Below are 43,308 nucleotides of genomic sequence, written 5' to 3'. Positions count from 1 at the left end.
CCGCCCTGTGGGCCATCGATGCCGCCGAGCGCGCCGGGCTGCCGCGCGGCCTATGGCAGGCGGTGCTCGGCCGTGGTTCGGTGATCGGCGGTGAGATGATCGCGCGCGCCGACTTTGTCGACTACACCGGGTCCAGCGCGACCGGCCGGACCATCGCGCAGCAGGCCGGGGAGCGGCTGATCGGCTATTCGCTCGAACTCGGCGGCAAGAACCCGCTGCTGGTGCTCGCCGATGCGGATATCTCCAGGGCGGCCAAGATCGCGATCCGGGCCTGCTTCGCGTCGGCGGGGCAGCTATGTGAGTCGATGGAGCGAATCTATGTGCACGACAAGGTCTATGACCAATTCGTCGGCGAGTTCATCGAGCATGTGCGGGCTATCGAATTGGGCGGTGCGCTCGATTACGCCAGTGATATGGGGTCTTTGACGTTCCAGCGCCAATTGGACACCGTCAGTGCGCATGTCGACGATGCCGTCGCGAAGGGGGCGAAGGTGCTTGCGGGCGGTAAGGCGCGTCCCGATCTCGGACCCTACTTCTACGAGCCGACCGTACTGACCGGGGTGCGGCCCGGGATGACGGTGTATCGCGAGGAGACCTTCGGGCCGGTGGTGTCGATCTATCGGGTCGGTAGCGACGACGAGGCCGTCGAACAGGCAAATGACACCGCATACGGGCTCAATGCGAGTGTCTGGACCAAGGATGTCGATCGAGGTCGTCAGGTAGCCGCGCGCATCAATGCGGGTTCGGTGAATGTGAACGAGGGCTTCATCGCGGCCTGGGGCAGTGCGGACGCGCCATCGGGCGGGCTCGGCATTTCGGGTACCGGGCGTCGGCACGGTCCAGAGGGCTTGTTGAAGTACATCGACACCCAGACGATCGCGGTGCAGCGGATGCTCCCGATCGCACCGCTGCCCGGCATGTCCGAGGAACTGTGGGCGAAGACCATGACGCTGTATTTCGGCGTCATGAAGGCGCTGCGCCAAAAGTAATTGCGCCAAAAGCTATTTCACGACGAAATCTAGATGAGGACGAATGAAACTGGACACGGTAGCCGATAAGAAGGTCCTGGTCACGGGAGCGGCAATGGGCCTGGGCAAGCTGTTCGCCGAGCGTGCCGTGCGTGAGGGCGCGGCCGCGGTGGTCCTGTGGGATATCAACGAATCCGCGCTGAAGGAGACGGCGGTCGAGTTGTCCGGTCGCGGCGTCGCCATCCATCACTATGTGGTCGACGTGTCCGCACAGGACGCCATCGGCGAGGCCGCGGCGGCGGTGCGCGCCGACGTCGGCGATATCGACATCCTGATCAACAATGCGGGCATCGTGCGCGGCAACAGTTACTTCTGGGAGACCGCCGATCGCGCCGACATCGAGAAGACGATGGCGATCAATTCCCTTGCGCCGATGCACATTACGCTCGAGTTCCTGCCCGCGATGGTGCGCGGTACGGGCACGGCGCGCGTGATGACCATCGCGTCATCGGCTGGTCTGGTTTCCAATCCGCGCATGAGCGTGTACGCGGCCTCGAAATGGGCGGCGCTGGGCTGGTCGGATTCGGTGCGCATCGAGCTGGAACAGGCGGGCCACGACCATGTGCGGATCACCACGGTCTGCCCGACCTACATCAATACCGGAATGTTCGATGGCGCAAAGGGTTTCCTGTTCACGCCGATTCTCGAACAGGACGATGTCGTCGATACCTCATGGCGGGAAATGAAGGCGGGCACGCCGCTGGTGATCCTGCCGTGGACATCCCGGCTCAACAAGGCGATCTCCGGTCTACTGCCGATCAAACTGCGCGATCTGTTCCTGAATTCGGTTGGCGTGTACCACTCGATGGACGAGTTCACCGGTCACAAGAAGTAGCGGCCCCAGAACGTCGTGGTGAGCCGCGCGACGCCGGATCCGGCCCGACCGGACAGCAGCCATGCCGTTTTCATCGGCGTCGGGTGGTGATCTGAATCATGCGTCCGGTTTTGTGCCGATGACGACGGTGGAGTACAGCTCGTCGGATTCGGCGACGCGGCCGGTGAAGCCGTGCGCGGCGAGGACGGTGATCGAGGGCCGGGCCTGGGCTTCGGTGGATTCGACCAGCAGGTGGCCGCCCGGCGCGAGCCAGGTACGGGCAGCGGCGACGACGCGGCGGAAGATATCCAGGCCATCGGGTCCGCCGTCGAGGGCGGTGCGCGGTTCGTAATCGCGTGCCTCCGGCGGCATCTTGGCGATCATCTCGGATGGTACATACGGGGTGTTGGCGAGCAGGATATTGATTCGGCCACACAATTCACGCGGGAGCGGCTCGAAAAGGTCGCCCGCGTAAACGGGCGCGCCGATCGGGGTGAGGTTGCGGCGGGCGCATTCGACCGCCGCGGGTTCGATATCGGTGGCGGCGAGTTCTATCGGGCGGCCTTCGGTGGCAAGTGTGTGTGCCAGCGCAAGACCCAATGCGCCTGAGCCGCAACATATATCGACGACGACAGGGTGCGCGGGCATGGCGCGGGCGAGTTCGGCGGCCTCGTCGACGAGGAAGGCGGTGCGCTGGCGCGGTACGAAGACGCCCGGCGCGACCGCGACGCGGATGCCGTGGAATTCGGTCCAGCCCAGTAGGTATTCCAGCGGTGTTCCGGAAACCCGTTGTGCGACCAAGTCGCTGAGATCGGCACCGGTCTCCGCCGCCGCGGCGATGAGCAACCGCGCCTCGTCCTCGGCGAATACACAGCCGGCCGCGCGCAGCTGCGCGACCACATCTCCGGTTGGTGTCATCGGGATATCGTGCCGTGTGGACGGGGTGCGGTGGGTCCGAGCGTGCACATTGCGCGAATTATGTCATTTCAGCACGCTCGGACCCGTCGCGCTCAGCGTGCGGTGGCGAGCTGGAACGTCCGTGTCGCGTCCAGGTAGATGCCGCGCTGCGCCTGCCTGCTGGGCGGCGGCAACTGCGATACCAGTTGCTCGAGTGAGGTGGTCGCCCCGACCACGCGAGTGCCCGCGACAATGAAATCGGCGACCGCGCGCCGGATGTGGTTCGGCGAGGTCACCACGACCGCGCTGTTCGCGCCGACATCGCGCAGCATCTCGGTGCTGAACAGTGCGTTCTGCACCGTCGATCCGGCTCGGCTCTCGACATTGATCCGGGTTGCGGGCAGCCCCTTGCCGACCAGCCAGGCCCGCATGGCCTCGGCCTCGGTGATCCCGTTCTGCGGGTTTCCGCCGGTGACCACGATCGGTGAAAGTGGCGAGGCGACCGCCTGCAACCACGCCGCGGTCAGCCGGTTGACCAGTTCGGGGCGCAGCGAACCGTCCGGGAGCAGGCCGTAGCCGAGCACCACGATTCCGGTCTGCGGTCCGACGATCGAAGGCAGCGGATTCGGCAGGGTGGCGACCGCGGCGCCGATCGCGCCGAGCACGTTATTGGTGCCCTGAGCCATTGCCGGGTCGATGGCATTGAGGCGGACCAGTGCATCGGCCATGGCGGGCAAATCATTGGCGTAATGCGACCAGATCGCCTGCAGCGAAAGGGCCTCGGCATCGGCCGGGTCGGCGGCGATCAGCTGTCGGAGTTCGGCGCGGCCTGCGGCGTCGTCGCCGTCGGTGAAGGCGCGCTGGGCGGAGTTGTAGAGGGCGTCGTTTTCCGGCGCCGCGACGGCGGGTGCGCCGGATAGTCCGGTGGTGGTCGCGGCCGCGAACGCGGTCGCGACCCATAGTTTCCAATGCCTCGAGATCTTCACTACAGTCGACACCTTTCCACGCGTGAAACGGGGCTTCCGGTAGGTGAGCTGACAGTTAGCCATTGGTAAGCACAACCACGATACGACTGGTAACGGCCATAATCGGGTAATTGCCAGGCGTTGTTTCCGGCATTCGGGTAAACCGGGTGGCGCGCGGGGTGCCCGCCGAAACCGGCCGTGCGGTGCAGCCGATAAGGTGTGACAACGTGGATACCGTTTCGCTGTCCGGCAAGGAACTCGCCGCCGCCATCAACGCCGACACCAAGCAGCGCGCCGCCGCGCTCACCGCGAGCGGAACCGCGCCGCGCCTGGCCCTGATCGTGGCCAATGACGATCCCGCCAGTGCGTGGTACGTGAATTCGCTGCGTAAGGCCGCCGAACGTCTCGGAATCGCCTGCGACACCATCGAACTCGGTGCCGACGCGAGCATCGAGCGGATCCGCGGCGAACTCACCGCCCGCGGCGCGGACACCGCGGTCGACGCGATCATGCTGCAGACCCCGCTGCCCGCCGGTGTCACCCTCGACGATGTCAGCTCCGCCATCGCGGCCGACAAGGACGTCGACGGCGTCAGCCCGCTCTCGCTCGGCCTGCTCGCCTCCGGCCTGGACGGCTTCGTGCCCGCCACCTCCGAGGCCGTCGTCGAACTACTGAAGCATCACGAAATCCCGCTTGCCGGACGGCATGTCGCCGTCGTCGGCCGCTCCAATATCGTCGGTAAGCCCCTCGCTCAACTCCTGCTCGCCGAAAACGCCACCGTCACCATCTGCCATTCCCGCACTACGGACCTCCCCGCCGTCACCTCCGCCGCCGATATCGTGGTCGCCGCCGCCGGCCGCATCGGCCTGGTCACCGGGAAACACATTCGCGAGGGCGCCACCGTCATCGACGTGGGCACAAACGAAGCCCCCGACGGCAAAATCGTCGGCGACGTAGCCGCGGAAACCGTTCGCGGCAAAGCCGCCGCCCTCAGCCCCGTCCCCGGCGGCATCGGCCCGGTAACCACCGCCCTCCTCATGCGCCACGTAGTAACCGCGGCCGAAAACACCCACCCCGCCTGAGTTATCGGTCAAATCCGCCACAGGCGCACGGTTCCGTCGTATGACGGACGGCGCCGTCGCGCGACCCGCTCCATAGTTCCCCGTTCGGATGCGCGAGCAGGGTGGTCACCGAACTGTCGTGACCGCGCAGCGTGCGCCGCTGGGCGTAGCCATCGCCAGTCGGCTCCCAGATCCGGATGGTGCGGTCGCGAGGAGCGGTAGCAAGCGTGCCGTCAGCGCATGCCGCGACGCTCCATACATACCCATCGTGTCCGCGCAGGATCCCGTCCGATGAGGCGGCGTATTGCTCCCGCTCTTAGAGCACGTCGGTACGCATCACCCACTTCATGCCGTGGGTGACCGGTTCGCCGTCGTGCCAGAGCGCATGATCGAAGACCACGATGGTTCCGGTCTCGAGCCGAATCACGCCGAGTGATGCGGCACCCGGTTCGCCGGTGGCATAGAAGCGGGTGCGCCCACCATCGAACCCCGCGCAACCGGAAGCAGGTCCGTGCTCCGGCGGCAATTCCGGTCCGCACCTTCGCAATCGGACCGGCGGGCAAGTCCAACATGCCCCAATTCAGCCTCGGGGCGGCGGGGAAGTCAACGAGATGTTCGTCCCCGTGGAAGTCCCGGCCGACGCCTCCGAATCGAGTGCCGCAAGCAACTCGCGAAGCGTTGTGCGCTGCTCGGCGCTCAGGGCGGCGAAGACCTCCTCGGCGGCCGCACGGCGGGCAGCGGCCATCTGGGAGAGCGCGGCTCGGCCGGAGTCGGTCAGCGTCACCAGGGTCGAGCGGCGGTTGGTCGGGTCGGGCGCGCGCGAGACCAGGCCCGCGGTTTCGAGCGCATCGACGACGGTGGTGGCGGATCGCGGCACGATGCCGAGGTGGTCGGCGATTGCCGCCATCCGCAGGGGCTCGTCGTGGTGGCCGAAAATACGGAGAGCACGGGCCTGACCTGGGGTAATGCCCAGGGGGGCGAGTCGCGCGACCTGGTTGCGGCGGATGCGTTTCGCGGTGCGCAGGAACAGCTCGGGGAGGTCGGGATCGAGCATGATATCCATTTGTTGAGCATAACTCATTGTTTTGGGAACAATTATGAGTCATGCTCAGTTTCACGACATAGTCCTCGGAAGGAGGCGCCTATGCAGCCCCCACATCAACTTCGCCGGATCGTCCGGCTGTTTCGCCCTTATCGCGCGCGCCTGGCGCTGGTCGCCGCGCTCGTCGGTTTGTCGTCACTGGTCGCGCTGGCATCACCGTTCATGCTGCGCGGCATCCTCGACGACGCTCTGCCACACGGCCGCACCGGTCTGCTGACCGCACTCGCGGCAGGCATGGTCGCGGTCGCCGCACTCACGAGCATCTTCGGCGTGCTCCAGACCTACATTTCCACTGCGGTCGGTCAAGAGGTCATGCACGATCTGCGCTCCGCGGTGTATGCGCAGTTGCAGCGAATGCCGTTGTCGTTCTTCACGACCACCCGCACCGGCGAAGTGCAGTCGCGGATCGCCAACGATATCGGCGGCATGCAATCGACGGTCACCTCGACCGCGACCTCATTGGTCTCGAACTTCACCACCGTGACCGCCTCGGTGATCGCCATGATCGCTCTCGACTGGCGGCTCACCTCGGTCTCACTGATCATGCTGCCGTTCTTCGTCTGGATCAGCAGGCGGGTCGGCGACGAACGCAGGAAGATCACCGCGCAGCGGCAGCAGAAATTGGCGGGCATGTCGGCGATCGTGGAGGAATCGCTCTCGGTGAGCGGCATTCTGCTCGGACGCACGATGGGCCGCTCGCCCGCGCTGGTCGACGATTTCGCGCAGGAGTCACGCGGGCTGGTGGACCTGGAGATCCGGTCCGGCATGGCCGGACGGTGGCGGCAGTCGACGATTCAGATCGTCATGGCGGCAATGCCAGCGATCGTCTACTGGGCGGCGGGATCGACCGTGGCGGCTGGGCATCCGCTGGTGTCGATCGGCACCCTTGTCGCCTTCACGACCCTGCAGTCCAGCCTGTTGCGGCCGATGGTGCAGCTGCTGTACACCGGTGTCGAGGTGCAGAGTTCCATGTCGCTGTTCGGTCGGATCTTCGAATACCTGGACCTGAAGCCGGATATCGAGGAACCGATAACGCCTGTGCCGGTACCGGATTCGGGCGTCAAGGGCGCGGTCCGCTTCGAGCACGTGTACTTCACGTACGGATCCGGTACGCGGGATGTATTGCAGGACATCGACATCTCCGTGCCCGCCGGGTCCAGTCTGGCTATTGTCGGCGAAACCGGTTCGGGCAAGACCACACTCGGCTACCTGGTGGCGCGACTCTACGATGTGACATCCGGACGGGTCGAGATCGATGGAATCGATGTGCGGGACTTGTCCTTTGCCGATCTCGCCGCAGCCGTCGGTGTGGTATCGCAGGAGACCTATCTGTTCCATGCCTCGGTCGCGGACAATCTGCGCTTCGCCAAACCCGATGCGACCGATGAGGAGTTGTACGCCGCGGCGCGGGCCGCGCAGATCCACGACCATATCGCGAGCCTGCCGGACGGTTACGACACGCTGGTCGGCGAGCGCGGCTATCGGTTCTCCGGCGGTGAGAAGCAGCGTTTGGCGGTGGCGCGGGTGATCCTGCGCAATCCGCCGATCCTGGTACTCGACGAGGCCACCAGTGCCCTGGACAACCGGACCGAGCAGGAGGTGCAGGCCGCGATCGACGCGCTGTCCGAAGGCCGAACCACCATCACCATCGCGCACCGGCTCTCCACCGTCCGCGACGCCGACCAGATCGTCGTGCTCGACCGCGGCCGGATCATCGAACGCGGTACCCACCGCGAGCTCATGGACTCCGACGGCCGCTACGCCGCCCTGGCCTCCGGCGGCGACCTCCTCCAAGCCGCCTGACGCGTTCAGACGGGTTCCGGGTCGGTTGCCGCGCGCGTGTCGAATTCGTCACGGGCGGCGAGGATTTCGCTGTGGTGCCGCACCGACCAGACCCCCATCGCGTGGCTGAGCTCGCCGAGGCTGGTACCCAGATCGGTCAGCGAGTACTCGACGCGCGGTGGGACGGTCGGGTAGACCGCGCGGCGGACCAGCCCGTCGCGCTCGAGGTTGCGCAGGGTGCGGGTGAGCATCTTCTGGGTGATGCCGTCGAGTCGACGGCGCAGATCGTTGAAGCGCACCGGCCCGCCCGCCATGCGCAGCACGCCGAGGACCAGCAGCACCCATTTGTCGGCGAGCACCGTTAGCACTTCGCGTGCCGGGCAGTTGGCCAGATAGCTCTTGACCAGGTTGTCGGAGCCGGACCAGTCGACGATGGTATCCATCGGGTACCTCGGGATCATTGAAGTGCCTTCTTTCCCTTGGATACTAAGGGACCGCAGAATCGGTGGCATGCTCGCAATCACGCAACAAACATTCGGTGGTCCCGAGGTCCTGGAAGTCGTCGAGGTCGATCGGCCGAGCGCCGGACCGGGCGAGGTGGTGGTGCAAGTCGCCGCCACCGGTATGAATGCGGCGGACTGGAAGCTGCGGTCCGGGCTGGTGCGCAAACTCGGGGATCCGCCGTTCACCCTGGGCTTCGATGTGTCCGGGCTCGTCGCCGAGGTCGGCGCCGGGGTCGAGCAATTCCGGGTCGGCGACGAGGTCTACGGCATGGTGCTCAGCCGGTCCGGCGGCTATGCGGAATACGTTGTGGCGCAGGCGGATAACCTCGCACTGAAACCGGCGATTCTCGATCACATCCACGCGGCCGCCGTGCCGACCGCGGTGCTGACCGCCTGGCAGGGACTCACCGAAGTCGTTGCCGGACAACGGGTGCTGGTACATGCGGCGGCCGGTGGTGTCGGACATTTCGCGGTGCAGATCGCCAAGGACCGCGGCGCGTATGTGATCGGCACGGCTCGTGCCACCAACCACGAATTCCTGCGGGAGATCGGCGCGGATGAGGTGATCGATTACACGACAACCGATTTCGAGGAGGCGGTGGGTGATGTCGATGTTGTTTTCGATCTCGTCGGCGGTGATTACGGATCGCGGTCGCTGGCGGTGCTCGCCGCGGACGGTCGCCTGATCGACGCGCAGGGCAATGATGCCGAGGACGATCCGCGGTACGAGCGGCTCTATGTCGAACCGTCCGGCCGGGATCTGGGCGAGCTGGCCGCCCTGTTCGAGGCGGGCCGGTTGCACGTGGAGATCGATCAGGTGCTGCCGATGGCCGAGGCGGTCAAGGCCCATCAGCTGAGCGAATCCGGGCGCGTCCGCGGGAAAATCGTACTGGTGCCGTGGAATTCGCCGGTGTGAGGGTCAGGCCGCGCCGATTCGGGTGATCAGGGTCTGATTGCCCACGCGCGCCGTAGTGACGACCTGGGGTTTGTAGGTGATCGAGGTCGAATCGGGTCGATGCTCGGTAACCTGCACCAGGTACTGCCCGACGGAAGCTCCCGGCGTAATGCTGATGCAGTGGGTGGTGCCAGCCGGAATGCCGTCGATGCCCTGTTGAATCGTCCCGGCGGGGGAGACGGATGCGTTGGGCGCCACGAACTCTCGGGTCGCAACACCGGATCGGGTGACGTAATACGCGTACTGGAACGCGAATATGACACCCGGTCCGGAATCCAGCCCGCCAGCGCCATTGCCGGTAATGGTGTCCCCGACCCGCTCGGCCGGGCACTGCGCCGCGGACGTGGATCCGGAGACCGCGACCTGGCTGGGCGTGGACGAAGCCACCGTCGCCGGTTGCGGCTCCGGCCGAATCTGCACGAACGCCACCACGAGCAGTCCGGCCGCCGCGACCGACCCGACCAGCACCGGCATCCACCGGCGCTTCGACCGATTCCGGCCGGACCGATCGATCATTGCCGCCAAGGCCTCCTCATGCCGGAAATAGTCCGGTGCAGTCGGTTTCGGCTCCGCGGGAAGTTCCTCGACCCATTCGGACCAGTCGCTCCCATACTCGAGCTCATACTGCGCGGATTCGCGATCCGCTGCCTGAATCGGGTTGTGCCGCACCAGATCCTGCTCGTATGAGTCCGGTGCGTAGTGGTTCGGAACTTGCCGAGTGCGTTCTGTGTCGAAAGCCCCTGGGTGAATCGGGTTCTGGCGCAGGGGGTCTCGCTGAACCGGCCCGCGCTGGTCCGGCGCATACCAATTCGGATCTTGCGAGGCAGACGGACGCGGCACGGCAGGCGCAGGAGGGCTCGGGTTCCGGTTGACGGGCACCTGACGGATCGGTTCCGGCGACGTCAGCGATCCCTGCTCGCGGTCCTGCACAGTCGGCGCCTGGTGCATCGAGACGTGCGGAACCGGGGGCTGACGCGGGGGAACTTCCTGGATCGGGATCCGCGGTATCGGCCCGGTTTGCCTCGGGCCCTGGGGATTCGGAGCCTGGGGATTCGGAGCCTGGGGATTCGGAGCCTGGCCGCCTGGAACTTGTTGACCGCGAATGCGCCGGAACGGGTCCGTATTCGTCGGCGTACGGTCGACCGGAACTCGGGGCAGCGGTCCGGATTGTGTTGCGGCGCGGTCGATCGGCACGCGGCGCAGTGGACCGGTGTCGACGGGTGCGCCGTCGATCGGGATCCGCGGAATCGGCCCGGTCGGCGCGTTGTCCTCGGTGAAGCCGATCCGGTGGAACGGGTTCGGCGGTGTCGGAGGCTGGTATGCCCTCGGCGCACCGAGCGGCTGTTGTGACGCAGCGCCCGGCTGCGGGCCGGAATTCGCCCGCGAGGTCATATCCGGTCGATCCATCGCCCCACCTTCATCAGGTCATACGATCACGTGTGTCCCGCAGTTGTATCAACCTCGGCAGGATACTGCCAGGTTTGCTGCCCGTGACGAAATTGAGGGGAGGTGTCGCGAAGGAAAACGGATTGTTTACGGCTCACCAATGCACGGTGACCGGATCGCCGACGCCGACGGTCTCGTAGTACCAGGCGGCATCATCGGGAGCCAGGTTGATGCAGCCGTGGCTGACATTGGCATAGCCCTGCGAATCCACCGACCACGGCGCGGAATGCACGAAAACGCCACCCCATGTGAGGCGTTCGGCGTACTCGCCATTGATGACGTAGCCCTCGGGCGAGCTCAGCGGGATCCCGATGGTGCGCGAGTCGAAGACGACCGAACGGAACTTTTCCAGAATCGGGAAGGTACCTGTCGGTGTCTCGTAGCCAGGCTTGCCCATGGATGCGGGCACCGACCGCGCGACCGCCCCGCCGATGCTCACGGTGAAGGTATGCGCCGACATATCGGCGTCGGCCACCACACCCGCATTGGTGCGGAACTCCGTGCGCGTGTTACCGACCTGCACCGAGATCGGCGCCCGGGCGGGCAGGAAACTCGTTGGCGTCCAAGTCAATTCACGATCACTCGCCCAGGAGAAGGCGCCAGGCAGCGGCTCGGTGGCTCGGATATCGACCAGTCGTTCGGCTCGGTCGCGGTTGGCGACCGGATCGGCGAATCGAATCGTCACCGGTGCCGCGATACCGACTTCCTGGCCTGCCGACGGGGTGATCGTCGCGACCACGTCGACGTCGGGTTTCAGAATTGTTGTGGCGATTGCCGCTCCGGACCCGAATGCCGCCAAGGCGACGACCGTGGTCGCGAGGAACAGGTATCTGAGTGCGTTCCGCATGGTCCACCCCTTCACGCTGGTGTGGGACGCAGAAATCCATTCTAGGACTTCATGATCAACTCGACGTACCGGTTCTGTAACGGCCGTCCGAGTCCACAGTTTCATATATACGGCCGACATACCCGGCATAACACCGAACAAACGATCCGACCGTTCGGTCGAATTCAGCCGCGCACGGCGTGCAATACCTCGGCGTGCAGTGCGTCCGCGCGGGCGGTGATCTCGTCGATGCGGATCAGCACGGTCGCGAACTTATCGCCCTGTTCGGCGCTGAGCGAGCGGACATTGATCTCGATATTGAGCTGCGAACTGGTGGCCGCGGCCCGTGCGGCATCGGCGGCGGCGGCGATATCGGTGACCACATTGGGATTGCCGATCGGCAGCAGTTCGGTGGCGAGTGAGAGCACCTCGTCGGCCTCGTCGACGACCGCGGCGGGCACCCGGGCTGCCTCGAGCAAGGCGGCGGTAATGGCATCACTCCGCGCGGCGGCCTGGGTGGAGGAATCCTTCGGCAACTTGTAGGCGTTGCCGACGGCGGTGAACGCCGCCGCATCGGCATCGGCCAAGGCCAGTGCGCGTTCGCGAGCCGCATCGGCCGCCTCGATGATCCGATCGATGACCGGCCGGTGTTCGGCATCCTTGGCCCGGGTGGTGTAGCGCGCGACCATCGCGACCAGTGCGGCGCCCTGTGCGGCGTGCAGCGCTGCGACGGCGCCGCCGCCTGGTGCGGGTACCTTCGCGGCCAGGTCGGTCAGGTACTGCGCGAGGGTGGCCTCAGCGAAGGCGGGCTGCGACACGGCGGGTGGCCTTTCGTTTTCCTGCGACGACAGTGGAGAACTACGGCGAATACGCTACCGCTCGCGCCGGGGTGGCCGGTGCGCGGCCGGTGCGTAGCTGCGGTTAGGTTGAGTGCTATGCGGATCGGATTGAGCATCAACTACTCGGGCGGCTTCAAAGAGGCGGCCGCCGAGGTGGCCGACCTCGAAAAGGCTGGACTCGACATCGTGTTCGTGCCGGAGGCCTACTCCTTCGACGCGGTGAGCGCGCTCGGATATCTGGCGGCCAAGACCACGCGGCTGCAGCTGGCCTCGGGCATCCTGCAGATCTACACCCGCACGCCCAGCCTGACCGCCATGACCGCCGCCGGTCTGGACTTCGTCTCCGACGGTCGCTATGTACTCGGCCTCGGCGCATCGGGCCCGCAGGTGATCGAGGGCTTCCACGGCGTCCCCTATGACGCACCCATCGGACGCACCAGGGAACTGGTGGAGATCTGCCGCAAGGTGTGGCGTCGCGAGCGGCTGGAGTACCAGGGCAAGTACTATCAGATCCCGCTGCCCGCCGACCGGGGCACCGGCCTGGGCAAGCCGCTCAAGCTGATCAATCATCCGGTGCGCGAACGCATTCCGGTGCTGCTGGCCGCGCTCGGCCCGAAGAATGTGGAGCTGGCCGCGGAGATCGCCGAGGGCTGGCAGCCGATCTTCTTCGTGCCGGAGAAGGCCAAGGAGATCTGGGGCGAATCGCTGGATGCCGGTCTGGCCAAGCGTGATCCGATCCTCGGCGAGCTGGACGTCTACGCCGGGCCCGCGCTGGCCATCGGCGAGAATGTCACGCCGCTACTGGAATTCGTGAAACCGCATCTGGCGCTCTACATCGGCGGTATGGGCGCGAAGGGCAAGAACTTCTATCACACGCTGGCCACCAAGTACGGCTACGGCGCCGAGGCGGACCGGATCCAGGAGCTGTATCTGGCGGGCAAGAAGGAAGAGGCCGTCAAGGTTGTCCCGGACGATCTGGTTCGGGATATCTCACTGGTCGGCCCGGCCGGATTCGTGAAGGAGCGGATCGCCGCATTCCGTGCCGCGGGTGTCACGGTGCTCAATGTGGTGCCGATGGCGGCGACCCCGGCCGAGCGGGTCAAGCTGATCGAGCAACTGCGCGAACTCTGTGTCTAATTTGCAGCGCCTTCGGCGCTGCGTGTTCGCGGCCCCATTGTGTCTCGCGGCCGAGCGGTCGAGACTCGCGACTTCGTCGCATGCGCTTCGACCATTCGGCCGCGAGACGGGCCGCGAATGTCGCTCGTAAGACTCGCTCCGTGGCGGTCAGGTGATCGGAAGGTTCCGGTTGGAATCAGACCGCGCTACCGGAGCGCGGCCAGCGCCTCGGCCAGGGTGGTGTGCAGTGCGAACACCTGATCCAGACTCGTCATCTTGAGCTGCCGACTGGTGGCCGGACCGTCCGCGACCACCACGATGGTCGTCGTGTCGCCTGCCCGCTGATGCGCCGCGACCAGGGTCGCCATACCCGCCGAGGCGAGGAAGCTGACACCGGTCAGGTCGATGATCAGGACCGCCGGTTTGCCGGTGAGGATGGCCTCGATGGTGTTCTCCAGCGCTGGCGCGGTCGCCAGATCGACCTCGCCGGAAACCGTGAGCACGGTCGCGCCATCGTGTGCCTCGACTGTGGTGGTCATCGTGTCCGCCAGGGGATACGCGTCTCCGGAGTTGTTTGTCACATCATCACAATCTGCCATGAACCCGCCTTTCGCGCTGCATTCCTCAGCCAGAAACCTGGCGGTTCGTGCCGCGCAGTGGGTTCGCTACGGGGGATTTGATCGCGGGCAACGTTACCGACATGCGGACGCGGGTGCCCAGCCCGCTGTGGTCTATCTCCAATTCTTCCGTCAAAGCCCGCATCATGTCGATGCCGCGTCCGCGCGGCCCCGGATCGGCGGAGCGTGGTTTCCACGTTCCGGTGTCGGCGACCAGAATGACGACCTTTTGGGTATCACATTCGGCGGTCAATTCGACGAGTCCAGGATCGGTGGTGGCCGCCGCGGCGCTGGTGGCACGGCCGAGCAGTTCGGCCGTGGAGCTGATCGCGCGGGTGACCGGCCCGCCGCCGTTGCGGTAGGCGTGTTCGATGCTGTTGCTACAGGCCTCGTTGGCCGCGGCGATGAGGTCGGAGGCGAGATCGTGCGGTACCGCGGCGGCGGCGAGCCAAGCCTTGAGCCGCTTGCGCATGGCCGAGAGCTGATCCGGATTCGCCGGAATCTCGAGCCGCAACGGTGCTGGTGGTTGCCGGTACACGACCATGGCGACGTCGTCGTCGTAGCCCGCTGCCGGACGCAGCCGGGAGAGCACGGCATCGGCGACCTCACGCGGCAGCTTGCCCGCGGTATCGGCGAGCACCCCCGAGATCTTCGCGAAACTGTCATCGATATCGACACCGCGCTGTTCGACCAGGCCATCGGTGAACAGCACCAGCGTCGAACCCGGTGTGAGCGCCGTGGTGGCCTCGGGACGCCGTGGCGTATCGAAAGTAGCCAGCGGTACCGCGCGGCCGCCCTCGAGCAGTCGCCCCGGCTGACCGACATCGGCCAGAATCGGTGGCATATGTCCGGCGCTGCTGTAGCGGACCAGTCCGCGCACCGGATCGAGGACGGCGGCGCAGACTGTCGTGCACATCGCGCCGGGAATCCGGCCCGCGACGGTATCGAGTTCCGCGAGCAGTTGCGCCGGGCCCGCGCCGCGCAGCAGCAGAGCCCGTGCGGCCGTGCGCAATTGGCCCATCACGACGGCCGCGGACAGACCACGTCCGACACAGTCGCCGACCACGACGCCGATGGTGCCGTCGCGCAGCGGAACCACGTCGTACCAGTCGCCGCCGATCTCCAGCGGTGGCAGCGCGGGCTCGTAATGCACCGAGAACCGCGGCGGCAGTTCGATCGGACCGAGCATGGCGCGCTGCAGCGTCAGCGAGGTCGAACGCGCCTGATCGAAGTTGCGCGCCCGCTGCACCGCCAGACTCAGATGTCCGATGAGCAGCGAGAACAATGTCCAGTCGGCGGCGCTGATGGCGCGCGGAGCGGCGAAGCGCAGCCACAATGCCGCATCGCCGGTCTCACCGAGCGGGGCGACGATGCCCTCGGAACTCTCGGTGCCCTCCGGAATCGCGAACAGGCTGCGCGCCGGTCGCCGCCGGGCCCGATCCAGCAGCGCCCGCGCGCGGGCGTCGAGCACCGAGTCCTCCGGTACACCCTCGGCCCCCGAGACATACGTCTCCGGCCCGGTATTGCGGTTGGGCCACACCATCACCACCGCGTTTTCCGCGCCGACGGTGCGTCGCAGTTCGTCCAGTCCGACGGCGAGCACCTCGACCACACTGGTGGCCGCGCCGACCGCGGTGGCCAGTCGTGACGCGGCCTGATCGCGGGCCTGTGCATCGTGTTCTGCGGTGACATCGCGGATGGTGCCGACGAAGATCTGCTCGTACTTCTCCGGTTCGACCATCGCACTGGTACTCACCGCGAGCCAGACCGTGCGCCCGTCGCGATGCTTGACCGGAATCACGAAACGTTGTGCCTCGCTACCGAGATCGGGATAGCGCGGACCTTCCGGCGTCGACCACGGATGCGGCAGCGGGAACGGCAATTCCGACGCGCCGTAACCGGTCAGCGCACCGAAGGCGGAGTTGACCTCGATGATGGTGCCGCGCGCGTCGGCCACGAAGAATCCGTCTTGCAGTGACTCCACCAGGGCGGTGCGGAAGGCGTCGCGCCCGGCGAGATCGTCGATGCGCGAACGCTGTTGTTCCGCGCGGCGGGTGCCGTCGATATACCCGCGGGTGGCGATGTCCAGGGCGGCGAGAGTCTGCAGCAGGAATTCCAGTGCGATCTCGGCGTGTTTGGCGTCCGCGGTGTTCGATTCCGCGGCTTGTACTACGCGGTAATGGTTTTCGGTGAGATCGAGCAGGCTGATGCCCTCGACGAGAGCGCGCCGGCCGAGTTCGTAACCCTCACCGAGACTAGCCTGCGTCGGTGAGTTCAAATGCCGCCGTAGCGCATCGGCGTAGGCGTCGAGAAATGCGGCCAGCGCCGCGCTCATGTCTCCGCCTCGCTGGCGCTCGGCTCCGCCATGACCGCGGTGGCGGCTGCGCCTTTTGTTCGCTCGCTCATTGCATTCCGCCGTTCACGCTGGTGCCTCCAGTACGCCGCCCCGGTGGCGAGCCGCGAGCACCAATGCGTCGTCGGTGTCCTTGGCATGCCTGGCCAGGATTTCGGCGGTGATCTCGGCGGTGGATTTGGACGCATCGATGCCGCTGTCGGCGGATTCGGTGACGATGCCGTCGGTCGACATCAACAGCAGATCGCCCGGACGCACCGGAATGGTCTGCACCTGTAGGTTCTGGGGCAGCCGATAGCCGACGATGCCACCGGTCATGAGGACCGTCGCGCGCATGGCGAGTCCGACCGGACCCGCTGTCAGAATCCGGGAATCGACATTGCCGACACCGAGCCATTGCACCGTGTCGGATGCGCCGAACAGCGCCAAAGACACTGCCGCGCCCCGGGTGTCGGCCATGGCTCGATGACACAGCACCATCAGGACGTCCAGCGGTTCGGCGCGGTTCTCGGAGAGTACCTGCGCTGCGCGGTCGGCGGCGTCCGCGGCCGCCGCGCCATGGCCGAGTCCGTCGAGGACGGCGAAGAGCACCGCACCGCCGCCTGCGTCGAGGACCACGCCGCGATCACCGGAGACCCGCTGACCGGGCAGGGCACGGCCGGCCACCGCCCATTCGATCCGGCCGATGATCCCGTCCTCATGCACCGTTGGGTACCCACTTCCACATCTCCACCAACGTGCCGCGCCCGGGTGCCGAATCAACGGTGAGCCGATCCATCAGCCGACGCGCGCCGGGCAGGCCGAGTCCGAGACCGCGGCCGGTGGAGTACCCGTCGTCGAGCGCGCGGGCGATATCGATGATGCCGGGGCCCTGGTCCTCGGCCTGGACGACCAGCGCCTGGCGCCCCTCCCGGTCGTCGACGAGCAGACGTATTTCACCACTGCCCGCGTAACTGGTTATGTTGCGGGCGATCTCGGAGATCGCCGTCGAGATCATGGTCATATCTGTCAGAGAAAATCCGAGCTTGGCCGCCAGCTCACGCCCGGCTTGACGTGCGATCACGATGTCACCCGACACCCTGACCGCGATCACCAAGTTCTCAGCGGCCACTGTCACGACCATCTCGCTGGCGGCGGGCCGGAGTCATGCGGTTCAACCACGCCAAGCCCTCTTCCAGGTCGAGGGCGGTGTGCATGTCCTCGAAGGTGAGGCCCAGCTGCACCATGGCGAACGCGACTTCGGGTTGCAATCCCACGATGACCGTTTCGGCACCGCGGAGCTGCGTCATGTGCGCGATCGTACGCAGCGATCTGGCCGCGAACGAATCCATGACATCGATCGCGGTGACGTCCACGATGATCCCGTGCGCCCGGTATCTACTGACCTGTTTCATCAGGTCGTCCTGGAGACGCTCGGTATCCGCGTCGGTCAGGGCTGACTGGACCGACGCGATCAGATAGGTACCTTGTTTGAGGATCGGAACCGGCATAGGGGGGCCCGATCAGCGCCCATCGCGCTCGGTGAGCATTCGATCCGTGACGCGGGTCACCTCATAGCCGAGTAAGCGTTCGGCCTCTTCGATACCTCCCTGGAGGTCGCCGACCGCGTTCATCTTGGACAGATCGAGGCCGATGGTCACCAGGGTGAGGGCGATCTCGGAGGACAGGCCGGTGATGATCACATTGGCGCCCATCAGGCCGGATGCGTCGACGGTCTGCACCAGGTGGTTGGCCACCGTCGAGTCGATCGCGGGCACACCGGTGATGTCGATGACGACCACCTTGGCGCGGTTGGCGCGGATGGCGCGCAGTAGCTGTTCGGTGAGCTGACGGGCGCGCTGCGAGTCGAGCACACCGATGATCGGCAGGATGAGCAGCTGCTCACGCACCTGGAGCACCGGGGTGGACAGCTCGCGAATCGCTTCCTGCTGCTGGCGGATGACGCGTTCGCGCTCCTGCACGAACGAGATGGCCACGGTGCTCGCGATGCGGTTCGCGGCGGGCTCGTACGCGTCCAGCACCGCGTTGAGCATTTCGAAATCGGCCTGATATTTCTCGAACAGCGAGCGGGCCAGCACGTCGCGCAGCAACAGCACGATGCCGAGGACCTCGTCGGTTTCGACGCCTCTCGGAATGATGCGCTCGGACAGATCGCGCGCGTAGGCCTGCAGCGCCTCGACGCTACCGGTGACGAGCACCTCGACGTAGTTGTCGTACATGGAGGTCGCCTCGGAGAAGATTTCCTCCGGGGTCATCGCGGTCAGCAGCTGGGCCTCGGTGATGCGCCTTGCCCACTCTTCACGCAGCCCGGTTCGGTTCTGCCGCAGGTGTTCGACCAGCTGCGGAAGCAGGTTGTCGACCGGTCCTACGGGCAGGGAATCCGCCGAAAGGCTCATGGACACCTCGGACATGGAAATTCCAGCCCCTTTCGACGGGATTGTCGGGATAGTCGTGCATTCGGCTGCGCGCCGATACCGAGCCTAGTCATACCCCATCCCGGTCGCCGGTGAAACCTGCCGTTAGCTCGATGGTAGATCCGGATCCTCGTCCGGCGGCGCGAATCCGCGCGCCAGCGCCGCGAGCGCCTGGTCGAGATAGACGGTGAGGTCGGCATCGGCGCGGGTCAGCCAGGCATCGAAGGCGGCGCGTGCGGCGGCCAGGGTGGTACGGCCGACCGCCATCGCGACCAGGTTGTCCTGCGGTACGCCGAGTCGGTGTGCGGCGAACGCGCTGACGGCTCGTTCCCATGCGTCGTAATGCGCGCCCGCGGTGGCCGACAGCGCCGGATCGCCGCCGAGGAGCTGCATGCGAACGCGTAATTCCGGCACGTCTTCGGCGCGATATCGGTTGGCGTTCACCACAACTCGGCGTACGGCCGTCATCATCGGCACCTCGTCGGGCACGGTGGCGAAGGCCGCGCGCAGCGCCTCGACCTCGGCGTCGAACTGATACCAGAGCACCTCGGCCTTGGTGGGGAAGTAACGGAAGAAGGTGCGCCCACTGATACCTGCCGCCGCGGCGATCTGTTCGACGGTGGTTTCGTCGAAGCCCTGTTCGGTGAACAGTCGCATGGCGATCAGTTCGAGTTCGCGCTTGGTTGTGCCGCGTGGGCGGCCCCGCACCTTGGCATCTGTCACGGTTGTCGATTATGGGCGTCGATCGCCGGATCTTGATTATGTCAGTGACTGACGATAATCTCACGGCATGGTGGAAAGTGTCGCGGAACACACCGTGGCCGCGCGACTGACCTGGCCGGAGGCCGGGTCGCGCGCGGCTGCGGGCGCGATCCTCGCCGTGCCGGTGGGGGCGACCGAACAGCACGGACCGCATCTGCCGCTGTCCACCGACACCGATATCGCGGTGGCATTGTGCGCGCGGCTGGCCGAGTCGCGGTCGGATGTGCTCGTCGCACCGGCGATCCCGTATGGAGCCAGCGGTGAGCACGCGGGTTTCGCGGGCACGCTGTCGATCGGACAGGCCGCGCTGGAGTTGCTGATCGTCGAGTTGTGCCGTTCGGCCACCGATACGTTCGACCGCATCGTGCTCGTCAACGGGCACGGCGGCAATCTCGAACCGCTGTGCAAGGCGGAGGCGTTGCTGCGTACCGAATCCCGGGACGTGCGGGTGTTCATGCCGCGCTATCCGGGTGATCCGCACGCGGGCCGCGCGGAGACCTCGATGCAGTTGGCGTTGCGCCCGGAGGCGGTTCGGACCGAACTCGCCGTCGCCGGTGATACGAGGCCGCTCGCCGAGCTCTTGCCGCTACTGCGCGCCGGGGGAGTGCGCGCGGTGAGCGCCAACGGTGTGCTCGGCGACCCGACGGGCGCCAATGCCGACGAAGGTGCTGCCCTGCTCACCCAACTGACCACTGACCTGCATGAACAGATCCGGCTGTGGTGGCCGGTGGCGTCCCCGAAAGGATCCCTCACGTGAACCCCTGGTTCGAAACCGTTGCCGAGGCGCAGCGGCGGGCAAAGAAACGACTGCCGAAGTCGGTCTACGGCGCACTGATCGCCGGATCCGAGCGCGGCCAGACCATCGACGAAAATCAGCAGGCCTTCACCGAACTCGGCTTCGCACCGCACTGCGCGGGCCCGATCGGCGATCGCGACCAGTCGACAACCGTACTGGGACAGCAGCTCTCGATGCCGGTGCTGATCTCGCCGACCGGCGTGCAGGCGGTGCATCCGGACGGTGAAGTGGCCGTGGCGCGTGCGGCGGCGGCACGCGGGATCGCGATGGGGCTCAGTTCCTTCGCGAGCAAGCCCATCGAGGAGGTCATCGCGGCGAATCCCGCGACATTCTTCCAGCTGTACTGGTGCGGTTCGAAAGATGAGATCCTGCAGCGGATGTCGCGCGCCAAGGCGGCGGGCGCCGTCGGTCTGATCCTGACCCTGGACTGGTCCTTCTCACACGGGCGCGACTGGGGCAGCCCGGTGATCCCCGAGAAGCTGGATTTCAAGACCATGCTGACATTCGCGCCGCAGACCCTGGCGCGGCCGCGCTGGCTCGCGACTTATGTTCGCTCCGGCCGTATTCCGGATCTCACCGCACCGAACATGGCCGTCGGCGGCGGTCCGGCGCCCGGCTTCTTCGGCGCCTACGGCGAGTGGATGGGCACTCCCGCGCCGGATTGGGCGGACGTGGCGTGGATCTGCGAACAGTGGGACGGGCCGGTCATGCTCAAGGGCGTGATGCGCGTCGACGATGCGCTGCGTGCGATCGACGCCGGTGTCGCGGCCATCTCGGTGTCCAATCATGGTGGGAACAATCTGGACGGCACGCCCGCCGCGATTCGGGCATTGCCCGTGGTGGCCGAGGCGGTCGGATCGCAGATCGAGGTGGTGCTCGACGGTGGCATCCGGCGCGGTAGCGATGTGGTGAAGGCGGTGGCGCTGGGCGCTCGCGCGGTCATGATCGGGCGGGCATACCTGTGGGGCCTCGCCGCGAACGGGCAGGCCGGTGTCGAGAATGTGCTCGACATTCTGCGTGGCGGTATCGATTCGGCGCTGCTGGGACTGCGCAAGACCAGCATCGGCGATCTCGATCGGGGCGATCTGGTGGTACCGAACGGGTTCGAGCGGGCATTGGGAGTGCCGGACCCGGCCGCGCAGTCGGCTTGACCCGGCGGATTATTCGGTAGCCGCGGCTCTTCGATGATGGGCGAGCAGCGTGTCGTAGATATCGGCGAGGGCGGCCAATTGCTGGCGGTCGAGTACGTCGACCATGTGTTTGCGCACGCTCTGCACATGTGCGGGCGCGGCCGTGGCCAGCACGTCGGCGCCGCGCGGGGTGAGCCGCGCGGCGGTGCGGCGGGCGTCGTCCGGAATCGGTTCCCTGGCGACCAGCGCGCGCTTTTCCATGCGGGTGATCTGATGCGACAGCCTGCTCTGCGACCATTCGAGTTTCGCGGCGAGATCGGCGAAGGTGAGTCGATGATCCGGTGCGTCGGCCAGGTAGGCCAGTACCGAGTATTCGACGTAGGTGAGGTTCGACTCGCGGGATGAGTCGCGCCCGACCGCGGCGGCGATGAGGTCCCTGGTGCGCACATATCCCACCCATGCGCGCATTTCGATGTCATCGAGCCAGTGGGGATCGGTCACGAGAGCGCTCCAAACTCTGACATGTCATTGAATTGTTCCGTCGCATGATGTCGCGCGACAACTGCCAGATCTGAGAGGTAGCACTGCTGGGGTTGAACGTGCAACCTTTTGGCGGGATGCACCGAGTGAGGGTTGCCTAAGCACGGTCGGCCTCCTAATACTGGATACGCTCCTTGTGCTCGTGACCAGCCTGCCGAAGCCCTTGTCGAGGCCCCGGCGGTGCGTCAGCCCTGAGACCGAATAAGGAGTGCGTCCGTGACCGCGCCGGATTTCCGCTATTCAGATCTGCTGCCGATCGGCGCCGACGACACCCCGTACCGGTTGATCACCACCGAGGGCGTCAGCACCTTCGAACACAACGGCCGTACCTTCCTGCAGGTTGAACCCGAGGCATTGCGCCTGCTCACCGCGGAGGCGATGCACGACATCAGCCACTACCTGCGGCCCGCGCATCTGTCGCAGCTGCGCCGGATCATCGATGATCCCGAGGCCAGCGGCAATGACCGCTTCGTCGCGCTGGACCTGCTCAAGAACGTCAACATTTCCGCGGGCGGCATCCTGCCGATGTGTCAGGACACCGGCACCGCCATCGTGATGGGCAAGAAGTCCGAGGGTGTGCTCACCGGCGTCGACGATGCCGAATGGATCAGCCGCGGCGTATTCGACGCCTACACCAAGTTGAACCTGCGCTACTCGCAGCTCGCCCCCATCACCATGTGGGACGAGAAGAACACCGGCACCAATCTGCCCGCGCAGATCGAGTTGTACTCCACGGCGGGCGATCCCGCGCATCCGTCCTACAAGTTCCTGTTCATGGCCAAGGGCGGTGGTTCGGCGAACAAGTCGTTCCTGTACCAGGAAACCAAGGCCGTGCTGAATCCCACTCGCATGCTGGAGTTCCTGGACGAGAAGATCCGCTCGCTCGGCACCGCCGCCTGCCCGCCGTATCACCTCGCGGTGGTAATCGGCGGCACCAGCGCGGAATTCGCATTGAAGACAGCCAAATACGCCTCCGCGCACTACTTGGACACCCTGCCCACCGAGGGTTCACTCGCCGCGCATGCCTTCCGTGATCTGGAGCTGGAGGAAGAGGTCTTCAAGCTCACCCAGTCCTTCGGCATCGGCGCGCAATTCGGCGGTAAGTACTTCTGCCACGACGTGCGCGTGGTGCGCCTGCCCCGGCACGGCGCGAGCTGCCCGGTCGCCATCGCGGTATCCTGCTCAGCCGACCGGCAGGCGCTGGCCAAGATTACGCCGGAGGGTGTGTTCCTGGAACAGCTCGAGCGCGAGCCCGCGCACTACCTGCCCGAGCAGACCGACTCCATCCTCGGCGGCGATGTGGTCAAGGTCGACCTGAACCGGCCTATGTCGGAGATTCGCGCCGAACTGTCGAAATACCCGGTGAAGACCCGGCTTTCGCTGACCGGTCCGCTGGTCGTCGCCCGCGACATCGCGCACGCCAAGATCAAGGAACGCCTCGACGCGGGCGAGCCGATGCCGGAATATCTGCGCGAGATGGCCGTCTACTACGCGGGCCCCGCGAAGACGCCCGAGGGCTACGCCTCCGGTTCGTTCGGCCCGACCACCGCGGGCCGAATGGACTCCTACGTCGATCAGTTCCAGGCTGCTGGCGGGTCGTTCGTCATGCTGGCCAAGGGCAATCGCTCGGCCCAGGTGACCAAGGCGTGCAAGGAACACGGCGGTTTCTACCTGGGTTCCATCGGCGGGCCCGCGGCGCGACTGGCGCTGGATTGCATCAAATCCGTCGAGGTACTGGAGTATCCGGAGCTGGGTATGGAGGCGGTCTGGAAGATCGAGGTCGAAGATTTTCCGGCATTCATCGTGGTGGACGACAAGGGCAACGACTTCTTCGCGGAAACGCAGAAGCCGATCGCGTTGCGGGTGCGCTCCCGCTCGAAGGAACGCGTCTGAACGGTCGAAACACGGTCAGCCATCAGGGCACATGTCCGGACACCGGATTGTCACCCCGTTCGCCGGGGTAACAATCCCGCCGAAGCGATGCACTCTTGATTAGGGGTACATCGCTGCACCGGTGTCGATGGAGGTCGAGGAGGGCAATGAGTACGTCGTTTCGTATCTCGGAATCCGCCAGCCGTCGGTTGGCCGAACGCGCCGCTCGTGAGGGAACCAGTTCGACCACACTGCTCAACCGCCTGATCCGGGAGGGTTTCGACCAGCTCGACCATCCCGGAATCGTTTTCCGCGGCCCCATCTCCGACCGCCGCGCGGCATTGGCCGCGGGGCCGGAGGTGTGGGAAGTCGTTGCGCGCCTACAGGAACTGGACGGTCCGGAGGAACGCCGTATCGCTGTCCTGAGCCAGCAATCGGATCTGCACTCCCGCAGAATCAAGATCGCCATCGCCTACGCGCGGGCGCACGGCCCGGAGATCATCGAGCGCATCGACCGCAATCGTGAAGCGGCCGAAGCGATCCGCGGTTCCGACTCCGTGCGCCCCTGACTCATAGCTGATCGACATTATAGCGGGCGGCTATCGCACTCATTCAGTGTGCGATAGCCGCCCGTTCTGCGTGCGCGGAGCGCCGGTGCCGCAGCGGAAAGGCTTGCGATGCAATAGGGTTGCGTCGCATGTGGGCGATCGTGGGGCGCTGGGTTGCGGATCGGGACGGTGGCTTCGGGGTCGTGACGACCGAGTCGTGCGAGGAGTTCGTGGTGCGCGATGCGGTGATCGAGTCCGATGCGCCACTGCATGCCGGGGACCGCGTGTGGGTCGAATTCGTCGACGGTGGGGATTCCGGCGACGTCGTGAAACTCGTGAAGGCGCGGTAATTTCCGGTTTCCCGGGGGTTGCTGGGAATTGTTGATCGTGATCCACAACACTGGAATAGATTGTGGACAGGGGGATTTCCGCTGCGACAAATCGGGCGTGGCACAGGATGTTTCGGACATTGGTGATTTATTGTGCTGTGAGTATGTGGAAAGCTATGTGAATGACGTCCGTTCGGACAACATCGTGTCCTCGCGTTCGCCGGTGTGTTGCTAGCGGTGATCGACGGTGGGGTGTGAGCCGTAGGGGAGTAGCTGCGGGGTCCGCGGACGCGGGGCCGTTACTATCGCTGACATGTCGATCACGCTCCGTACCCGGACCATGCTGGGCGTATCCGCCGCACTGTTCCCGGTGATCGTCGCGGCCGGGCTGTCCATGCCCACCGCCGCTGCCGCGCCGATCGTGCAGGTGGCTGGCAATGCCAGCGGGACCGAGGGGCTGGAGCCGGGGCTCGCCGCGGCGTACACGCAGGCCGAGAACCAGGCGCATGCCGAAGGAGTCGGCCTGTATATCAACTCCGGCTACCGCACGCCCGCCGAGCAGCAGGCGCTGTGGGACGACGGGGTGCGGACCTATGGCAGTCCCGAGGAGGCCCGGCGGTGGGTGCTGCCGCCCAACGAGTCGACCCATGTGCAGGGCCGGGCGATCGACGTGGGGCCGCAGGCCGGGGCGCAGTGGCTGGAAGCGAATGGGAATCGCTGGGGCCTGTGCCGGATCTATCAGAACGAATGGTGGCATTTCGAACTCGCCACCGCCCCGGGCGGGGCCTGCCCGGCGTTGCGCGCGGACGCGAGCGGGGGCGGTACCGCCCCGGCTCCGTCGTCGCCGATCCCGCCCGTCCTCCCGGGATTGCCGTCCATCCCCGTCCCGCCGTGGTCGAGCGGCTCCTTCGGGCTGTAGTCAGCCGACCGGTACGGGCACGGGGATCTCTGCGTTCGCCTCGGCCGCCCGGATCAGCACCGCCATGCTGATCGTGCTCAACGCGCAGATGGCGACGATATAGCAGGTCACCGCTCCCGAGGTCGAGCCCGCGGTCCACAGTGCGGTCGCGATGAGCGGGGCGAGTCCGCCGCCGAGGACAACCGAGATCTGCACGATCAGCGAGGTGCCGGAGTAGCGGACCGATGGTGGGAAGAGTTCGGCGATGACGATGCCGCCGACACTGTGGCTGATCGGCAGTGTGACGCCCATGCCGAGCAGCGCGAGAAAGACGACGGCCTTGTTGCCGGTGTTCAGCAGCGGGAAGTACACCGCACACCAAACCGTCAGCGCGGCGGTACCCGCGAGGAATACCCGGCGCGTGCCATAGCGGTCGGCGAGCGAGCCCCAGAAGGGCATTGCGGCACACCAGAAGACGGCGGAAACGATGACGCCGAGCAGGAGGAAGTCTCGGCTGAACCCGAGCGCCCTGGTGCCGTAGGTCAGCGTGAACACCATGAAGATATAGACGACGGCCGAGGTCGCGATGGCGGCCAACAGAATCAGCACCAGCCGCGCAGGTCCTACCCGAAGTGCGTCGCGAAGCGGGAACGAGGCGAGCTCGCCGCGTTGGACGAGTTCGGCGTAGTCGACGGATTCGGTGATCCCGAGTCGCATCCAGAGCCCGACGACGATGAGAATCGCGCTGAGCAGGAACGGAATTCGCCAACCCCAGCTCAGGAAGGTCGCATCGGGTAGCAGCGCGCTGGTGCCGAGGAAGATGGCATTGGCCAGGATCAGCCCGGCCGGTGTGCCCATCTGCGGGAAGCTGGCATACCGGTTGAGTCGTCCCGGTGGCGCATGCTCCAGCGAGAGCACCACCGCGCCCGCACCTTCACCGCCGAGTCCGACGCCCTGCAACAGTCGCAATGCGACGAGCAGTGCGGGAGCCCAGAATCCGATGCTCTCGTAGCTCGGGATCACCCCGATGAGCATGGTGCTCACGCCCATCAGAAACAGCGACATCACGAGGGTGGTCTTGCGACCGATCCGATCACCGAAGTGGCCGAAGAGCAGCCCGCCGATCGGTCGCGCGCCGAAACCGACTGCGAAAGTGCTGAATGCCGCCAGCGTTCCGGCGGCGGGGCTAAGCGTCGGGAAGAACTGTTTACTGAAGATCAGTGCGGATGCCGTGCCGTAGAGCATGAAGTCGTACCACTCGAGGGTGGTGCCGACCAGCGTGGCGATGGCGACCTTGCGGTGGAGCGGGGTGGAGCTCGAAGACACTGCTATCCATTCACATTCAGCCGACCGGCGCCGGGCTGCCCGGCATACTGTCCAGTGCCAGGCCGCCCTCGATCGAGTTCGGGACGCGGCGGCGGTTGGGGGAGCCGAGCGCGGCGGTGAGATCGGTCCCATCGTGTTCGGCGAGCAGATCGCCGCTGTCCCATACCAGCAGCGTTGCGCTGACGGTGTTCTCGGCGGCCGAATGCGCGAGATCGTAATGCGCGCAGCCGGGGACGTGCGGGTAGGTGATCCACAGGTCGTAGCCGGTCATGAACAGGTCGAGGTCGAATTGCACACTCAGGCCGAGCAGTTCGCTGCGGCCGTTGTCGTCGACACCGGCGAACGCCTCGTCCAGCGCGAGCAGCCGCGGCGCCTGCGGATCGGCCGAGTCGAGCATGACGTGCGCGGCGGCGAACAGCGGCAGATGCAGCGAGACCGACTGTTCACCGCCGGAGAGCGCACTGTGCCTGGCCACCGTCAGCTTGTCCTCGCTGCCGTCGGCGGAGATGAGAGTGAAGGAGAACACCCGCCAGGTCCGGTAGTCCAGTGTCGCGCCCAGGATTTCGGGGTAGGAACGCTCCGGATGCGCGGCGCGGGCGGCCCGGATCTCGGTGGCGAAGTGGGCGCGGATGGCCGCAAGATCATCGGCGACGAGGGAGGAGGCGTCGCGATCCAACAGCTTGCACATGGCCCGGGCCGCATCCGAGAGTGAATCGGACAGCACCCAGTGCACGCCGATGGTATTGCCCGAGGACATGCGGCGCTGCTTCATTTCCGCACCCATGCGGGCGATGAGATCGCGCGCGTCGCTGGTGCGTTCATAGATCTGCTGTGCCAGGCCGGTGAGCAGTGCGTCCTCGAGGATCCGGCGTTCGGCGTCGGTGAGCAGCAATTCCTGATCGCGGCGGGCGGCGTCGATGCGGGTGGCGAAATCCGCGAGGGCCGACAGCCCGTTGTCGTCCTGTACCTGGACGACGGTCAGGCCGTCCGCGGCATCCCATTGCAGCCGGTAATCGCGGCCGGAAGCGACGAGCGCGGCGTCGAATTCCTGGAGTGCCGAGTTCACCGCACTGCGCGTGGATTTGCGGGCCGCCTCGCCCGCCCGCACGGAAGACGTTGCGGCGGTCAGGTCGACGAAGAGTTCGGCTACCTCGTCCGGCAGCACCTGGGGTTCGATCTGAGGCCCGGCCGCCGAAATGCGGTAGAGCAGTTGTTCGGGCGTCGACCAGGCGGCGTCACTGCTCGGCCAGCGGCTGTCGGCAGGTGCGCCGAGCAGGGTGAGCAGATCCGGCTGGGCGTAGGGCGCGAGGGCTTTCACATCGGCCAGGACCTCGGTGAGGGCCGTACCGAGCGACTCGTGCGCGGTGCGGTAGGCCGCCTCCACATCACCAACCGCCTCGATCGCCTCATTTGCGGCCTTGCGAGCGGCTTTCTGCTCCGCCCGGGTCGCCTCGATCTTCGCGCGCGCCTGTTCGAGTTCGCGATCGATATCGGCGGCGCCCGCGCCGAGTGCCTCGCGCAGGGTTTCGAGTTTGCGCAGTTGCTCCTGGTAGCCCGCATCGGCGGCCTCGGCCTCTTCGGCGAAGGCCTCGGCCAGATCGCGGGCCTCGTCGAAGCGGTCCGAACCCTCGCGCTCGCGTTCGCGCTCTCGTTCGTGGTCGGTGCGCAGGCGCAGCAGCCCCGTTCCGGTGTTCTCGAAGTGACGGATGGCGGCGGCGAGGGCATCGATCTCGCGCGCATCGCGCGGCGTGCGGTGCGCCTGAGCGACCGACCGCAGCTTCTTCTCGACGGCCGATGCTTCGGCTACCGCTTGGTCGAGGTCGCGTTCGGCCTGTTGGACGGCCTCGGAGCGCGAGCGCATCATGCCAGCCGCTTCCGAAACCGCGCGCAGGGCGGCGGTGACGGCCGAGGGACGCGGTAATGCCTTGGCGGCGGCGGAGATTCGCTCCAGTTCGGCGCTCCCTGCCGACTCGGCGGCCTGTGCCTGCCGCTGTGTCTCCTCGGTCGACTCGACTGCCGCGGTCAACTCGGCGAGCCGGATGTCCCGGCGCTTCGCGCGGGCGGTCGCTCCGATGAATTCGGCATCAGGTTTGTGGTGGCGGCCCACCTGAACGCCCTGGCGGAATCCGCCGGTGGTGCTTACGCCGACTTCGGTGCTGAGATCGGAGTCCTTGTCGTACAGGGCGATGGAGGCCAGCACGTCTGCGATGACCTGCTTCGGCACCGTGAGGTCGGCCGAATCATCCTCCAGGACAAGGACATCGGCCAGCGTGCGCCCGGACGGTCGCGCTGCGGTAGGCAAGGGAACCAGGAACTGGTCGGAGGTGTACTGCGGCCGTTCGGATTCCGCGCAGACCCAGCCGTCGAGCAGGTCCGCGGCATGCAGCGCGGCCTCGATGCCCGCGGCCTGCGCTGGTGTCACGGAATCGGCGAAACGGACCAGTCGCCACAGCGGCGCACCCGGCCGCCCCTCCGTATTCCGCGCACGAGCGGCCGACACCGGTGGGGCCTCGTCACGTTGGGCCGCGACCGCATCGCGTTCGGCCTCGAGTTCGACCAGCCGGTCACCGGCCAGCGCGGCGGTGGCGCGCGCTTCCTGACGGCGGGTGCGAATGTCGTCGAGCAGCGGTTCGGTGCGTTCGGCCAGAACCTCGGCGACACCGGCCGCCTCATCGGAGCCCGCACCGGCCAGTGCGGTGTCGAGCGCTTCGAACAGGCCTTTCTGAATGGGGGAGTACACCTCTCGATGCGCATCCCACCAAGTGCGCAGTGCGCCCGCAGCTTCGGTGCGCGCCAGCACAACGGCCGCCTCGGCAGCCGAGACCTCGGCGGCGGCCGATTCGCGCAGCGCACGAGCCCGTTCGGCGAGCTGTTCGGCCCGATTGCGTTCGGCCGTGGCGGAATCCATCAGACCGAGCGCCTTGCGGACCGCGCGCACGTCGGCGTCGCGTTCCTCGGCATGTCCGCGGACCGCGGCGGTCAGCTGATCGCCACGGGCCTGGTCGGCCGATCCGGCCCAGGTGATGCCCGCATCTTCGGCGGCGGCACGCAATTCGTCCTCGCCGCGGGCCAGCGCGGCGGCCGCGTTCTGTACGGCTGCCTTGGCGCGTTCGGCCTCCTGGCCGCGCTGATCGAGGGTTTGCCGGGCCTTGAGCGCCTTGTCCTTGTGCACACCCGCCGAGGCCTCGAGGCGGCGCACCGCGTCGGCGAGATCGTCGAGTTGCTGTTTGCCCTCGTAGGCGCTGGAGCGCTGCAGGGTTTCCCGGTCGGAGAGTGCTTGTTCGTAGGCGCGGTCGGCATCGTCTGCGCGCGCCTCGGCCGCGGTCCGTTCGCCCTCGCGACGTTCGCGCAGTGCGGCGGCGGCGAACAGTGCGGTGCTGGCGTTGGTCACCGCATCGAGTCGGGTCCGTACCTGATCGACATCGGTCTTCGCCTGTACCGCCAGGTATTTCCGGTATACATCGACGAAGGACCTGGTGGCGGTATCGGCGTGGACCAGCCCCTCCAGGGTGCGCCCGACCTCCTCCATATCGCTGAACGAACGCGCCGCGTCCAGGATCAGCTGCTCGTCGAGCGGGCGCAGACCATCGGTGAGTGCCTGCGAAAGTCCGCGTGGATCAAGGTTTTTCGCGAGCTGGGGTCGGCGCAGCGTGAGGATGAGATTGATCAGCTGGTCGTAGCGCTGGGTGCCGAGACCGAACATGCGTGCGTCGATCGCATTGCGGTACTCGACCGGTCGATCGACGATGGCGTCGGTGCCGATCTGCTCGGCCAGCTGCTTGCGGGTCAGCGGCCGATCGTCGGGGCCGATGAGTGAAAAGTCGACGCCCGCACGGCCGTCGGCGACAAAGTACCAGCGGGTCACCTTGTCCGAGGACCGGGTGGCGCGCATACCGATGCCGATGGTGACGACCTCGGGGTCGTCCCATTTACCGCGCGCGAACTCCATCCACACATACGAATACGCGGATTCCTGCTTGCGGTACAACAGGTTCGACTTCATGGTGCGCTCTTCACCCGCGAACGGGTTGAGCCTGCGCGGTTCGATCCTGCCGTCGAGCACGAACGGGAACAGCACTTCGAGGGCCTTGGTCTTACCGGAGCCGTTGGGCCCGCGCAGTACCAGCCTCCCGTCGGCGAAGCAGTACTCCTGGTCGCGGTAGTCCCACAGGTTGATGATGCCGGCGCGGGTCGGGACGAACCGTACTCCGCCATGGATGAGCGACATGGTTTAAATCCCTTCCGTACCAACGCTGTCGGCCCCGAGCGTGTCGGAGGCGGTGACGAACAACTCGGCGGCCCGCTTGGTGCGGACGGTGACGACCGCGCCGCGGTAGCGAGCCAGTGCGGGCAGAATGATCAAACCGTCCTCGACCACCTGGACCAGCCGCAGCCGTTCCAACAGGGCGGTAACCTCCCTGGCCAGTCCGGGAACGTCCGCCTGCCACTGCGCGGCGAAAGTGACACCGTAGCGGTCGGTCAGCGCCTGCACCGTCTCGCCGACCCAGCTCGCTTCGACGAACGGGTACGTCGCGCGCACATACGCCATCGCCTCCGCATCGGGATCCGAAACCTCTTCCGCCACTTCGGGTTCGGTGGACGGGAGATCGGCGAGCGGCACGAATACGGTGGACTCGGGGATGGCGCCGTCGAGCTGCTCGGCAAGGGCGACGGTGGGATCGGGTGCGCCGGGACGCACCGGTACCGGATTGTCGATATCGAGGACACGGTCGGCGATCTCACCGACCAGCAGCAGCGCCACCTGCGCCAATGTGCCGGTGCCCGGAAAACGGACATCGGAGAGACGCCCGGAGACATCGATCAACGCGACGCCCTCCGCGCGGCGTTCGGCCCGCAACCCGGTGAACTGTTCGACATCCGCGACGACCCGATCCTGCAACAACAGCGGTCGTTCGTCGTAGGCCAGATCCTCGGCGTACACCACCGGACGCTCCACCAGACTGCGCCGCACCCGCCGCGCCGCATCGGCGGCCTGCGCATTCGCGGCCGGACCGTGCGCGAGCGCGTCCTCGGTCAGCAGCCCACGGACACTGTGTAGATGCTGCAGCGCGCGCGGCGGTCGGAACAGCGCGAAAACCACCGGCCGGTCGATGTCGTAGAGCGCCTCTCCCGCCTCCGGATCGGCGGCCCAGCCACCCGCATCGCCGTCGGCCAGGGTGAGCGCCCCCCGATGTGCGAGCCAGCCGACGGCATCGACGAAGGCATCGCGGTCGGCGGCGCGGTCGGGTGACAGTTCGAGGCCGTCGACCCGTCCGGTATATACGGCGACCTGATCGGCCAACTCCGACAAGGTGATCTGGTCCCCGGCGCGGCCGAGCGCTGCCAGCGCCAAGGCCAGATAGGCGTAGCGGCGGCGGTCGAAGACGCGCTCGGTGACGGAGCGGGCCGGTTTGCCCGAATCGAGTCGATCGATGACCGGGAAGACCCGGGCTGTCGTTTCGGTGACCTCGAGTCGGTAGCCGAACAATTCGGCCAGATCCTCGCGTAGTTCGGTGGCCCAGCGCCGGATCAGTGGCAGCGCGATCCGGTCCGGAAAGGTCCGGGTGACCAGGTGGTTGGCGAGGATGACGCGGGCGGCGCGCTGATAGTTGTCGAGTGCGAGCGAATCGATGCGGCGGGCGTTGATCATGCGCGCCGCCCGCGGGTCGACTGCTTCACCTCGAGGCGGCGGTTGTTCAAATGCAGTAGCCCGCGTGCGGTGCGGATCACCGTCGAACCCGGATGTTCGGAGACGGTGAGGGTGACACCGCTATCCGAGCCGGTGGTGCCGTCGACGCGGCCGCTCACCGGAACCCAGGCGGTGGACGCGGCATCGAGCAGGCGCAGCAGCACCTCGGTCTCCCGTTCGTCGAGGACGCGCTCGTGCACCGAGGCGGCGGCCAGGGATTCGGCGGCCTCGGCGCGGGCGCGCTGCGCGTCGAGCTGCGCCTTGCGGAGTCGGCGAATTCCCGCGTCATTGCGTTGAATTCGGGCGGGGGCACCGGCCTGCGGCGGCCTGCCCGTTTCGGCGAGGGTGCGCGAGATCTCCAATGGTGGTGCCTCCCACCAGGAGCGGATCGCCGGAATCAGGTCCGCGTCCGGATGTTCCAGGGAAATATGACGCGGCCTGCCGAGACCGAAGACGGCATCGAAGAGCGCGTGTGCGCTGTCGGCGGTCGGTGCGGCGGTGAACCAGCCCGCGAGGTGCCGCAGCGCCGATTCGCGACTCACCCCGCCCTTACGTGAATCGGTGACCCGCCGCAGGAGCGACAGCACCGCGGCAATGGCGCTCATGGTCGCCTCCCGCAGCCGGTCCGCCTCGGTGGCCGACGTTTCGCCGGGAATATCGGAGGCCGTCGCGACGAACCAGGTCCGCAGCCCCTGCCAGCGCGCCCGCCAATCCGCTTGCCGCTCGGCCGGACTCAGCAGCACCCGTTCGTCACAGCGCGCCGCCCGCTCGATGAGTTCCTCGACGCCGGTCTGCTCGATCTCACCGATCGTGGCGGCCAGGCGCGGCGCGAAACGAGCCAGATCCATGCTGAATTCGCGCATATGCGCGAGCAGCGCGTCCTTGTGCGCCAGAAACGATTCCGGGGTGATCTCGGTGGTGCGCACCATATCGCCGAGCGAGAGGTAGAAATGCGCGGCCCGTGCCGCCATATCCGAGAGTGCGGCATCCAGGCGGCGCAGCGTCCGGTACACCCGCTCCGCGTCACCGGCCTTATTCGCCTCGGCGAGGGCATTGAGATCCGCGAGCAGTTCGGGCAGCACCAGTCGCGACAGCGCCGCCTCGTCCAGCCGCGCCTCGAGCACACCCGCGACCGCCCGATATGCCTTGAATCCGGCCTGGGTCAGCTGATAGACGTAGTGCCGATTCCGATATTCCGCGAGCGTCGCGGCGCGCGTGCCGTCATAGCTGCGCTCGACCACACCCCACTGATGCAGCTGGTCCAACAGCGGCCCGATCTCCGCGCCGGTCAGCTGCGGGGCATCGGGCGCACTGCGTTCGATCCAGGTCGCGACATCGTCGGCGTGCAGCAGCACCACATAGGCCGCGCGCGCATTGTCGAACGCCCGCAGCACCCACAGATACTCCACCCGCTTCTCGGCCGTGGCGAAGGAGAACAGCCGCAACCGCTCATCCCATAGCGCGGGCGCGGCATACGGCAGGCCGTCAACGGAGTCGGTCACCGGGAACAGGGTAGTAGCGGGTCGGTCGCGGGTGTCGAGACCGACCCCCATTCGGCGTGGCCGCGTCCAGTTTGCGCCTGTTCGCCACCCGGTGACTCACAGGTCGAATCGGGCCCGCAGCCCGATCTTCACCTGCTCGAGTACTTCCGAGGTGAGGTCACCGACCTGCTCGGTGAGACTGTCCTTCGGCACGATGGCGATGTCGTACAGCGCGATCACCTGCGAACTCTCCGGCATTGCGACGGTGAGCAATTGGTGGCGCGACGGAACTTCGCGAGCCTCGCGCACCGGCGCGGCGACCAACATCGGTCGCTGCCGAATAACCACATCGGAATCCACGATCACCACCGTCGCGCGGCGCCCGGAGATCCGGCTCACGAGATTCCAAATCTGGCCTTGGTGGGTGGGTTCAGCTGGCACGGCCGAACAATACTTGTTCGGCGGTCTGCTCGGCGTCCTTCACCCATTCGGTCCCGGTGCTGTCCGGCAATGCCCTGAGTTCATCCTCGAGCAACTGCCTGCGCACCGCCTTGGCGATGTAGTCGCTCAACTTGTCGTCGGATGCCGCACGGAGACGGGCCGCGAGATCGTCGTCCATCGAGATATTCAGGCGCACCGTCATACAGCAGACTTTACAGCGGATACCGCACATAGTGGTACAGAGATGGGCGCTACCTGCGGAATCAGGTCGGCGGCAGCAGGCGCCGGAGGAATGTCTTCCCCTGTTCGAGCAGGGCGTCGATGCGGGTCGGCCCGAGCGGGTCCGGTTCGACGATGTCGACCACGCGACCCAGGTTGGTCAAGGCGAATTCCATATCGCGGAGGGCGCGAGGGCTGGCCGGGTCGGTGTCGAGGACGTCCTGGGCGATCGCGAGGGCCTCGCGATAGACCTCTACGGCGGTGTCGTAGTCGTGTTCGCGTTCGGCGGCATCCCCGATTGCCCAGAGGATCAGCCCGACATCGCGGTGCAGTTGCAGATTCTCCGGGTCGGCGGTGGCCAAGCGGCGGGCGATGGTGAGCGCCTCGGTGTTGTGGCGGAAGGCGAGAGTGAAGGCGCCGGTCGCGGCGGCGACCCGGGCGAGTTGGTGGTGCGAAATGCTCAGGTCGCGCTGCATTTCGGTATTGGTGGGGTCGGCCGCCGCGAGCTGTTCCGCCAGGGTGAGGGATTGGGTGTAGTGGTGATCGGCGGCCAGATAGTCGCCGGTGCGGACGGCCAAGTCGCCGAGTTTGTCATGGGAGATGCTGAGGTCGCGCTGATTTCGGGCATTGCCGGGGTCGGCGTCGGCGAAGCCGCGGTGGATGGCCAGGGCTTGGGTGTAGTGGGTCGAGGCCGTGGCGAGTTCGCCGAGTCGCAGTGCCACATCGCCGGATCGGTTGAGTGCGATGGCGAGATCTCGTCGGTATTCGGCATTGCCGGGATCCTTCTCGGCGAGCTCGCGGTGGATGGCGAGGGATTCGGTGAAGAAGGTGAACGCATCCTCGGGAGTTTCGTAGAGCAATGAGGTGTCGCCGATCTGCTGCATGGCAATGGCGACATCGCGGGTGATCTCGGTATCGCCCGGATCGGCCAGCGAGAGTTCGGCACTGATGCGCAGCTTTTCGAAGTAGTGCCTGCTCGCGGTCTCGCCGTGCCCCGCGCGCATGGCGAGATCACCGAGTTTCCCATGCGCGATGGCCAGGCCACGCCGGGATTCGGCGGCGTCGGGGCCGGATTCGATGAGACCGCCGTGCAGCGTGAGCGATTCGGTGTAGAGGTAATGTGCGCCGTCGAGATCGGCGGTCAGCACCGCCAGGTCGCCGAGTCGGGTGCAGGCATTGGCGAGGTCGCGGCGCAGGTCCACGCGGGTGGGGTCGTTGTCGGCGAGGGAGCGTCGGATGGCCAGTGCCTCGGTGTGGTGGGCGAGGGCGGCCGTGAGATCGCCGGTGCGCACGGCGATATCGCCGAGGCTCTCCAATGCGCGGCTGAGCACCTGTTGCATATCGACGTTGTGCGGGTCGGTATTCGTGAGATGCCGTGCGGTGCGCAGGGATCGGCTGTAGTGCTCGCGCGCCGTGCCGAGATTTCCGGCCAGCATGGCGAGTTCACCGAGGGTGTCCAGGCCGATGACCAGCGCGCGTCGGGCATCGGCACTGCCCGAGGCCGATTGCACTCTGGCCCGCAGCACCTCGACCAGCGCACACTGGCGATCGGTCGCGGCACCGAGGTTCCCGGTCCGGCGCAGTGCGCGCACCTCGCGCTCGCCGAGCTCGAGATAGCCGGGAGTTTCGTTCGGCAGGGTGGGCATGATCTCGCCGAGCAGGGCGGCGACCTGCAATTGGTCCAACTCGCGGCAGAACGGGATGGCGAGTTCGGTGAGTTCCGCGTACCGACCCGCGGCAAGGAGATGTCCGCAGGCCTCGCTGTAGTCGTCGAAGTCCCGGAAGCCAGCCGAGATTCGGGCCATCCGCATTCCGTGGGCTCGGTTGTGACGGCGAATACGATCAGTGCCCTGGTGGGCATCGAGGGCTTGGGCGACCCACGGGTGCACGAGATATCGGTCGTCGTCGGTGGTCAACAGCGTCAGCCTGAGCAATGTATCGATGGCCGCCATCACTTCGCCGCGCTGGTCTCGGGTCGCGTCGGCACCGAAGCGGGCATGGTAGATATCCAGATCGCGCAGCGGTGCCCGCGAGAGCGAAATCTGTAGCAGCAGTTCGCGTTCCGCGGCATCGAGCAGGTCGAGCAGCGCGTCTACGAGGATGTCGCGGGTGCCGAGCACCACCGCGGTATCGAGGCTTTCGGACAGTGTCCGGTCCCGGCCGAGATCGACGGCGTGTTCGTCGGCCAATCGGCGTAGCCGTTCACCGACCGGCCGCAATGTGCCGTCGCCACCGCGCAATAGCGCGTCGACGAATTCGATGAGCCGCGGGTGTCCACCGATCGTCCGCGCGACCAGCCGCTGCTCGTCCACGCGTAAACCGCTGATCTGGGGCAGCCGCAGGAACATTCGCTTCAACTCCGCCGGGCTCAGCGGAGTCAGGCCGACCTCGGTGAGACCGCCGGGAACCGGATAGCGACAGGTGACCAGCAATCGGCCGGTTCCGGCGACCCGGCACAACTGCGAAAACTGTTCGGCGAAACCGGGATCGAGGAATTCGGCACCGCCCGGTCGGGTCAGATTCTGTTCGAAATCATCGAACAGCAACAACACTCGGCTCCCCGCCAACAACCGATGGACGTGCTTCAGCGCCTGCTCCCCGCTGTCGCGGGCGAGCGCATCGGACACCGTGCGCAGTGCCGGGTCGTCCTCGATCGCCGTGCGGACCGCGTCGCATAATGCGGACGGATTCCATTGCCCCACATGTTCGGCGATATGCCAGCCGCGCTCGCGCATGCGCGCGGCCACGCGACCGGCCACCGCCGTCTTCCCGAGCCCGCCCATACCAGTGATCACCACACCCGGCCGCCCACGCGACGAATCGAGCATCCGGACGATATCGCGCACCGGCCCACGACGACCGATCAGATATCCGACCGGCAACTCCCGCACCGTCGCACCGCTCGGCGCTTGCGTCCGGCGTCCGAGCGGGCGCGGCGGCGCCGTCGGATGCCAGAGCGGCCGGTCCGTGACGCCGGTGAGCAGCGTCGGCACGAACCATTCGGGCGGAGCCGATGCGCCATCGGCGAGGCGCTCCTGCTCGAGGGCCTGGCGCGCCTGCCCCAATGCGAAGGCGACCGACCCGGCCGGATGTGCGGACAGCATGGCGTAGAACGATTTCGCCAACAGCGTGGCGTACCGGTCCGACACCCGGGTCTGCATGACCAGCACCCGTTCGACACCCCCGCTGATCAGCGTGCGCGCCAGCCCGGCAGGCCCACCGTCGACCCCGCCACAACTCGACAACACCACCAGCGGCAGCGTCCGCTCCGAAGCACGCAGCGCGGCGATGAGATCCGCGGCCTCGACCACATCCGGATCGCCGTCCTCATCCTCCAATTCCAGCATCGTCGCCGACCCGTGCGCACTCAGATGCAGCACGTGGAACTCCTCGGCCCGCAGTGCCGTGGTGATCTGTTGCAGCGAAGCGACTTCCAGAATGCGCACGCCACCGCCGCCAGCGGTCGGTACCTGTGCGACCGCGTCGAGGATCGCCTGCATCTCGGCTTCCACATCCAATGCCATATTGGCCGTGCGGGTCTCGGTCGGCGCGGCGACCCCGGCGAGGACTTTCAACGGCCCCGGTGTCAGCACCGAGGTGGGCTGCCCGTTACCCGAATGCCTGCGGGAGATGGCTACGGTCGGCCGGATGGCCAGGGGCATATCGTCGGCGAGTACCAGCATCTCGTAGGGGAGCAGCATCGTCTCGTCGTCGACATCGAAGACGACCTCGGTGTCGGAGCTGTCGACGAGTCGCGTCAGCTGCCGGGTCGTGTGGGGCTCGAACAGTGCGTCACGCAGCGCAGTACCTATCTGAAGGACTGTTCGACGCACCGTTTCCGGCTGACCGCCCACCGCATCCCACGCGCATGCCACCAGATCAGGCAGTGGCGCTACCCGTTCACCGATGGGCGCACCCGCCTCGAAGACTGTGGTGCGTAGCGATTCGTTCGCATCGCGACGCACAATGACGCGAACCCTGTTCATCGCCGACCCCTTACCGCTGGCGATGAGTCAAACGTACGCCGAAATGATCACTCGCAGGACAAGGTCCGCAACTGATCCAGATACACCCGGGTGCGCGGATCGCCCGGATAGCGCTCGATGATTTCGCGCGCCGTCTCACCCGCGATCCACATCAGCGACGGCAGCGACCGGCGCTTGCCCGCGAAGGCCCGCATGCCCTCGTCCAGCGCGAGCTCCAGATCACGGTTGCGGACCGCGACCACCGCGAGGGTCAGATGTGCCTCGGACACCCGCATCGGATTGCGTATCGTGCCATCGGCGCGGGTCGAGTGGCGGATGACCTCGCGCGCATAGGATTCCGCGAGCGGATCCTCACCCGCGACCCGGCAGCAGTCCATGGCATAGAAGTCGAACTTCTGCGGATCGACCACGAAATGGTTGTCCAGATTGGTCGGATGGTCGAGTCGCTCGAGAATAGCTCGGCCCCGGTTCAGCGATGCCTCCACCTCGCGCCGATCACCCAGGCGGGCCCAGGCCTTCGCACGTTGTGCGCATAATTGGACACCGACGCCGAGTTTGCCGCCGGTTGTCAGCACCGGGTCGACCGCCTCGATCGCACCCCGATAGTTGCCCTGGGTCAGCGCGAACCAGGCCGCCATTTCCGCACTCCAGCCGGTGATCTCGGCATGCTCGGCTTCCTGGCCGAGCGAATAGGCCGCGCGGCGAGTGGCTTCCGCGGTGGTGCGCCGACCGAGGTCGTAGTCCACGCAACCCACCAGCAGCGCAACCCAACCGGCCAGTACGAGAATTTCGCGATGCTGTGCCAGGGTCAGTCGGCCGTCCAGCAGCGAGGTGATGCGACGCAACCAGGATGTGCCCTCGGTATGCAGATCGTGCGGATCGGCGAATGGATATTCGCAGCACAGCCGCTCCGCGGTGATGCGGATGGCATCGAGTGTGGCCGTGGAGACGTCCGACATCCGTAGCCTGCCAATGAATTCGAGGGTGTCCATCCCGGTTGCCGAGAGCAGTTCATCGTCGCGATTGGGACGATTTTTCGGGAAGAACGCGGCCGTCACCGTATCGAATGCGGCCGCGATTATGGGGGCATAGAAATCGTCCGGACGCGACTCGCCTGACTCCCAGCGTCGCCAGTTACGCAGCAGGGTACTGTCCGTCGGCAGGTTGTGCGAAGACTTCGCGCGCATCACGCGGACGGCGTCGGCTTGTGACCACCCCCGCGCATCGCGTTCGGAGCGCATTCGGACAGCCCAGACGGGTCGATCGTCTCCAGCGGCCACATCTGTAGTATCGCACCAGTTAACGCTCAGTGGCCCGGATAGGGCATACAGATGTCATTGGGTTGACACCTGCACTCGCAGTTTTGCGTCCTACATGATGGATATGGGCGCGGAAGATTTGCCACGCTCCAGACGTAAGGACATCTGCTCTTGCAAGTGCGCAATACCCCTCGGCGACGGGGGTGATCCACATTAGAGAACAGCGAGATCCCCAATCCAACGGAGGTTCGGGTGGAAGCGTTGATCTATGGATACTTGCGTGACGATCTGGCCGATGGCCACAGTGCAGAGCTCGAGGATGCGATGAGTAGCCTCGCCCGTGAGGAAGGACTCTGCTTCGCCGCAACATTCCATGAATCGACTTCCGGTGACGGCACGGCATTCGCCGAGTTGACCCAGGAGCTCAAGCGGGCGGACGCGCACCATGTGGTGGTGCCGTCACTCGATCACTTTGCCGGCCAGACGATTCCGCGAGATATTCTGCTCGCGAAGCTGGCCCAGGATGCGGCGGCGCAGGTGTGGACCATCGAGAGCTGCCCGCTTCCAGACGAGGCTCTTGGCGAAGAAGCTGTGCACCAGGACTGACTTGCGTCGCAGGTTCGCCACCAGCCAGGTCGCGACCGCACCGGCCGCGAGGGATGCGAGCAGCGCCGCGACATGGTGTTGCCCGAATGGCGGATAGACCTGCCAGTGCAGCAGATAGACGAACAACGAGCTGTCGGCCAGTAGCGCGGCGACCCCGGCCATCAGGGCGGGCACGCGGACCGCGGGCAGCCAGATCAACAACAGCAGGCCGGACATCACCAGCCGCTCCCGATCGGCAACGCCGAAGTAGCCGTGCACCGAGATCAGCAGTACGGCGCTCACCAGCAGCCGTTGCCAGATCGCCGTAGCCTTCGCGGCCGCCCAGCCGAGAGCGAAGAACCAGCAGGCCAGGGGCGAGAACGGCACATCCTTGGGCGGGTAGAGCCCGAACGACCAGAGCCGGAAAACCATGGTGAGGCCGACCAGCCCCATGGCGAAGCAGAACGGTTCGCGCCGCTGCACGGCATCGATGAAAGGCACCCGTACCAAGAGCGCGGACACGACCATGAACAGCACGAGCACCTCGATGAACCACAGGTGCCCGGCGGTGTCACTGTCGCGCGGTCCGAGAATCTTGTTGAGCAGCAACACGTTCTGCCAGCTGTAATAGTCGGTGAACAGCAGTGTGAGCGCCACCCAGGCGGTGGTCGGAATCGCGATGAGCGCCACCGTGTGCAGCGCGTGCCGCAGCCGTTCCGCGCGTGGGGACATGGTGACCGCGAAGCGGGCGAAGTTGAATCCGGCGACGCCGAGCAAGATATGTGCCGCGCCCCAGTGCACGAATATGCCGATATGCGCGCTGGCGATCAGCACGATTCCGGCGGCGCGCAACAAGGTCGGGGTGTCCACCGTGCGACCGAATGTCCGGTGGCCGTCCGGAACTCGCTCGAGTTCGGCGACGGTCAGGTCCGGCCAGTTCGCGGGCAGTCGCCCGAGTGCGCGCTCGAGGCGGGTCGAGGTGGTGATGTAGGTCAGCGAATTGCCGCCGAGATCGACGAAGGTGCTGTCGCGGCGGACCCGGGCCGGATCGATCCCGAGGGCAATGGCGTAGAGCGCGCGGATATCGCGTGGCGGCAGTTCGGGTTCGGGTGCGGAGAGTCCGCGGATCGCCGGATAGTCGGGCTTGCCATTGGGCAGGCGCGGTATTTCCTCGACCGCGCAGGCGCGGATCGCCGCGGCGGGCAGACCGGACAGTTCGGCGGCGGTCGCGGCGAGCGATTCCGCCGGAGATTCGGCGGCGACGACCAACTGGTCGTCACCATCGGTGCAGCACGCCGTCAAACCGGCTGCGGCCAAACCGGATTCGAGGCGTTGCAGATCGATGCGCAGGCCGAAGATCTTGGCGAACCGGCTGCGCCTGCCGACCACCTGGTACAGGCCCTCGGGTGTACACCGGGCCAGATCGCCGGTGTGCAGCGATTCGACCGTGCGGCCCAGGGCGAGATCGCGTGGGCCGTCGGCATAGCCGAGCATCACGTTGGGCCCGTGATAGACCAGCTCCTTGTCATCGGTGTCCGGCACCGGCTCCAGAGTGAATCGGCCGCCGGGAATCGGCCTGCCGATGCAGTCCGGATGTTCGGCGGCCAGTTCCGGTGGCAGATAGGCCATTCGCGCGGTGGCCTCGGTCTGGCCGTACATGACGACGAAGTTCCAGCCCGCCCGCTTGCCGAGCCGGGCGCAGTCACGGACCCGCTCGGGTGCCAGGCGGCCGCCCGCCTGGGTGATATAGCGCAGGCTCGGCAGTGTCATCTCGGCGAAGCCGACGCGTTCGAGCAGATCGATCGTGTACGGCACCGCCGCGAAAGATGTTGCGCCGTAGCGACGGAACTGGACCCAGAATTCGTCGTCGAGGACCGATCGGTCGGTGAGCAGTAGGCTCGCGCCGCGCAGCAAATGGCTGTGCACCACCGACAGTCCGTAGCAATAGAACATCGGCAGGGTCGTCGCGGCGCGATCATCGGCGTCGATGGCCAGATATTCGGCAATGGCTTGCGCATTCGACATCAGGTTGGCCGCGGACAATCGCACCAGCTTCGGTGAACCCGTCGACCCCGAAGTGCTCAGCAGCAGCGCCAACTCCGGATGCAGGCGATGTGCGGAGCGGGTCCGCCGGAAATCAGGGGGGCCCGCATCGATCACGACATCGGGATCGTAGGTATCCAGCAATTCGCTGGTGACCTCCGCGGTGAGCAGAACAACGCAGCCCGCACTCAGCGCGCCGAGATATGCGACGAGCGAGTCGATATCGTTGCGCGCTGCGAGCGCGACGAGGCGCCGGGTCGCTCCGAGCTGCCGCGCGTACTCCTCGACACGTGCCGCCAGCTGCGCATAGGTGATCCGCTCCAAACCATCCGGCACCGATTCCGCTGCTGTGACGGCCGCCGAGGGAGATCGAGAGCAGAGGACGGCGATCCGGTCGTCGAAACTGCGAAGGTGCGCGACGATCCGGTGAATAGTCACCCGGGAAGTCTAGATGGCAAGCCTTTCCATACCTACACGTGGCCCCATGGCGAACTTTCGGTGAATTGTCCGAACCCGGACCGCAATGAGGCGAACCGATTACAGCCCGAAGCTGCCCGGACCCCGCCTGCGCAGGTACTTTTCGAATTCGGCCGCGATCGCGTCGCCATCTATCTTGGCCATCGCGTCATTGAGATCGACGGCCGCGTCGCCGCGTTCCTCGAGCGAGCGCACGTACTCGCTGATCT

Annotated in this window: 38 protein-coding genes and 1 pseudogene; 12 read left to right on the top strand and 27 right to left on the bottom strand. The window is 66.4% G+C overall.

Annotation, left to right across the window (positions count from 1 at the left end; genetic code table 11):
- On the top strand, nt 1-989 hold a 989-nt coding region (locus tag NP3_RS02340), incomplete at its 5' end, for a succinic semialdehyde dehydrogenase (protein ID WP_157124001.1).
- Nucleotides 990-1,032: 43 nt separating this feature from the next.
- Nucleotides 1,033-1,863 (top strand): SDR family oxidoreductase, encoded by an 831-nt coding sequence (locus NP3_RS02335; RefSeq protein WP_063037280.1) that lies wholly within the window; start codon nt 1,033-1,035, stop codon nt 1,861-1,863.
- Between the two features lie 96 nt (nt 1,864-1,959).
- Here NP3_RS02335 and NP3_RS02330 read toward each other — a convergent pair whose 3' ends face one another.
- Nucleotides 1,960-2,760, bottom strand: a complete 801-nt coding sequence (locus NP3_RS02330; protein ID WP_063037292.1) for a putative protein N(5)-glutamine methyltransferase — start codon at nt 2,758-2,760, stop codon at nt 1,960-1,962.
- Between the two features lie 92 nt (nt 2,761-2,852).
- Nucleotides 2,853-3,725, bottom strand: a complete 873-nt coding sequence (locus NP3_RS02325) for a YdcF family protein (protein WP_063037278.1) — start codon at nt 3,723-3,725, stop codon at nt 2,853-2,855.
- 206 nt (nt 3,726-3,931) lie between these two features.
- Between NP3_RS02325 and NP3_RS02320 the strand changes: the two genes are divergently transcribed.
- Complete coding sequence (locus NP3_RS02320; protein ID WP_063037290.1) at nt 3,932-4,786, top strand: bifunctional 5,10-methylenetetrahydrofolate dehydrogenase/5,10-methenyltetrahydrofolate cyclohydrolase; 855 nt, start codon at nt 3,932-3,934, stop codon at nt 4,784-4,786.
- A gap of 1 nt (nt 4,787) precedes the next feature.
- Here NP3_RS02320 and NP3_RS51360 read toward each other — a convergent pair whose 3' ends face one another.
- From NP3_RS51360 to NP3_RS02310, 3 genes are read right to left on the bottom strand one after another with little or no spacing between them, the layout of a single operon-like run.
- Nucleotides 4,788-5,045, bottom strand: a complete 258-nt coding sequence (locus NP3_RS51360) for a WD40 repeat domain-containing protein (protein WP_373864725.1) — start codon at nt 5,043-5,045, stop codon at nt 4,788-4,790.
- A 36-nt stretch (nt 5,046-5,081) separates the two neighbouring features.
- Nucleotides 5,082-5,291 (bottom strand): 2OG-Fe(II) oxygenase family protein, encoded by a 210-nt coding sequence (locus NP3_RS02315; RefSeq protein ID WP_063037276.1) that lies wholly within the window; start codon nt 5,289-5,291, stop codon nt 5,082-5,084.
- 54 nt (nt 5,292-5,345) lie between these two features.
- Nucleotides 5,346-5,828, bottom strand: coding sequence for a MarR family winged helix-turn-helix transcriptional regulator (locus NP3_RS02310; RefSeq protein WP_063037274.1), 483 nt, complete (start codon nt 5,826-5,828; stop codon nt 5,346-5,348).
- Between the two features lie 81 nt (nt 5,829-5,909).
- Here NP3_RS02310 and NP3_RS02305 point away from each other — a divergent pair, with 81 nt between their 5' ends.
- Entirely contained in the window at nt 5,910-7,670 is a 1,761-nt protein-coding gene (locus NP3_RS02305; protein ID WP_063037272.1) for an ABC transporter ATP-binding protein, read from the top strand.
- Nucleotides 7,671-7,675: 5 nt separating this feature from the next.
- Here the strand turns inward: NP3_RS02305 and NP3_RS02300 are convergent, their stop codons facing one another.
- Nucleotides 7,676-8,092 carry a winged helix-turn-helix transcriptional regulator gene (locus NP3_RS02300; RefSeq protein ID WP_063037270.1) on the bottom strand — a complete coding sequence of 139 codons (417 nt, stop codon included), beginning with the start codon at nt 8,090-8,092 and terminating at the stop codon, nt 7,676-7,678.
- Between the two features lie 67 nt (nt 8,093-8,159).
- On the opposite strand from NP3_RS02300, the gene NP3_RS02295 reads away from it, so the two are divergent.
- On the top strand, nt 8,160-9,068 hold the full coding sequence (locus tag NP3_RS02295; protein ID WP_063037268.1) for an NADP-dependent oxidoreductase: 909 nt from the start codon (nt 8,160-8,162) through the stop codon (nt 9,066-9,068).
- 3 nt (nt 9,069-9,071) lie between these two features.
- On the opposite strand, the gene NP3_RS02290 is transcribed toward NP3_RS02295, so the two are convergent.
- From NP3_RS02290 to NP3_RS02280, 3 genes are all read right to left on the bottom strand, one after another.
- Nucleotides 9,072-10,514 carry a DUF8176 domain-containing protein gene (locus NP3_RS02290; protein WP_063037266.1) on the bottom strand — a complete coding sequence of 481 codons (1,443 nt, stop codon included), beginning with the start codon at nt 10,512-10,514 and terminating at the stop codon, nt 9,072-9,074.
- A 133-nt stretch (nt 10,515-10,647) separates the two neighbouring features.
- On the bottom strand, nt 10,648-11,400 hold the full coding sequence (locus NP3_RS02285; RefSeq protein WP_063037264.1) for a L,D-transpeptidase: 753 nt from the start codon (nt 11,398-11,400) through the stop codon (nt 10,648-10,650).
- A 164-nt stretch (nt 11,401-11,564) separates the two neighbouring features.
- Complete coding sequence (locus NP3_RS02280) at nt 11,565-12,197, bottom strand: cyclodeaminase/cyclohydrolase family protein (RefSeq protein WP_063037262.1); 633 nt, start codon at nt 12,195-12,197, stop codon at nt 11,565-11,567.
- Between the two features lie 117 nt (nt 12,198-12,314).
- On the opposite strand from NP3_RS02280, the gene NP3_RS02275 reads away from it, so the two are divergent.
- Complete coding sequence (locus tag NP3_RS02275) at nt 12,315-13,355, top strand: LLM class F420-dependent oxidoreductase (RefSeq protein ID WP_063037260.1); 1,041 nt, start codon at nt 12,315-12,317, stop codon at nt 13,353-13,355.
- 185 nt (nt 13,356-13,540) lie between these two features.
- Here the strand turns inward: NP3_RS02275 and NP3_RS02270 are convergent, their stop codons facing one another.
- The 7 genes from NP3_RS02270 to mftR all read right to left on the bottom strand — a co-directional run bounded on the left by NP3_RS02270 (nt 13,541) and on the right by mftR (nt 19,441).
- Nucleotides 13,541-13,873 carry an STAS domain-containing protein gene (locus NP3_RS02270; protein WP_063037258.1) on the bottom strand — a complete coding sequence of 111 codons (333 nt, stop codon included), beginning with the start codon at nt 13,871-13,873 and terminating at the stop codon, nt 13,541-13,543.
- Nucleotides 13,874-13,958: 85 nt separating this feature from the next.
- Complete coding sequence (locus NP3_RS02265) at nt 13,959-16,286, bottom strand: SpoIIE family protein phosphatase (protein ID WP_063037256.1); 2,328 nt, start codon at nt 16,284-16,286, stop codon at nt 13,959-13,961.
- Nucleotides 16,287-16,370: 84 nt separating this feature from the next.
- Nucleotides 16,371-17,009 (bottom strand): SpoIIE family protein phosphatase, encoded by a 639-nt coding sequence (locus NP3_RS02260; RefSeq protein WP_063037254.1) that lies wholly within the window; start codon nt 17,007-17,009, stop codon nt 16,371-16,373.
- Nucleotides 17,002-17,427: an ATP-binding protein gene (locus tag NP3_RS02255; protein WP_063037252.1), complete on the bottom strand. Its 426-nt coding sequence runs from the start codon at nt 17,425-17,427 to the stop codon at nt 17,002-17,004. Before NP3_RS02255 ends, NP3_RS02260 begins: the two co-directional genes overlap by 8 nt.
- Nucleotides 17,405-17,794 (bottom strand): STAS domain-containing protein, encoded by a 390-nt coding sequence (locus NP3_RS02250; protein ID WP_040691749.1) that lies wholly within the window; start codon nt 17,792-17,794, stop codon nt 17,405-17,407. The genes NP3_RS02255 and NP3_RS02250 overlap by 23 nt, the downstream gene beginning before the upstream one ends.
- Before the next feature lie 12 nt (nt 17,795-17,806).
- Nucleotides 17,807-18,715: an STAS domain-containing protein gene (locus NP3_RS02245; protein WP_040691747.1), complete on the bottom strand. Its 909-nt coding sequence runs from the start codon at nt 18,713-18,715 to the stop codon at nt 17,807-17,809.
- A 108-nt stretch (nt 18,716-18,823) separates the two neighbouring features.
- Nucleotides 18,824-19,441, bottom strand: a complete 618-nt coding sequence (gene mftR / locus NP3_RS02240; protein WP_063037250.1) for a mycofactocin system transcriptional regulator MftR — start codon at nt 19,439-19,441, stop codon at nt 18,824-18,826.
- Nucleotides 19,442-19,508: 67 nt separating this feature from the next.
- On the opposite strand from mftR, the gene mftE reads away from it, so the two are divergent.
- Nucleotides 19,509-20,237, top strand: a complete 729-nt coding sequence (mftE, locus tag NP3_RS02235; protein ID WP_063037248.1) for a mycofactocin biosynthesis peptidyl-dipeptidase MftE — start codon at nt 19,509-19,511, stop codon at nt 20,235-20,237.
- Nucleotides 20,234-21,427, top strand: coding sequence for a pre-mycofactocin synthase MftD (gene mftD, locus NP3_RS02230; protein WP_063037246.1), 1,194 nt, complete (start codon nt 20,234-20,236; stop codon nt 21,425-21,427). The genes mftE and mftD overlap by 4 nt, the downstream gene beginning before the upstream one ends.
- A gap of 9 nt (nt 21,428-21,436) precedes the next feature.
- On the opposite strand, the gene NP3_RS02225 is transcribed toward mftD, so the two are convergent.
- The gene (locus NP3_RS02225) at nt 21,437-21,907 is read right to left on the bottom strand and encodes a MarR family winged helix-turn-helix transcriptional regulator (protein WP_063037244.1); all 471 of its coding nucleotides are present in this window, start codon (nt 21,905-21,907) and stop codon (nt 21,437-21,439) included.
- Between the two features lie 255 nt (nt 21,908-22,162).
- Between NP3_RS02225 and NP3_RS02220 the strand changes: the two genes are divergently transcribed.
- From NP3_RS02220 to NP3_RS02205, 4 genes are all read left to right on the top strand, one after another.
- On the top strand, nt 22,163-23,839 hold the full coding sequence (locus NP3_RS02220) for a fumarate hydratase (RefSeq protein ID WP_063037242.1): 1,677 nt from the start codon (nt 22,163-22,165) through the stop codon (nt 23,837-23,839).
- A gap of 146 nt (nt 23,840-23,985) precedes the next feature.
- Nucleotides 23,986-24,387 (top strand): hypothetical protein, encoded by a 402-nt coding sequence (locus tag NP3_RS02215; protein ID WP_063037240.1) that lies wholly within the window; start codon nt 23,986-23,988, stop codon nt 24,385-24,387.
- Between the two features lie 128 nt (nt 24,388-24,515).
- The gene (locus NP3_RS02210; protein ID WP_063037238.1) at nt 24,516-24,716 is read left to right on the top strand and encodes a hypothetical protein; all 201 of its coding nucleotides are present in this window, start codon (nt 24,516-24,518) and stop codon (nt 24,714-24,716) included.
- Between the two features lie 292 nt (nt 24,717-25,008).
- Complete coding sequence (locus NP3_RS02205; RefSeq protein ID WP_084508038.1) at nt 25,009-25,614, top strand: M15 family metallopeptidase; 606 nt, start codon at nt 25,009-25,011, stop codon at nt 25,612-25,614.
- Here NP3_RS02205 and NP3_RS02200 read toward each other — a convergent pair whose 3' ends face one another.
- The 10 genes and pseudogenes from NP3_RS02200 to NP3_RS50215 form a co-directional block, all read right to left on the bottom strand.
- Nucleotides 25,615-26,919 (bottom strand): MFS transporter, encoded by a 1,305-nt coding sequence (locus tag NP3_RS02200; protein WP_245720769.1) that lies wholly within the window; start codon nt 26,917-26,919, stop codon nt 25,615-25,617.
- Between the two features lie 16 nt (nt 26,920-26,935).
- Nucleotides 26,936-31,147 (bottom strand): TIGR02680 family protein, encoded by a 4,212-nt coding sequence (locus NP3_RS02195; protein ID WP_063037236.1) that lies wholly within the window; start codon nt 31,145-31,147, stop codon nt 26,936-26,938.
- Between the two features lie 3 nt (nt 31,148-31,150).
- On the bottom strand, nt 31,151-32,566 hold the full coding sequence (locus NP3_RS02190) for a TIGR02678 family protein (protein ID WP_063037286.1): 1,416 nt from the start codon (nt 32,564-32,566) through the stop codon (nt 31,151-31,153).
- Nucleotides 32,566-34,053, bottom strand: coding sequence for a TIGR02677 family protein (locus NP3_RS02185; protein ID WP_307676371.1), 1,488 nt, complete (start codon nt 34,051-34,053; stop codon nt 32,566-32,568). The genes NP3_RS02190 and NP3_RS02185 overlap by 1 nt, the downstream gene beginning before the upstream one ends.
- Before the next feature lie 153 nt (nt 34,054-34,206).
- Complete coding sequence (locus tag NP3_RS02180) at nt 34,207-34,530, bottom strand: type II toxin-antitoxin system PemK/MazF family toxin (protein ID WP_040691710.1); 324 nt, start codon at nt 34,528-34,530, stop codon at nt 34,207-34,209.
- Entirely contained in the window at nt 34,520-34,732 is a 213-nt protein-coding gene (locus NP3_RS02175) for a hypothetical protein (protein WP_063037234.1), read from the bottom strand. Before NP3_RS02175 ends, NP3_RS02180 begins: the two co-directional genes overlap by 11 nt.
- A 61-nt stretch (nt 34,733-34,793) precedes the next feature.
- The gene (locus NP3_RS02170; RefSeq protein WP_063037232.1) at nt 34,794-38,735 is read right to left on the bottom strand and encodes a CHAT domain-containing protein; all 3,942 of its coding nucleotides are present in this window, start codon (nt 38,733-38,735) and stop codon (nt 34,794-34,796) included.
- Nucleotides 38,736-38,782: 47 nt separating this feature from the next.
- The gene (locus tag NP3_RS02165) at nt 38,783-39,976 is read right to left on the bottom strand and encodes an NsdA family TPR-like regulatory protein (protein ID WP_218024794.1); all 1,194 of its coding nucleotides are present in this window, start codon (nt 39,974-39,976) and stop codon (nt 38,783-38,785) included.
- Nucleotides 39,977-40,453: 477 nt separating this feature from the next.
- On the bottom strand, nt 40,454-43,060 hold the full coding sequence (locus tag NP3_RS02155) for an AMP-binding protein (RefSeq protein WP_063037229.1): 2,607 nt from the start codon (nt 43,058-43,060) through the stop codon (nt 40,454-40,456).
- A gap of 99 nt (nt 43,061-43,159) precedes the next feature.
- Nucleotides 43,160-43,308 (bottom strand): annotated as a pseudogene (locus NP3_RS50215) (PAC2 family protein); the annotation flags it as partial.

Origin of the sequence: Nocardia pseudovaccinii NBRC 100343 (genome assembly GCF_001613225.1) — a bacterium.
In the GTDB taxonomy this organism is placed as follows: domain Bacteria; phylum Actinomycetota; class Actinomycetes; order Mycobacteriales; family Mycobacteriaceae; genus Nocardia; species Nocardia pseudovaccinii.
This window is presented reverse-complemented; position numbering and strand designations above follow the sequence as displayed.

Excerpts from the sequence above, each read along its gene's own strand:
- NP3_RS02335 (WP_063037280.1), top strand. The coding sequence starts at position 1,033 with ATGAAACTGGACACGGTAGCCGATAAGAAGGTCCTGGTCACGGGAGCG.
- NP3_RS02330 (WP_063037292.1), bottom strand. The coding sequence starts at position 2,760 with ATGACACCAACCGGAGATGTGGTCGCGCAGCTGCGCGCGGCCGGCTGT.
- NP3_RS02310 (WP_063037274.1), bottom strand. The coding sequence starts at position 5,828 with ATGGATATCATGCTCGATCCCGACCTCCCCGAGCTGTTCCTGCGCACC.
- NP3_RS02305 (WP_063037272.1), top strand. The coding sequence starts at position 5,910 with ATGCAGCCCCCACATCAACTTCGCCGGATCGTCCGGCTGTTTCGCCCT.
- NP3_RS02300 (WP_063037270.1), bottom strand. The coding sequence starts at position 8,092 with ATGGATACCATCGTCGACTGGTCCGGCTCCGACAACCTGGTCAAGAGC.
- NP3_RS02295 (WP_063037268.1), top strand. The coding sequence starts at position 8,160 with ATGCTCGCAATCACGCAACAAACATTCGGTGGTCCCGAGGTCCTGGAA.
- NP3_RS02290 (WP_063037266.1), bottom strand. The coding sequence starts at position 10,514 with ATGGATCGACCGGATATGACCTCGCGGGCGAATTCCGGCCCGCAGCCG.
- NP3_RS02285 (WP_063037264.1), bottom strand. The coding sequence starts at position 11,400 with ATGCGGAACGCACTCAGATACCTGTTCCTCGCGACCACGGTCGTCGCC.
- NP3_RS02275 (WP_063037260.1), top strand. The coding sequence starts at position 12,315 with ATGCGGATCGGATTGAGCATCAACTACTCGGGCGGCTTCAAAGAGGCG.
- NP3_RS02270 (WP_063037258.1), bottom strand. The coding sequence starts at position 13,873 with ATGACCACCACAGTCGAGGCACACGATGGCGCGACCGTGCTCACGGTT.
- NP3_RS02265 (WP_063037256.1), bottom strand. The coding sequence starts at position 16,286 with ATGAGCGCGGCGCTGGCCGCATTTCTCGACGCCTACGCCGATGCGCTA.
- NP3_RS02255 (WP_063037252.1), bottom strand. The coding sequence starts at position 17,427 with ATGGTCGTGACAGTGGCCGCTGAGAACTTGGTGATCGCGGTCAGGGTG.
- NP3_RS02250 (WP_040691749.1), bottom strand. The coding sequence starts at position 17,794 with ATGCCGGTTCCGATCCTCAAACAAGGTACCTATCTGATCGCGTCGGTC.
- NP3_RS02245 (WP_040691747.1), bottom strand. The coding sequence starts at position 18,715 with ATGTCCGAGGTGTCCATGAGCCTTTCGGCGGATTCCCTGCCCGTAGGA.
- mftE (WP_063037248.1), top strand. The coding sequence starts at position 19,509 with ATGGTGGAAAGTGTCGCGGAACACACCGTGGCCGCGCGACTGACCTGG.
- NP3_RS02215 (WP_063037240.1), top strand. The coding sequence starts at position 23,986 with ATGAGTACGTCGTTTCGTATCTCGGAATCCGCCAGCCGTCGGTTGGCC.
- NP3_RS02210 (WP_063037238.1), top strand. The coding sequence starts at position 24,516 with ATGTGGGCGATCGTGGGGCGCTGGGTTGCGGATCGGGACGGTGGCTTC.
- NP3_RS02205 (WP_084508038.1), top strand. The coding sequence starts at position 25,009 with ATGTCGATCACGCTCCGTACCCGGACCATGCTGGGCGTATCCGCCGCA.
- NP3_RS02195 (WP_063037236.1), bottom strand. The coding sequence starts at position 31,147 with ATGTCGCTCATCCATGGCGGAGTACGGTTCGTCCCGACCCGCGCCGGC.
- NP3_RS02175 (WP_063037234.1), bottom strand. The coding sequence starts at position 34,732 with ATGACGGTGCGCCTGAATATCTCGATGGACGACGATCTCGCGGCCCGT.
- NP3_RS02170 (WP_063037232.1), bottom strand. The coding sequence starts at position 38,735 with ATGAACAGGGTTCGCGTCATTGTGCGTCGCGATGCGAACGAATCGCTA.
- NP3_RS02165 (WP_218024794.1), bottom strand. The coding sequence starts at position 39,976 with ATGCGCTCCGAACGCGATGCGCGGGGGTGGTCACAAGCCGACGCCGTC.